Below are 56,904 nucleotides of genomic sequence, written 5' to 3'. Positions count from 1 at the left end.
CACGAATCTACCTTCTGGCACGCGTCTGATCGCCAATGCGGTGACTTTGGAAAGCGAGGCTACACTTGCCCATTGGCATGAGAAGCTGGGCGGTGAACTCCTGCGGATCGAACTCGCACAATCTGCGCCGCTTGGACCACGCCGCGGCTGGAGATCCGCCTACCCGGTAGTGCAGTGGAGCTTAACGCTATGATCGTTGCCGGTTTGGGATTCTCGTCTGCCGCCACAGTCGACAGCCTGCGCGCCGCATATGATGCGGCGGCAGCGAGCCGGGATGTGACCGCCCTGGCAACTGTTGCCGACAAGGAAGGTCATTTCGCCCTGACAGTTTTTGCCGAAGAACTGTCCCTTCCACTGCATTTCGTTGCCGCCGCTGATCTGGCCGGTCAACGCACGCTTACCTGCTCGACCCGCAGCCGCGCCACCTATGGCACCGGAAGCGTGGCCGAAGCTTCCGCATTGGCCGCCGCCGGAAAGCTTTTTGGCTTGGGCGCGCGACTGCTTTCACCCAGACAGATTTCAGACGACCGGCTGGCGACCTGTGCCATAGCCATCGGAGGACAGACATGACCGTTCATTTCATCGGCGCCGGACCGGGCGCTGCCGACCTGTTGACACTGCGTGGACGCGACATCATCGCATCCTGCCCCGTTTGCCTCTACGCAGGCTCCCTGGTTCCGGAAGAAATCCTCGACCACTGCCCCGAAGGTGCAAAGATCGTGAACACCGCTCCAATGGACCTGGATCAGATCATGGCCGAGATCGAGGCCGCACATCAGGCCGGCCAGGATGTGGCCCGTCTGCATTCCGGCGACCTGTCGGTCTGGTCGGCGATGGGGGAACAGATCCGCCGCCTGAAAAAAATGGGCATCCCGGTCAGCGTAACCCCGGGCGTTCCGTCCTTTGCCGCGGCTGCGGCGGCTTTGGGAACCGAACTTACTTTGCCCGGCCTGGCGCAATCCGTGGTTCTGACCCGGACGCCGGGCCGCGCATCTTCCATGCCCGAAGGCGAGACGTTGGAGAATTTCGCACGCACAGGGGCGACACTTGCCATTCACCTGTCGATCGGCAATCTGGACAAGGTCATTGCTGACCTGATCCCAGCCTATGGCACTGACTGCCCAGTTGCCGTGGTCTATCGCGCAAGCTGGCCGGATGAACGGATCATCCGCGCGACGCTGGAAACGCTCAAGGAAGCCCTGGACGACGGCATCTCGCGCACTGCGTTGATCATGGTTGGTCCGGCATTGGCGGGCGAAGGCTTTGACGAAAGCTGCCTTTATTCGAAAGATTACGACCGCCGCTATCGTCCACAAAGTGCCGAGAGCCCCTGGTCGAGCTGGAGCCATGGTGATGATTAACCCTCCGGGCCTTCTGATCTCCGCACCGTCCTCCGGCACAGGCAAGACAACGGTCATGCTGGGCCTGTTGCGAACGCTGGCCGAGGATGGCCTGACCGTTCAACCGTTCAAGAGCGGACCGGATTATATTGACCCCGCCTTCCACCGAGCAGCGGCTGGGCGGGCTTCGTTTAATCTTGACAGTTGGGCGATGGGTGACCCGCTGTTGAATGCAATTTCAGCTCAGGCCGAAGGCGCTGACATCGTCGTGGCCGAAGGCTCGATGGGCCTGTTCGATGGCGTGGCCAAGCCGGGCGAGTTGGGTCATGGGTCAAGCGCCGAGACTGCCGCACGGATGGGTTGGCCGGTCGTACTGGTTCTGGATGTTGGCGGTCAGGCGCAATCTGCTGCGGCCACAGCGCTGGGGTTCAAGATGTACAACCCCGATCTTCCCTTTGCGGGAGTGATCCTGAACCGCTGCGCCAGCCCCCGGCACGAGCGCCTGACACGGTTGGGGATGGAACGTGCAGGCTTGCCGGTACTCGGTGTTCTGCCGCGCCGAGGCGACCTTACCCTCCCCGAGCGTCACCTGGGTTTGATTCAAGCCGTCGAACACCCGGATCTGGAAAGCGCCATTGTGGGATACGCTACATTTCTGCGCGAACATGTGGAACTGGAAACGATCAAACGGGCGGCTTCCTCAGGCCCCATTGGGCCATCGTCAGGCGCGCTGCCGCGCCCTCCGGCCCAGCGGATTGCACTGGCTCGCGATGCGGCATTTTCCTTTACCTATCCGCATTTGCTGGAAGGCTGGCGCGCAGCAGGGGCCGAGATACTGCCCTTCTCACCTCTGGCCGATGAAGCTCCGGCGACGGATGCCGATCTGGTCTGGCTACCCGGCGGATATCCGGAACTGCATGCCGGGACGTTGGCTGCTGCCGGAACGTTCCTCGCTGGTCTGCGCAAGCACGCGGAAACAAGGCCTGTGCATGGGGAGTGCGGTGGGTATATGGCGCTGGGTCATGCGCTGATCGACAAGGATGGCGTGCGGCACGAAATGGCTGGCCTGCTGGGGCTGGTGACGTCGTACCAAAAACGCAAATTCAACCTGGGCTATCGCAAGGCCGAACTTTTGGCCCCGATGCCGGGATTTGCACAGAATGCGGCGCTGCGCGGGCATGAGTTCCACTATTCCTCGATCGTGGATCAGCCTGACGCGCCACTCGCCCGTGTGTTTGATGCCGAAGGCGCGGAAGGGCCTCAGACCGGCTCTGTTCGCGGCAATGTCACCGGTACGTTCTTTCACCTGATTGCGGAGGCATCTGAATGAGCGGATTTGTCTCTTTCGTCGGATCCGGCCCTGGTGATCCGGAATTGCTGACACTGAAGGCCGTAGATCGCCTGCAAAAGGCCGATGCGGTTTTGTTCGATGACCTCAGCAGCGGGCCTATATTGAGCCATGCGCGCGAAGACGCGGATCTTGTGGGCGTGGGCAAACGGGCCGGTCGACCGTCCCCCAAGCAGGACCATGTCAGCCGGTTGCTTGTGGACTACGCCCAGACCGGCCAGCATGTCGTGCGGCTGAAGTCCGGCGATGGCGGCATGTTCGGGCGCCTGGAAGAAGAGCTTGTTGCCCTGCGTAATGCAGGCATTGATTTCGAGATCATTCCCGGCATCCCGTCTGCCGTCGCTGCCGCAGCTGCCGCTGGCATTCCGCTGACGCGTCGTCTGACCGCACGGCGGGTGCAGTTTGTGACAGGACATGATGTCAGTGGCGCGTTGCCGGACGATCTGAACCTGACAGCACTGGCCGATTCTCAGGCCACCACCGTCGTATTCATGGGCAAACGTACTTTCCCGCTTCTGGCAGAAGCTTTGCATTCCCGCGGCCTGCCTTTGGATACGCCTGCCCTAATGGCTGAATCGGTTTCGACCCCGGATCAGAAGCTTACGAGTGCCACCATCGGCGCCTTGGCCGAACAGCTGAAATCCGAGATCGGCACAGCTCCGGCCCTGATCCTTTATGGGCCGCTGGCGGAGTGCGAAGATGATTGACCTGAGCCTGATTGGCATCGGCACCGGCAACCCGGATCATGTGACCTTTCAGGGTGCGCAGGCGATCCGGTCGGCCGATCTGATCCTGATCCCCCGCAAAGGTGAGAACAAGGCCGATCTGGCCGGGCTGCGTGAGGAAATCATTGATCGGGTAACCGAGACACCGCCGGAGATCGCCTATTTTGACATCCCCAAGCGCCGCGCGGATGACGGCTATCTGCATGGCGTAGACGAATGGCACGACGCCATTGCACTGCGCTGGCAAGAGGCGATCGAGGCCCACCCGGAGGCGCAGCACATTGCACTTCTGATTTGGGGCGATCCGTCCCTGTATGACAGTTCGCTGCGCATTGCGGCGCGGCTGGACCCCAAGCCCAACACCAAGGTGATTCCGGGCATCACAGCCTTGCAGGCATTGACCGCGGCTCATGCGATCCCGATCAATGATCTGGGCGCACCCTATGTCGTGACCACCGGGCGCCGTATCAGGGATGAAGGCTGGCCTGAAACCGCTTCAAAAATCGCCGTCATGCTGGATGGGGAATGCTCGTTCCAATCCCTTGAAAGGGCAGAGTATGACATCTGGTGGGGTGCCTATGTGGGTATGAAAGAAGAGCTGTTGATAAGTGGCCCGTTGGATCAGGTCGCGCAGCGGATCCTTGATACGCGCGCCCGCGCCCGAGCCGATCATGGCTGGATCATGGATATCTACGTGCTGAAGAAACGCGAGGTGCAGCGCTGCTCGGCGAACACGGATTCGTGACTGCGCAGAACTCTCAAGTCTGGCACACAGGTCAAAGCAAGATACCGGAGACGCGTTGATGAAAGCCTTCATTCCCCTGCTCTGCCTGATCGCTTTACCCCTTTGGGCTCAAGACACGCTCGAGGGCTGGGCCGTATACCCATCCCCAAAGCCGTACGCCGTGCTGGTTGACGCAACCAAAGCCGCGATCAAGGAAAACGGACTGATCGTTGTGACTCAGGCGGGCCCGACCAAAGCGGCGGCAGCACGTGGGATTACCCTTCCGGGAAACCGCGTGATCGGGGCCTTCAACAATGACTACGCCGTGCGGGTTCTGGAGACCTCGGTCCACGCGATGATCGAGGCTCCGATCCGGTTTTACGTAACCGAGAACGAAGACGGGACGGCGACCCTGTCTTACAAGACCGCCAGCTTTGTCTTTGCGCCTTACACCCCGGAAGGTGGGCAAGACCTGCTGAATATTGCCACAGAACTTGACACAAAGTTTCAATGGATCGCTGAAAGCGCAGTCAAATAGTCACACTGCCGTGAACCGCCTTGCGTCCAGAGGCGTCCTCCGCAATCTGCTTCGAAACAGTTTCTCGGAGCATGACTGATGCAGGACCCCTCGCCCCGCGCTGCGGATCTTCTGGCCCAACGTCTTTATGAAGCGGGCTGTCGTCACGCCTTTGGGATGCCGGGGGGCGAGGTCCTGACGCTGGTCGACGCACTGGAAAAGGCTGGGATCACCTTTCATCTGACCAAGCACGAAAACTCTGCCGGGTTCATGGCAGAAGCCGTGCATCATCGCGACGGTGCACCTGCGATTCTGGTGGCCACTCTGGGTCCGGGTGCAATGAACGGGATCAATGTGGTGGCGAACGCTTTGCAGGATCGTGTGCCGATGGTCGTTCTGACCGGATGTGTCGACGCGGACGAAGCGTTGACCTATACCCATCAGGTCATGGATCACAGCCGGGTTTATCGCTCGATCACCAAGGGCACTTATACACTGACAGCCAAGGGCGCGGATGTCATTGCCGACAAGGCGGTGTCATTGGCCATGCAGCCACGACCGGGCCCGGTTCATATCGACGTTCCGATTTCAGTGGCCGACACGCCTGTAACCGGCGTGAAACGCCGCCGGCTGGCCAAAGTCGCGCCGGTCAGCCCCGGCGGTGAATGCCTTGAGAAGGCCCGCCGCTGGGTGGCCGAGGCCGAACGCCCCATTGCCATTATCGGCTTGGATGTCCTCTATGACGACTCGCGCAGTGTGGTACAGGCGTTCCTGGAACATTTTGATATTCCTTTCGTGACGACCTACAAGGCCAAAGGTGTCGTGCCCGAGGATCACCCGCTGTGTCTCGGCGGCGCAGGACTATCGCCGCTGGCTGACAAACATCTCGTGCCTCTGATCGAACAATCGGACTTGGTATTGTGTTTGGGATATGACCCGATCGAAATGCGCACCGGTTGGCGTGAGATCTGGGATCCGGAAGAAAAACGCGTCATCGATATCTCTGCGGTGGTCAACGACCACTACATGCATCAGGCTGGATTGAACCTTGTCGCCGACACGGGCGAGACATTGGAGGCAATTGCCAAAGGCAACCCGGCCCGTGAAACATGGCCGGGCAACGAGCCCGCGCAGGTTAAAGCCTCGCTGGCAAAGGCCTTCCCCACCGATGAAAGCTGGGGGCCCGCTGCCGTAATTTCCGAAACACGTTCTGTCCTGCCGCCTGAAACACTGGCCACCGCCGACAGTGGCGCTCACCGCATTCTGTTGAGCCAGATGTGGGCGTGCAACGAAGAACGCGGGTTGATCCAATCCTCGGCGCTCTGCACTATGGGCTGCGCTGTTCCGATGGCCATTGGCCTGAAGCTGGCAGAGCCCGACCGCCCGGTGATCAGCTTCTCGGGCGATGCCGGGTTCCTAATGGTTGCAGGAGAATTGTCGACCGCTGCTGAAATGGGCTGCAACCCGATTTTTCTGGTTTTCGTCGATGCCAGCCTTGCCCTGATCGAGTTGAAACAACGCCAGCGACAGATGCGTAGCACGGGCGTCGATTTCGGCCATCATAACTTTGCCGCCATGGGCCGGGCCTTTGGCGGCAATGGCCATACGGTTCATAACAGGACAGAGTTGCGCACCGCACTGGAAGCTGCTGTAAAGGCTGAGACATTTACAGTGATTGCCGCTGAAGTTGAGCGTGGAGGCTATGATGGCCGCATCTGAAGGCCCATTGAAGGGTGTCAAGGTTCTGGACCTTAGCCGGATCCTGGCAGGCCCCACCTGCACGCAACTGCTGGGCGATCTGGGCGCAAGCGTCATCAAGATCGAAAACCCGGCAACCGGGGGCGATGACACGCGGCAATGGGGCCCGCCATACGTGAGCGATGCCGAGGGCAACCGCTCGGATCTGAGCGCCTATTTCATGTCGGCCAACCGCAACAAGAAATCCGTCGCGCTGGATATCTCCTCGACCGAGGGTCAGGCGGAAATCAGACGGTTGGCGTCACACGCGGACATCCTGATCGAGAACTTCAAACCGGGCGGCTTGGCCAGGTATGGGCTGGACTACGCCACCCTGTCGCAAGAGTTTCCAAGCCTCGTGTACTGTTCAATCTCGGGCTACGGTCAAACTGGGCCGAATGCCAGCAAGCCCGGCTACGACTTGATGGCGCAGGGCTATGGCGGGATCATGTCGCTGACCGGCGATCCCGAGGGCGCCCCCATGAAAGTGGGCGTTGGCATCGCCGACGTGATGTGCGGGATGTATGCGACTGTTGGTATCCTGGCCGCACTGCGCCACCGCGACTTGACCGGCGAGGGCCAACAGATCGATCTGGCGCTGGTAGATTCTCAGATTGCCTGGCTGATCAATGAAGGCGTCAACTATCTGACGTCAGGAAATGTTCCGCAAAGACGCGGCAACGGGCACCCGAATATCGTCCCTTATGACGTTTACGAAACCGCCGATGGGCACGTGATTCTCGCGGTTGGAAATGACGGCCAGTTCAGAAAGCTCTGCGGCTTCATCAATGCTCCTGAACTGGCAGACGATCTGAGATTCGCGACCAACCCGGCCCGATTGGAGCATCGTGACGCACTGAATTCCATCCTTCGTCCTGCGGTGCAGGCGCTGGACACCCAGACCGTTATTTCCGGCCTGGAAGCTGTCAAAGTGCCCGTCGGCCCGGTGCAGACGCTGGATCAGGTGTTCAACACGGAACAAGTGGCTGCAAGACAAATGCAGATTGCCATGCAGGCCCATCCGGGTCAGGTCAACCTGATAGGGAATCCTCTGAACCTGTCTCGCACGCCTGTAACATATCGAAATGCTCCACCGGTCTGTGGAGCCGATACCGAGGCCGTTCTGAGCGCTGAAAACCCGTTCGAGGATTGAAATACTTGCACATTTAGGCGGCAAGTTGCTGAAACATGCCCTTGAATCGGCGGTTTTTTTCGTCTTTTACGCACACGTCATTTCACCAATTCGAGAGCAGGGTCGATACTGTTACGCCGCTCTCGCACACTCTGTTACATCGAACAGTGTCAAATATCGCAATCAGATTGGACCCAAGCATGAAACAAGACGTTTTCGGACAGATGAACACCCTGACCCAGCCGGCGGCCGTCGAAGCGTGGAATGGTGTTCAGCTTGGGTTCATGGCTCATGCCGCTGTCACGCCTCAGCATTTGGGCAAAGTGCTTGAACTTGAGCCCGACTTCGCGCTGGGTCATGCGATCAAAGGTCTGTTCATGGCGCTGCTTGGACGGCGAGAGATGATGGCGGTTGCCGTCGAAGCGCTGGCTGCCGCCAATGCGGCGATGGAACGTCAGCCCGTAACTGAGCGCGAACGTCTGTATGTGGAGTCGCTGGCCCTGTATCTGGCCGGCCAACAGGCGCAGGCGGTTCAGACATTCGAAACAATCCTGCGTGACCATCCGCAGGACACTCTGGCGATGAAACTAAGCCACGCAACCCGCTTCGTTCTGGGTGATGCGGGCGGAATGCGCCGCTCGATCGAGCGGGTGATGCCCGCTTATGAACCGGATCATCCGGGGCGCGGTTATCTGCTGGGCTGTCATTCCTTCGCACTGGAGGAAACCGGCGCTTACGAGAAGGCCGAGATCTCAGGCCGGCAGGCGCTGTGGATGGTGTCCGACGACGCCTGGGGCCTTCACGCGGTGGCCCACGTTCATGAGATGACAGGCAACGCGCAGCTTGGCCTTGACTGGCTGGCCGGGCGTGAGGCCGCCTGGTCCCACTGCAACAATTTCCGTTACCACGTCTGGTGGCACAAGGCACTGATGCATCTGGATCTGGGTCAGGTTGATCATGTGATGGAGCTGTATGACGCCCATATTCGCAAGGACAAAACCGACGATTACCGGGACATCTCGAACGCAACTTCACTTCTGACTCGGCTTGAGCTCGAAGGCGTAGATGTTGGGAACCGCTGGGAAGAACTGGCTGATCTGAGTGCAGCGCGGACTGAAGACGGCTGCCTGATCTTCGCAGATCTACACTATTTGCTGGCGCTGACCGGTGATAACCGCGCCGACGCCACGGCCAAGATGCTGAGCCGCATGAACAAGGATGCAGCGCGCGCCAATGACGACATGACCCGCCGAATGGCGGATCCCGGTGTTGCCGCTGCCATGGGCCTCGAGGCCTTTGGTGACGGTCATTACGCCACGGCCTTTGATCACCTTTTGACGGCACGCGGTTCCATGCAACTGGCCGGTGGCAGCCACGCTCAACGCGATGTATTTGAACGCATTACCATCGATTCCGGTGTTCGGGCCGGGCGCCTCGATGCAGTCGAGCGCATTCTGGATGATCGCCGGGCCAAGCGCGCCGGAGGTGAAGACAATTATGCCATCGCGCGCCGCGCCCTGATCGACGCAGCCCGTGACAGTGGCGACGCACAAAGCGTCCCCGCCGAATAACAAGAAGACCAAGAAGGACAGAAAACGTATGGCGACCATATCGCCCGCTTCTGATTTTGCACCCGCTGCGGCCCCCGCCGCAGCCTCTGCCAGCACGCGCGATCCGCGGCTGGATTTCTACCGTGGCATTGCGATGTTTATCATCCTGATTGCACATATCCCCAATGATCCCTGGGCCAAATGGATTCCCGCGCGGTTTGGCTATTCCGATGCAACCGAGATCTTTGTGTTCTGTTCGGGTATGGCCTCGGCCATCGCCTTTGGAGGTGCATTTCTGCGCAAAGGCTGGTGGATGGGAACCGCACGTGTCGCGTACCGCATTTGGCAGGTTTATTGGGCGCATATTGCCTTGTTCTTCTTTGTTGCCATGACGATGGCCGCGCTGGATCAGACTGGCACGTTCGAGAAAACCTATGTCTCGTCGCTGAACCTACAGCATTTTTTCAATGACCCCGCGCCGCAGATGGTCGGGATTTTTACTCTGACCTATGTTCCGAACTACTTCGATATCCTGCCGATGTATCTGGTCGTACTGGCGCTGATGCCGCTCTACATGGCGCTCTACCGCGTCAGTTTCTGGCTGATGGCGGCAGTTTGCGTGGCCATCTGGTTCATCGCACAAACCGGCGCGCTGGCCCTTCCCGCTGAACCCTGGTCCACGCGCCAGTGGTTCTTCAACCCTTTTGGCTGGCAATTGCTGTTCTTCACCGGCTTTGCGTTCATGCGCGGTTGGATCCCGGCCCCGCCCGTGTCAAAGTCTTTGATCTGGGTGGCAATTGCCTTTGTCGTCCTGTCGGCTCCGTTCGGGTCTTGGAAAGTCTTCACCTGGATCAATACGGCTGCGCCCGAGCTAGGCGCAGTGATCCGCAAGGGCTGGCCCCTGACCGAAGAGCTGCGCGGTAAAACCGAGTTCGGCCTTCTGCGATATGTCCACTTTCTGTCGCTGGCCTATCTGGGATGGGTTGCAGCGGGCGAGCACGGCCACCGTCTGATCGCAACAGGTCATGGTTTGGGCGCACGTATCTGGCAATTTCTGCTCGCCGTTATCACCAAGGTCGGCCAGCAATCCCTTGCCGTCTTTGTGTTTTCCATGGCCGCGGCCCGGCTGATCGGCGTCGCGCTGGATCAGGCTGGGCGGGATGTCGCCACTGTCTTTGTCGCCAACATGATAGGGTTTGCGATGATCATCGGCGTTGCCTATCTGGCAGCTTGGTTCAAGTCACAACCCTGGAAGTCGAAGAAATGAAATTCACACGCCGCGAATTCCTCGTCTCGACGACTGCTTTGGCCTTTGCCCCGACCGCGTACGCGACGGGCGGTGAGACGCCTTTTGACCGTGATTACGTAATTGAAATGGCCCGCGATCTGGCCAGCCGCCCCTATGTGGAACGCGAGATGGTACCACAGGAATGGCAGGACCTGACCTATCAGCAATACCGCTCCATCCGGTTCCGGCTTGACCGGGCGCTGTGGTACGAAACCGAGACGCCATTCAATGTCGATTTCTTCACCCCCGGCCTGTATTTCCCCCGCACCGTAAAGGTGGAGACGGTCGAGAACGGCATGACCAAGCCAGTCGCCTTCGATCTGGAAATGTTCGACAAGTCCGAAGACGTGCCGCAACTGCCAATCGATGAAACGCTGGGCTTCTCCGGCCTGCGCCTGCGCACTGAAATGCACCGCCCCGGTAAAACAGATGAATTCTGCGTCTGGCAGGGGGCCAGCTATTTCCGCGCCATCGGTCTGCACGAGGTATACGGACTGTCCGCGCGGGGTCTGGCGTTGAAAACCGGCGATCCGGATGGTGAGGAATTCCCCGAATTCATCCGTTTCTGGCTGGAGCGTCCCGAACCGGGCCAACGCAACATGGTCGTGCATGCATTGTTGGACAGCCCCAGCGTGACCGGAGCCTATCGTTTCAACGTCACGGCGGGCGCGGATTGCATCATGGATGTCGAGGCAACGCTGTTCCCGCGCGAAGAACTGCCCCATGTGGGCATCGCTCCGGGAACTTCGATGTTCCTGTTCGACCAGACCAACCACAGCCGGTTCGACGATTTCCGCCCTGCTGTACACGACAGTGACGGCCTGCTGATCCGCAATGGCGCGGGCGAGGTTTTGTGGCGTCCGTTGGCCAACCCGACCCGTCTGCAGGTTTCATCCTTCGTCGATACAAACCCACGCGGGTTTGGTCTAATACAGCGCAAACGAGAGTTTTCGGACTACGCCGATCTCGAGGCAAATTACCACAAGCGCCCGGGCCTGTGGGTCGAGCCCCAGGAAGACTGGGGCAAAGGCTCGGTGACGCTGGTTGAGATCCCGGCAGATCAGGAAATCTATGACAACATCGTCGCCTATTGGCGTCCGGCTGAGCCCTTTGCGGCCGGCAGTCAGGTCGAGCTGTCCTATCGCTTGATCTGGGGGGAAGAACCCCAACGCACACCGATGCCACGCGTAATCAACACCGCGATGGGCGAGAACACCTTTGGCGAAGGCCGGCTGGCTGTCATCGACTTTGAAGACAGCGAAATGTTCGCGGATATCGACGCGGTAACGGTTTTCGTGGATTCCCCCCATGCGGAAACCTCGGACGGGGTATTGCAACGCAACCCGGATACCGGTGGCCTGCGTCTGGCGTTCTCATTCCAGCCCGGCGAGCGTAACCATGTGGAACTGCGGGCGCAGTTGCTGAAAGACAAACAGCCTGCCTCAGAGGTCTGGCTATATCGATGGACCACATGAACCGCGATCTGCATATCATGCCGCCCGAAGCCCCTCTGGCGATGCCTGCGCAGAACTTTGGCGCACGTTTCCGGGATGCGGACGCACCTTCCGGTCAGAACAGGTCATCTACCGGATTCTGGCGCGCGCTTGCCTTTTCGCCTGCAATGGCCGCCACTCTGGCCTTGCTATGGGTCATGAGCGATTGGTTCGGTGCGGCGGGCATTAACGTGATTGAAGGCATCCTTTTGACTTTGATCTCGTTCAACTTCTTCTGGATTTCCTTTACCGTCTGCACCGTTTTGCTGGGCATGGTGTCGCTGGCAAAACAGGAACGTCCCAAGCGCCGGACCGCAGCGCAACCCCTGCGGGTGGCGCTGCTGACCCCGGTCTACAACGAGGTCCCCTGGAACGTACTGGGCAATGCCCGCACCATGTTGGAAGATCTTCAGGCGCGCGGCGGGCAGCACCACTATGCCATGTTCATCCTGTCGGACACGCGCGACCCGGAGATTGCGGCACAGGAACAGGCCAGCGTCGAGGCACTGCGCACCACGCTGGCACCCGGGCTTGAGCTGTACTATCGCCGCCGCGAACAGAATACCGATCGCAAAGTGGGCAACATTGCCGACTGGGTCAGCCGCTGGGGCGCGGATTGGGATGCCATGCTGGTGCTGGATGCCGACAGCCTGATGACCGGGCGCGCGATCCATCGCCTGACCGATGCACTGGCATGCGATCCGGGTGCGGGCTTGATTCAAAGCTATCCGCAACTGATCGGCGCGCAGTCTGTCTTTGCCCGGATGCAGCAATTTGCGAACGGCGTCTACGGCATTGCCTTTGCCGAAGGTCTGGCCCGCTGGTGCGGGCAGGAAGGCAACTATTGGGGCCACAACGCGATTATCCGCACCAAGGCTTTTGCCGCAAGCGCCGGATTGCCCAAGCTGCGTTCGTTCAGCGGTCAGGACAAGCTGATCATGAGCCACGATTTCGTCGAGGCTGGCCTGCTGCGCCGCGCCGGATGGGCCGTGCGATTTCTGCCGCGCATTCGCGGGTCATTTGAAGAAACACCGCCCACCCTCATCGATCACGCCATGCGGGACCGCCGCTGGTGTCAGGGCAACCTGCAACACCTGAAACTGTTGGGTTCTTCCGGATTCCGTGCCGTGTCGCGGTTCCACATGTTCCATGGCGCAGTCGGCTATCTGATGTCGCCATTGTGGTTCGCCCTGTTGTTGATGTGGGCGCTGATCGGTCAGGGTCAGGATGCCTCTGTCCTGCATTATTTCAGCCCCGACAATCCTCTGTTCCCGCAATGGCCCGAGATGTCGGAAACCCGTCACGCGCTGATCATTCTGGTCATGTACGCGATGCTGTTGGCCCCCAAGGTTCTGGGCGTTCTGGCCCTGCCGCTAAGCGGGGTACGCTACGCGGATTTCGGTGGCGGGCGCAAATTCCTCGGCTCTTTCCTGGCGGAGGTTCTATTGTCGATCCTTTACGCTCCGATCCTGATGGTGCAACAGATGATCGCTGTTTTCCGTACGGCTTTTGGCATTCAGCGCGGTTGGTCGCCTCAGGCCCGCGACGGTGGCACCTATGGTCTGCGAACGCTGATCCTGTGCCATGCACTTGAAACCGTCAGTGGAGTAGCGCTGAGCGTCGGTATCCTGTCCGGTCTGGTGTCGATCTGGCTGGCCCCGATTGCCATCAGCCTGACTCTGGCTATCCCATTATCTGCGCTCAGCGGTGTCTCGGCAGGTGCCGCGCGCAAAATGGTCGGAATGCGGGAGGACTTCAGCGAACCCGCCATCACCCGGTCAGCGCGCCGCTATCGCGATGAACTGAAGCGACTGGTCGAAGGCAAAGGCAACATGACCCCGGCCGAGTGATCAACTGCCGGGAAGCCCTTCATACCAATCGACCATCATGTCGGCCCAGCCCGCGGGAACGGTATGCCCTCCGGGAAACAAAGCAAATTCCAGCGCGCTGCCTTCGGCACAGGTGGTCCAGCGTCGGCGCATGAAATCACCTGTCGTACTGAACCCGGTTGGTTTGTGATCTATACATCTGTTGGCATCACGCCAGATTTCCAGGCCCGCGTAGATATCCCCCTGCTGATAGCGCCCTCCGCCCAGCAGGCGCCCTTCCAGCGGCACCACATTGTCTGTCCAGCCATGCGTATGGAACATGCGGATCGGTCCATTGCAGGTTTCAGGATGCGGACGCCAGAAACCACCGGAAACCGGAACATAGGCCGAGAACGTATCCGGGGCCTCGCAAGCCAGATAGTTGACCATGAAAGCGCCAGCGGAAAACCCGCCCAGCAAGACACGGTCGGCGTCGATACCAAACCGCTTTGCCGCGTCTTGCACCAATTCGGTCAGAAAAGCGGTTTCGTCCCGATCCCCAAAGCCTGGATAGAAATTCCAGCTTTTGGTTCCGCCCCGGTCGGGCCGTTCCAGCCCCTCAGGGGCCATCACCGCGTAACCGCGTTTCAACAGCGGTTCGACCATCCCGCGATTGCGCATCGTACCCGACCCGCTGCCGCCATACCCATGCAGGAAAACCACCATGGGCGCATTGTCGGCATCGGGCAGTTCGATGTGATAGGCACCCATGGGCGTCTCACATGTATCCTCTTGCCCGGCACACCCCGCCAAAGCGGCTTGCCCGGTCACTGTAACGGCTAAAGCCAGGCTGAATTCCCGGATCATCCTGCATCCTCATCAAATTTTTGAACCGGTAATCCGGCCCGAACCCATCCCGGCCCTGCGGCCGAACCCAGCATGCCCTCGGGCACGTCGACGATATTGGTAAACCCAGCCTCGATCAGGCGGTTGCTCAGGCGTGCTGAACGCACACCGCGCGCGCAGATCAGCGCCACTGGCGCTGCCTGATTGCCGCCGGTCAATTCCGTCAGTGCATTGACGAAATCTTCGCGCCGCATATCCAGCGGCACAGCACCCTCGCCAATTCCGGATGCCCGCCATTCGCGCGGGGTGCGGATATCTACCAGCAGAATGCGCCCGTCTACTGCCTGTTCATGGGCAACGGCTACGCTTATCCGGCCGCCGCCGTGGTCTTCGGGGATCAAACGGTATTCCCTGATCGCAAACCCACCTGCGATCGCAGCACAAACGCCGATCAACATCCATCTTCGGATTCGGTTCACTTTCTCGGCCAAGATTCAGCCTCCTGTTCGCTGAGATTTGTTCTATCACAGGTGGGGTGAATCGGGGGCGTTGAAAAACCCCGACCCACATCAAGATCGTGTCATTTTTTCGCAACGTGGCAGAATACCTGACCGAACCATTAGGACTCTGTAAAAAAGTTACAATATCTGGACAGTCGGCAAAATATCTTTACAAAATTGGCTTCACACTGACCGCCCAGATCGGAGTATCGCACTTGTCCCTATTCCTTATCGCGGCCCTTCCCTTCCTTGGCGCTGTTTTTCCCGCCCTGCTGATCCGTGCAGGCCGGAACGCAGCCGCTTCCTCCGCCGGTTTGACCACGTTCCTGGCCCTGATGGGCTTGCTGATCCATATCCCCGCAGTGATGCGCGGAGAAGTCGTAACCGCCCGGTTCGACTGGATACCGGGGCTGGGTCTGAACGCGAATTTCATGCTGGACGGCTTGGGATTTTTGTTCGCGTTGCTGATCCTGGGCATAGGATTGCTGATCATCCTCTATGCAAGGTTCTATCTGTCGCGCGAAGATCCGATGGGGCAGTTCTATACCTATCTTCTGCTGTTTCAGGGCGCGATGGTCGGGATCGTCCTTTCAGACAACGTCCTACTTCTGCTTATTTTTTGGGAACTTACATCGCTCAGCTCATTCCTGCTGATCGGTTATTGGAAACACCTGCCCGAAGGCCGCCAAGGTGCGCGTATGGCACTGGCGGTCACTGGCTCTGGCGGCCTGGCGATGATTGCCGGGATGCTGATCCTTGGCAACATCGTGGGATCTTATGACCTCAGCGTCATTTTACAGAACAAAGAGCTTATTCAGGCCTCACCCTTCTATTTGCCTGCGCTTGTCCTGATCCTGCTGGGCTGTTTCACCAAATCGGCACAGTTTCCGTTTCATTTCTGGCTGCCGCACGCCATGGCAGCACCGACACCGGTTTCGGCATATCTGCACTCTGCCACCATGGTGAAAGCCGGCTTGTTTCTGATGGCACGGATGTGGCCGGTTCTGGCTGGCACGGATGCTTGGTTCTATATCGTGGCCACCACGGGTCTGGTCACCATGCTGATCGGCGCGTCAATCGCGTTGTTCAAGGACGATCTCAAAGCGCTTTTGGCTTTTTCGACCGTTTCGCATCTGGGTTTGATCACCATGCTTCTGGGTTTCGGCACAAAAATTGCTGCCGTCGCTGCCGTGTTCCACATCATCAACCACGCGACGTTCAAAGCCGCCTTGTTCATGACCGCCGGGATCGTGGATCACGAGACCGGCACACGCGATATCAAAAGGCTGGGCGGCTTGCGCCACCTGATGCCGATCACCTTCACCATCGGCACGATTGCCGCCCTCTCAATGGCCGGGCTGCCGCCCTTGAACGGGTTCCTGTCCAAAGAGATGATGCTTGAGGAGACCGTGCACACCACATGGCTGCACTCTCACTACCTGGTTCCGGGCCTGGCGTTGCTGGCTGCGTTGTTCTCTGCCGCCTATTCCTTCCGCTTTGTGAGTCATGTTTTCCTTGGTCCAGAGCGGGAAGATTATCCGGCCCATCCGCATGACCCGCCCGTTGGGTTGTGGATCGCACCGGCATTCCTGGTCATGCTTGTCATCCTGATTGGTCTTTATTCCGCTGCCATTGTCGGACCTCTGGTTGCAGTGGTGTCAAGCGCGGTGATTGGCGGTGAAAAGCTGCCCTACTATTCACTGAAACTCTGGCATGGCTTCACACCGGCCCTATACATGTCGGTTGTGGCCACGCTAGGCGGCCTGTTCCTGCTGGCGCTGCACAAACGGGGTGAGCAGATCTGGAACGCACTGCCCCGCCCCGAGGCCAAGCAGATCTTCGAAGCAATCATAGACGGGCTGACAAGACTGAGCCGCTGGATCACCGATGAGATGCACAACGGCATTCTCAGCCGCTATGCAATCATCTTTGTCGCCTTTACCGTTGGCCTCGGCTATTACGCGTATTCGACCGGGACAATTGGTATTGAGACCCGCGTTCCACTGCCGGCACAGATCATTCCGATCATCGGGTGGATCTGTCTGGTTGGCGCGACGCTGGGCATCATGTGGTTCCACCGCAACCGCCTGTTGTCGCTGGTATTGATCGGAGTCGTTGGCCTGATCGTTTCGATTGCCTTCAACTATCTCTCGGCCCCGGATCTCGCCTTGACGCAAATCTCGGTCGAAGTGGTGACAATGATCCTTTTGTTGCTGTCGCTGAACTTCCTGCCGACCGAAACGCCCTGGGACAGTTCAGCGGCCCGACGCTGGCGGGACGCCGCGATATCCGTCGTCGCGGGCCTTGGCACCGGTGCGCTGATCTACGCGATGATGATGCGCGATTTCGCTTTCCCGACGATTTCAGAGTTCCATCTGGCCAATTCCTACAAAGGCGGCGGCGGCACCAATGTGGTCAATGTGATCCTTGTTGACTTCCGGGGTTTTGATACCTTTGGCGAGATCATCGTTCTGGGCATCGCCGCACTGATCATCTTTGCGCTGACGGAATCCGTTCTCGGTACAAATGTCCGCAGCTATCTGCTGAACCGCAAACCGCATTGGCCGCAATCCGGGGACTCGCATCCGCTGATGATGGTTGTGGTTACCCGCGTGATGATGCCGATCGCACTTATGGTCGGGGCGTACATCTTCTTCCGCGGGCACAACCAGCCCGGTGGCGGTTTTATCGCCGGGCTTATCGTCGCCATCGCTTACCTGATGCAGTACATGGCCAGCGGCTATACCTGGGCCATCGAGCGGCAGAGATTCTATTACCACGGCACCATCGGCTGGGGCGTTTTGATCGCCGCAGCAACCGGACTGGGTGCATGGTTCAACGATCGTCCTTTCCTGACCAGTGATTTCGGCTATCTTCACTGGCCACCGCTGGAGGAGTTCGAATGGGCCACCGCCATGCTGTTCGATACAGGTGTTTTCCTGGCGGTTCTGGGCGCGGTGATGCTGGCGCTGGACAGCTTGTCGCGACTTGCGTGGCAACCGGGAATGGCACAGGAATTCCCGATGGATATCAACCCACTGCGGGATGATCTTCTGGAAGAAGAACAAAAGAAGGAGCAGGCCTGATGGAAGCGCTCGTAGCCTCTGCCGTCGGCATCATGACTGCCGCCGGGATTTTCCTGATCCTGCGCCGTCGGACGTTCCCTGTCATTCTGGGCCTGTCTCTGATCACATACGCGGTGAACGTGTTTCTATTCGCGACCGGGCGACTTGCTTTGAACGCACCGGCAGTCCTGAACAAGTACAAGGACGTCCCCTATACCGACCCACTGCCGCAGGCGCTGGTTCTGACCGCTATCGTGATTTCTTTCGGGATGACTGCCGTGATCGTGATGATCTCACTCAGCGCATACCTGTCCGCCAAAGACGACCATATCGACATGACCGCCCAGGACAGTGTTGACGCACCGGGAGATGACGCATGAACCACTGGATCGTTGCGCCGATCGTCCTGCCCGCGATTCTGGCCCCGTTCATCATCATGGTCCTGCGATACCATCTGGACCTGCAGCGCATCTTCTCGGTCGCCGGTGTTGTTGCTTTGCTTGGGATTGCGCTGACAATCACGGCTCAGGCCTCGGGCGGGGACATTCAGGTGTACGAGCTTGGCGACTGGCCCGCCCCGTTTGGCATTGTCATGGTGCTGGATCGCATGTCCGCAATGATGGTTCTGCTGACTGCCCTGCTGGCCCTGCCGATTGTGTTATATGCCATTGCCTCGGGCTGGGATGACCGGGGCAAGCATTTTCATGCGCTGTTCCATTTCCAACTCATGGGAGTTTGTGGCGCCTTCCTGACTGGCGACGCCTTCAACCTTTTCGTTTTCTTCGAGGTTCTGCTGATCGCCTCTTACGGCCTGATGACACATGGCGGTGGCGCGGTGCGGTTGAAAGCGGGTGTGCAGTATGTGGCTTACAACCTTTTGGGGTCGACCCTGTTTCTGTTTGCCCTCGGTACGATCTATGGCGTGACCGGTACGCTGAACATGGCGGACATCGCCGTGCGCGTTGCGGAAATTCCGGCCGAAGATACCGCATTGCTGCGCGTTGGCGCGGTGCTGTTGCTGTTGGTCTTCTGTATCAAGGCTGCCGTTCTGCCCCTGCACTTCTGGCTACCGGCCAGCTATGCCAACGCCCCCCTGCCCGTTGCGGCCCTGTTTGCAATCATGACCAAGGTCGGGGCCTATTCGATCCTGCGGATGTACACGCTGGCCTTCGGTCCCGAAGTAGAAGCCACGCAGGGTCTGGTTGGCGAGTGGCTGCAACCTGCGGCGCTGCTAACGCTTGCGGTCGGCGTTGTCGGCATTCTGGGGTCGCAGCATATTGCCCGCATGGTTGCCTTCTGTGCCATTGCATCCATGGGCACCTTGCTGATCGCGATTGCGCAATTCACGCCCGACGCAACGGCAGCCGCCCTTTATTACGTCTTCCATTCGACCCTTGCGACGGCGTTGCTGTTCCTCGTTACGGACCTGATCATGGAACGACAGGGAGGGACCATCGCCCCCAAACCGCCAATACCACAAAGCGGGTTGATAGCCGCGTTGTTCTTTGTTGGCGCCATCGCCATGGCCGGGATGCCGCCACTGTCCGGCTTTGTAGGCAAACTTTTGGTTCTGGACGCTTCGCGTGATGCATCCGATGCCACCGCAGTGTGGGCAGTGATCCTGATCGGATCATTTGTCACCATCGTCGGGCTGGCCCGCGCCGGGTCGCTGATCTTCTGGAAAAGCCACGACGCTGAAGTTGTCGCAACCGAAGAAACCGTCGAAGGCGAAGAGGCGTCTGCCCCCACCGCCCCCGAACCGCAACCCGGCCTTGCCTTTACGGCCGTGTTCGGGGCCGTGGCAGGTCTGATCCTGCTGACCCTGTTCGCAGGTCCGGCTCTGGAGTACACGAGCAAAACCGCAGAGCAGTTGTTTGCGCCTGAAAACTACATCTCTGCCGTCTTGGGAAGGGAAGAGTGATGAAACTGCTGCGCCGGATTTTCCCGCACCCCCACCTGACTATTTTGCTGACGCTGGTCTGGGTACTGCTGGCGAACAAGCCTTCGCTGAACTCTCTGGTCTTTGGCCTAATTCTCGGGATCATCATTCCATTCGTCACTCAACCCTACTGGCCGGATCGTCCCAAACTTCGCAACTGGCCAATGATTGTGGAATACATGCTGGTGGTGCTTTGGGATATCGTGGTTGCGAACGTGACAGTGGCCCGGATCATCCTGTTCAAACGCAATGATAACCGCCAGCCCAACTGGATCTGCGTCCCGCTTGAACTGCGCACACCCGAAGCGATCACGGTTCTTGCGGGCACCATCACGATGACTCCGGGCACCGTCAGTTGTGATTTGTCAGCTCAGGGGCATAATCTGCTGGTGCACTGTCTTGATGCCCCCGACCCCGAGGCCGTGCGGGACCAGATCAAACAGCGCTATGAACGTCGCCTGAAGGAGATTTTCGAATGATCGACTACGCGATTTATTTTGCATTTGCCTGTTTCGGTGCGGCGATCATGATGTGTCTGTGGCGTATCATCTCCGCTGACGGGGTCGGTACTCGGGTTCTGGCCTTGGACACTATGGTGATCAACACCATCGCCCTGATGATCCTATATGGGCTGGATCAGGGGACAGAGATCTTCTTCGAAGCCGCCATGATCATTGCCATGCTCGGTTTTGTTTCCACCGTGGCCTATGCGCGCTTCATGTTGCGCGGCAACATTATCGAATGAGGGCGGGATGACATTCATCGTGGAACTGCTGATCGCCTTTTTCCTGATCGTCTCGGGTATCTTCGGCTTTGTCGGGTCTTTTGGCATGATCAAGCTGAAAGACCCGATGTCCCGCCTGCACGCGCCGACCAAGGCAACGACCTTGGGGGTGGGCGGCGTGCTTCTGGCCTCGATCGTGCATTCTGTTCTTCTGGAAGGAAAGCTGTCCCTGCACGAGCTGCTGATCACTCTGTTCTTGTTCCTGACCGCTCCGATCACGGCCCTGTTCATTGCAAAATGGCACATACACCGTCATGAAAACCCAGAAGACCTGCCGGATGCCGGCGAGGATGAGCTTTGGGCCACCCACGCCGTCGAGCAGGTCGAGGACGTCCCGGACCATAGCGCGAATTGAAACCTATGCACATTCCTCCTCTGCCCCTGACCCGCGATCTGGTTCTTGTTGGCGGAGGTCACACCCACGCGCTGCTGCTGCGCAAATGGGGGATGAACCCTTTGCCCGGGGCGCGGGTGACAGTGATCAACCCCGGCCCAACGGCCCCTTATTCCGGAATGTTGCCAGGATATATCGCCGGACACTATGACCGGTGGGAGCTGGACATCGATCTGGTCAAACTGGCGCGTTTTGCAGGCGCGCGGGTCATTCTGGGCTCGGTCGACGGACTCGATACCGATCGTCAGGAAATACATGTTCCCGGGCATCCTCCGGTTGGTTTCGACGTGGCGTCGGTCAATGTTGGCATTTCGTCGGACATGCCCGCAATGCCCGGCTTTTCGGAACATGCGGTACCGGCCAAACCACTGGGGCCATTCGCGGCAAAGTGGGCTGCTTATCTGGAAGGCAGCGGCGCTGCCTCGGTCGCCGTAATCGGCGGTGGAGTCGCCGGGGTTGAACTGGTCATGGCGATGGCTCACGCGCTAAAGGCCAAAAGTCGGACAGCACAGGTTACACTGATCGACAATGCCTTTGCCCTGACGGCCACCAAACCCAAAGCGGCAGCGACGATCCGGCAAGCCATGCAGGATCTTGGTGTGGAAGTGATCGAAAACGCAGCCATCAGCCGGATCGCTTCGGATCACGTCGCATTGCAAGATGGGCGCACAATTCCCGCCAATTTCGTGACAGGTGCGGCCGGAGCCCGCCCGTATGACTGGATCGAAAAGACCAGGCTGGACCTTGAGGATGGCTTCATCCGGGTGAACAGCTACCTCCAATCCAGCGATCCAGTGGTTTTTGCCGCCGGTGATTGCGCCCATCTGGTGGACAATCCCAGACCCAAGGCCGGGGTTTATGCAGTGCGCGAAGCACCGATTCTGTTCGACAATCTGCGCGCGGCGCTGGGGGCTGGACGGATGCGCAAATATGTCCCGCAGAAGGACTACCTGAAACTGATTTCACTAGGCGACAAATCGGCGTTGGGTGAGCGGTTGGGAGCATCCTTCAGCGGAGCGATGATGTGGACATGGAAGAACCACATCGACCAGACCTTCATGAACAAGTTCCGGGAACTGCCGCAGATGAGGCCCCCTGCGCTGCCTCGCGAAAGTGCGGCCGGACTTGTTGAGGCGTTGGGTGAAAAACCGATGTGTGGCGGATGCGGTGCCAAGGTCGGGCGGGGTGCATTGCACATTGCGCTGAAATCGCAGCCCGCCCCCATTCGCCCGGACATCACCCCCTTGCCCGGCGATGACGCAGCTCTGCTTCAGATGGGCGGAGTTCAGCAGGTCATGACGTCCGATCACCTGCGGGCTTTCACCAAAGATCCTGCGCTTATGACCCGTATCACGGCTGTTCACGCCTTAGGCGATATTTGGGCCATGGGGGCCACGCCTCAGGCAGCCACGGCAACCATCATCTTGCCACGCATGTCTTCTGCCCTGCAAAGCCGTACCATGTCGGAAATCATGTCAATCGCAGGAGCCGTCATGCGGGACGCCAGTGCCGAGATTGTAGGCGGGCACAGCTCCATGGGTGACGAGATGACGATTGGCTTCACACTGACCGGGTTGTGCGAAACCGCCCCGATCACACTGGCGGGCGGGCAACCGGGCGATTGTCTGATCCTGACCAAACCCATAGGAAGCGGTGTTCTTATGGCGGCCGAGATGGCCGGCCAGGCCAACGGTGCCTGGGTCGCCGCAGCCTACCAGCACATGGTGCAGCCGCAGGGCAAGGCGACCCGCATATTGGCCGGGGCCCATGCGATGACCGACGTGACCGGGTTTGGTCTGGCCGGACACCTGCAAGGCATCTGCGACGCTTCCGGATGCGGGGCCATGATGGATCTGGGTGCTGTGGACGTGATGGAAGGCGCGCAGGAGCTGACGGACCAGGGTGTTCGGTCAACCCTATTTGCAGACAACCGGGCAATAGCACCTGACCTGCCCACCGAGGGCAAAGCCGCCTTGATGTTCGACCCGCAGACAGCAGGCGGCCTGCTGGCCGCGGTCGCGGCGAAGGATGCCGATACCGTCCTGGAAGACCTCAAGAACGATGGGTATCCAGCCATGGCAATCGGCGAACTCACCGAAGCGCCGGGGCTGCGTCTTCAAAGCTGATCCAGCAGGCTTTCGATCCGGGTCGCTGCCTCGCTCAGGCCGGCGTCGTTCAGAACAGCGATCTCAATATCGGCCAGTTCCGCAACAGAACGGGACCGCCGCGACTTTGCGTATGCCGGGTCATAATGCTGCTCCATCAGGGCCTGAGTAAGCACCTGTTTTTGACCTGCATTGATCAGCTGCATCCAACCATCAACAACCTCGTGCCCACGATGAGACCGCAGCGGCGACAGCCGTTCTCGCAACCGGTCGCTGTCTGACAGGATGTCATCATAGGCTTGAACCAGATAGGCGGCACGCGCTTCGAGTGGCGCCGTGATGTTCACCCTCGGGGCTGCACATAAAGCGTTCCACAGGCTGGGTGGCAATATCAGGCTTCCAATCCTGGAAGATTCCGCTTCGACCACAACCGGGTGCGCCGAGTCCATCGAACAAAGCGCTCCCGACAAAGCTGATTCAAAGGCTTTCTGGCTGGGCTGCCCGCCCGGTCTTTCCCCCAATAATGATCCTCGATGATTGGCCAGTGCTTCGAGGTCCAGAACCTGCACTCCACGTGCGCGCAACAGGGTCAACAATTCTGTCTTGGCCGTTCCGGTATAGCCATCCAGCGCCACCAGCCGATGCGGCAACGGATCATCATACAAATACGCATTCACCAACCTGCGGTAGGTGCGATAGCCGCCCTCAATCACTTCCGCCCGCCAGCCGATTTGTTGCAGCATCCAGGTGAACGACCCGGAACGCTGTCCGCCACGCCAGCAATAGACCAAGGGGCGCCAGCTGCCTTCGTGATGGCTTAGATGCCGCTCAATGTGGTTGGCCGCGTTGCGGAACACCAAAGCAGCTCCAAGTTTACGCGCCAGAAACGGGCTCTCCTGTACATACATGGTTCCGACACGGGCGCGTTCCTCGTTATTCAGAACCGGCAGATTGATCGCACCTGGCAGATGATCCTCAGCGAACTCGGCAGGGCTGCGCACATCAATGACTGTGTCATAGTCATGCGCGTAAAGCTGTGTCAGATCAGGAAAGTTCAGAGCCATGCCGAAGGTCTAGCTTGCCGCGTTTCCAAAGGAAAGGTCATGCGCCCTCACGCGTCGAAAGGCTCAATAAGATCAGGCCCGCTGGCCCGGTTCGAGTTGACGGCCGGACCGACGCGATGAAAAGCCAGCAGATCCCTTTCCCCCGGCTGCATCAGACGTGCGGCCCCCTTTCCAGCTTCACCCAGCCATAATGGCCAGTGTGGGGGCTCAAGGATCAGGGGCATCCGATGGTGGATCGTGCTGAGGTTTTCGTTGGCCGCCGTTGTCACGATGGCACAGGTGCCCTGACGGTTTTCATCCACCCCCCAGTCCTGCCAGATCCCTGCAAAGGCAATCGGGGCGCCATCCCTGCGATGGATATACCAAGGCAAGCGCGTTCCCTCGTCCGTTTTGGTCCACTCGTAAAACCCTGTTGCGACAATCAGACAGCGGCGTGATCGGCAGGCATCGCGAAAGGCGGGCTTTTCCGCCAAAGTCTCGGCACGTGCGTTGATCAGCAACGGCCCGGCAGTTTCCGTCTTGTACCAATGTGGCAGAAACCCCCAGCGCAGCGCATCCAGATGACGGCCTGATTCACCGCCCCGCACCACATGCACCTGATTTGTCGGACACACGTTGAAGTTCGGGACGGTTGGCAACGCATTAGCCGGACGCGCGGAAAACAGCTGCGCCATCGCGTCATTGGGAAGAGTTATTGCAAACCGTCCGCACATGGTAATGCACCACCGTTACAATCCTGGTTCTGACACAGGATCTTACTGGGTCGCATGGAAAACCAGAAAACGCGATCCCACAAGAGCAAAGCGGTGGCCTTTTGGGAGGCTGGCAAGCGTCCACAGGCACTGAAAAGACCCCGCGGAAACTCAAAAATTCCCGAAGGCCTCGGATTATCAAATCTTTTCCGGCTTCGTTTTGACCGAGGTGAGGCAGTAAGGAAAGCCTTGTCCACATTTCGTTGAAGCTTCGTGGACAAAGCCCGATGATCCGCTGCTTGCCCAGAAATTGGCGAGCGCGCTGATACACACGGGTCAGGTAACGCGTGATTTGGCTAATACCCGAAAAGGAAATAACAATTCCCAGTCCACCGGCACCTTGTGCGGGTCATGGGCGAGAGTAGGCCTGAGGGGAAAACTGGAGGTCAATTGCCCGGTTCACCACCCACAAACTGGCCTCAAACCCCAACAACCCGAAAGTGCCTGCAAAACGTGCAAAGGCTTACTGTCTCTAGGGGTTCGCCCAAGTCAATCAGGGGCTGGCGCGAGGTCGCGGATCAGATCAAACCGATGCTTGACGGCTTGGGCCCGGAACTCTGGCCGGAATACGACTTCAGCTGATCCGTTAGGAAACAAAAAAAGCCGCACCATAGCGATGCGGCTTTTGTTAATCCTGAAAGCAGAGTCACTTCTGCTTGATGCGCCCATCAACATAAGACTGATACGGAGCATTTGCCGCCAGGTATTCGGCAGTTACATCCGCAAGATCCGGACCGAAGTCATAGGCGTTCTTGTCGTCACCCTCGAACATCGCGTACCCATCACCACCGTTGCGGACGTAGTTATTGGTTACGACCAGGTAGGTTTTATTCGGGTCAATCGGAACAAAACCGTCGCCCTCGGCGACCATCACATCAATGATACGCCCTTCGTTCGGCGCAACACTGGGGTCCCAGGTAAAGCGCAGGCCGGCGACCTGAGGAAAACGCCCCTTCACGTCTTCCACCTGACTGACACCATTTTCAAGCGCGTCGATCACGGTCTGTCCGGTAATCTCAAAAGTTGACAGGGTGTTCTGGAACGGCAACACGGTCAGCACTTCGCCCATGGTCACATCTCCGGGATCGATAGACGCCCTCAAACCACCCGAGTTTGCAATGGCAATCTGTACACCCTGATCGGCAACCCGCGCCAGCATCGCATCAGCAACAAGATTGCCCATCTGGCATTCCTGCACACGACACACAGCGCGATCGCCTTCGATGACTTCAGCCGTGCTTGCAACAACCTTGTTTCGGATTTCATCCAGAGGCACGGCCAGTTCCGCGATCCGGTCCAATGCGGCCTGATCCTCGGTCACAGTGTTGTCCATGATCAAAGGTTCACCAACGGCTTCAACCACATTGCCGTCATCATCAAACGTGACGTTCAATTCGCCCAGAAATTTGCCGTAGGCATACGCCTGAACGATCTGCACACCTTTGACCACCGTAGGATACGGGCCAACAGCCTTGTCTGACGCATTCGAAAGATAGGTATTCGAATGGCCGCCGACGATTACATCGACCCCGCTTGTCTCTGCCGCGACACGCTGGTCGACGCCATAGCCCGAATGGCTGAGCACGATGATCTTGTTGACACCTTCGCCCGTCAGCCTGTCGACCTCGGCCTGCACCGCCGGTACCGGGTCTGAAAAGGTCACGTTGGGACCGGGCGACGCAAGTTCATGCGTATCGATCGGCGTAAGCCCGATCAGGCCAATCTGTTCGCCACCCACCTCGATCACAGTAGATTTCTTGATGTGGTCAGTCAGAAGTTCTTCGTCGCGAATATCGGCATTGGACATCAAGACCGGGAAATCGACCGAGTCGATAAAGCCACGCAACACTTCCGGGCCATCGTCAAACTCGTGATTGCCCACGGTCATGGCGTCATAGCCCAGCTTGTTCATGAACTCGGCAGCGACTTTTCCCTTGTAGTACGTGTAGAAAAGAGACCCCTGAAACTGATCACCACCGTCCACCAGAATCGAATTGTCGGCACGTTCACGTGCTTCGTCTATGGCAGTGACCAGGCGCGCCGATCCACCAAAGCACTTTCCTTCGGCATTGTCTTCTGCGTCGCATCCGCTGTCGTATTTATTGATCGGCTCGAAACGCGAATGAAAATCGTTGGTGTGCAATATTGTCAACTTGTAGTCGGCTGCCGCAACACCAGCGGTCAGGCCCAGAACCGCAACTGAAGTCAAAATTCGGGTCTGCATTATGGTACTCCCAGTTGTTATTTGTGGTGATCGTGCGCGCATGACGACAGAGAGTCAAAGAAGAAATCCGACTTGATTCCATCTTCGGCGCGGGGCATCAGGTCCGTATGCTGATTTACAAGATTTTCCGAGCCGAAGAGTGGGCCGCCCTGCAAAACCAGGGCGCCTCAGACGGCGCACCGATTGATGTCGCTGACGGGTTTGTCCACTTTTCCACCGCTGAACAAGCCGCTGAAACCGCAGCCAAGCATTTTGCCGGTGTCGATGGGCTGACTGTGTTGGCCTGTGACGCAGATGCGATGGGCGACGACCTGAAATGGGAGGTCTCGCGCGGCGGTGCCCTGTTCCCGCATCTCTATCGCCAGATCCGGATGAGAGATGTTGTCTGGTCACGCCCTCTGGCTTTTGACGGCACCGCGCACCAGTTCCCCGAGGACATGTCATGACATCCTATATCGACCCGGACCGCGACCAGTTCGAGGCCTTCAAGGCATTGGATCGGGACCGGCCGATCGAAATGCTCAATCTGGTAAAGTTTCGGGCCAAGGCGCAGTACCCAACCGCGCATGAACTGGCAAATGCGGGACTGACCGGAGCGCAAGCCTATCAGAACTACGGAGCTGAAACCGCTCCGATCATTGAACTTATCGGGGCGACCATCCTCTGGCGTGGGGTGTTTGAATCAACCCTCATCGGGCCATCGGATGAAACATGGGATGCCGTCTTTGTTGCGCGCTACCCGACTACACATGCGTTTCTTGAAATGGTAACGGACCCGGTCTATCGGGCGGCCGTAATCCATCGTCAGGCTGCGGTGGAAACGTCGCGCCTGATCCGATGCGGTTCAGGTGAAGCCGGGACGGCGTTCGGATGAAACTGACAGAAAAACTGGGGCTGGCCGCCCTGCACCGCATGGACCCCGAGACCGCCCACGGGATGTCGATCAAGGCATTGAAGTCCAGACTCGCGCCCGCGCCAGGGCCGGTGACAACACCGCGCCTGAAAACCGTCGTTGCCGGGCTGGCCCTGCCGAACCCGGTTGGGCTGGCCGCCGGGTTCGACAAAAATGGCGAGGTTTTGACCCCGCTGTCCCGCGCCGGGTTCGGTTTTGTCGAGGTCGGGGCGGTCACGCCGCGTCCGCAGCCGGGGAACCCCAAACCCCGCCTGTTTCGACTGACCGAGGACAGGGCAGCCATCAACCGCTTTGGATTCAACAATGAAGGCATGGAGGTGATGGCCAAACGGCTGGCAGACCGTCCCAAAGACGCGGTCATCGGCCTGAATCTTGGGGCCAACAAGGACAGCGAAGACCGTGCCGGCGATTTTGTCAAAGTGCTGGCCCATTGTGCCGAACATCTGGATTTTGCAACCGTCAACGTGTCATCCCCGAATACGGAAAAGCTGCGGGATTTGCAGGGCAAAGCCGCACTCACCGCATTGTTGAGCGGTGTGATCGAGACGCGTGATGCGCTGCCGCGCCCGCTGCCGATCTTCCTGAAAATTGCACCGGATCTCACCGAGGCGGAATTGCAGGACATCGCCGAGGTCGCCCGCGAAACCCGGGTGGACGCTGTGATCGCCACCAACACCACCCTGTCCCGCGACGGTCTGCGCAGCGTACACAAAGACGAAACCGGTGGTTTGTCGGGCGCCCCGCTGTTTGAAAAATCCACCCGCGTACTGGCTCGGCTGAGCAAATTGACGGGCGGGGATATCCCCCTGATAGGCGTTGGCGGCATCAGCAATGCCGAGCAGGCCTACGCCAAGATCTGTGCCGGGGCATCGGCTGTGCAGTTCTATACTGCGATGGTGTATGGCGGCATTTCCCTGGCGGCTGACATCGCTGAAGGGCTGGATGACTTGCTGGCTCGTGACGGTTTTGACACCGTATCGCAAGCTGTCGGCAGCAAACGAGAGGATTGGCTGTGATCGAATACTGGCACAACCCCCGCTGTTCCAAATCCCGCGCCGGACTGGCACTGTTGGAAGAAAACGGTGCGCAGATCACCGTTCGAAAGTACCTGGAAGACGCGCCTTCAATCGCCGAACTTCGCGCCGCACAATCCGCCCTAGGGCTGCCACCCATCGAAATGATACGCAGAGGCGAAAAACGGTTCAAGGAATTGGGGCTGAGCAAAACCTCGCCCGACGAAGACCTGATCCGTGCCATAGCCGAAAACCCGATCCTGATCGAGCGGCCTCTTGCAATTGCCGGAGACAAAGCCGCCATCGGACGTCCACCAGAGAACCTTTTGACGCTGCTCTAGGACACCTGTGCCTCAAGCTTGGGATAGCGCCAGCCCATTGTCACCCCACGTGCAATATTGAGCACCATCAACGCGGCCCACAGGCCGTGATTGCCGAAACTCGGCACCAGTATGAAAAGTGCGACCACATAGATCGCCACTGACTGAATCATCGCATTGCGCATGGCGCGGGTCCAGGTGGCACCGATGTAGATACCGTCGAACATCCAGCTTGCCACTCCGATCACCGGAGCAATCGCTGCCCAGAAGAGAAACTCACGCCCGGCCTCGCGTACCTGCTGTGAGGTTGACATCAGGTCGATCAGCGCCGGGCCGGCTAAGAAGAAAAACGCTCCCAGCAACAGCGCCCCCCCAACACCCCATTGTGAGGCCATGACAGAAGCGCGACGCACCTGATACCTGTCTCTGGCCCCGACTGCGCCTCCGACCAGCGCTTCCGCGGAAAAGGCAAACCCATCAAGCGCAAAGGCCGTGATTTCAAGAAATTGAAGCAAGACCTGATTGGCGGCCAGATTCACGTCACCCAGATCCGAGCCAACAAAAAGGAATGTGGTGAACGATCCGGTCAACAGAACGGAACGCAGCATGATATCACCGTTGACCTGCAACATGCGCCGCAGCCGGGCAGCATCGAAAACCCGCGCCCAATCGCGCCAGATTCCGTCTGCGAACCCATCCCGGCAAAGCCATAACCCCAATGCCAATCCTGTCCATTCTGCAATCAGGGTGGCAATGGCTACTCCCTCGACCCCCCAGCCAAGTCCAAGAACGAACCACAGGTCGAGAACGATATTCAACCCATTCATCCAGACCTGAAGGACGAACACGCCGCGCGCACGCTCGACGGCAATCAGCCAGCCGGTAACAGCATATAATGCAATGGTGGCAGGTGCCCCCCAGATGCGAATCTCCAGATAGGATCGGGTCAGGGCTTCGACTTCGGGGCTTGCCGGGGAAAGCGCGAAGGCACCGGCAAAAACAGCCACTTGCGCAAGGATGAAGAACAGCCCTGCCGCGCCACCCAGCATCAGGCCCCGCATCAGCAACGCCCGGGTTTCAACGATGTCACCTGCCCCGCGTGCCTGCGCCGCCATCCCGGTGGTTCCCATCCGCAGGAAACCGAAGATCCAATAGACAGTGGACAGAATCACAGCGCCGATGCCGACCGCCCCGATTGGGGCCGCCTCGCCCATCTGACCGACTACGCCCGTATCCACCGCACCAAGTATGGGAACAGTGGCATTCGACAGGACGATCGGCACCGCGATCTTCAACACCCGTCTATGCGTGATGGGCGCCGAGGCGTCCTGCATGGTCAGCTCTGATCTCTGGGGGGTTGCGGCATCAGGAAATGCCCGGAAGCCTGCGCAAACAGTTTCGCATGATTGTCCTGCCAGGCTTCAACCCGAACCGAGGCATAACGCCGCCCGGATCTGCTGATGAAGGCCCTTGCATATGCGTCCCGTGGAAGGCCCGAGCGCAGATAATCGACGGTAAAGTCGATGGTCTTCGGAAAGCGGATATTCGGGTCGGTCACAATGGCCTCTCCGTCGATCTCGCCACTTTCGATGCGCGGAAAAAAATGTTCCCAACTAAGGGTAATGACAGCGGTCACTTCGAGGAATGCCGCGGTTACACCGCCATGAATCGCAGGCAGGAACGGGTTGCCAATCAACTTGTCATCGAAGTTCAGAACACCGGTCAGTTCATCCCCGCGCCGGTCGAAGCTGATATTGAGAAAGCGGATGTAAGGCACACCGTCAACCAGCGCACGCAACGCTGCATCGCGTCGCTGCTTGACCACCTGCATTGGTTCGGGACGAGGTCTTGCCATGTTATTTCCCCTCAACCGTAAAGGATCCAGAGGCAGTGGCCACCGGCAGGTCCTTGTCGTCGTCCATAGCCGTCGCTCGTACAAAAGCCACGTTCCGCGTGATGTGATAGCAGACGGCGTGCGCTGTGACCGTTTGACCCGGTGTCGCCGCGCGCATGTAGTCAATTCGCAGATCGATCGTGGCTGTCCCGCCGGGGGCCGACGGGTGGCTCATCACTGCAGCACCGCAGCATGTGTCCAGAATTGTGGAAATCGCCCCGCCGTGAATCACCCCTGTGCGCGGATCACCGATCAGATCCTCATTGTAGGGCAACGTGATTTCTGCCTCGCCCTCGCCGATCTGCGTGAGCTTGAGGTTCAATGCCCGCGCGTGGGGGATCGCCTCGATAAACTGGCGGGCTAAAACTGTCTTGTCGACCATATGTTTGCGTCCTGTTCTCTGCCCGTCCTTTATGAGCCGCTGTTTCCGCAAAGGGCAAGCCCACCTGTTGCGCTTGGGATCGGGACCGCCTAGGTTGCTGACAAGGAGATCGGGAATGTCCAACAACCGTTTGTCATTCAAAGAGATGTGCGCCGAGTTCGACGTAACCCCGCGCACTCTGCGCTATTACGAATACATCGAACTTTTGCAACCGGACCGTGAAGGTCGGTCGCGGTTTTACGGCCCGCGAGAATGCGCGCGGATGAAGCTGATCATGCGCGGGCGCAAGTTCGGATTTCCTCTGGAAGAAATTCGTCAATGGCTTTTGATCTACGAGGATCAGGGCAATGAAGCTCAAATGGCTACTTTCGTCGAGATGGCGGACCGCCAGATGAGCGAGCTTCAGCAGCAGCGCCAGCAACTGGATGAAGCCATGGACGAACTCAAGCGTCTGCGCGACCAGACGGCCAAATCTTTGGGATAACCGCCGCTCCCATTCCGCATATCCAAAATGATCACTCCGAACCCGCGCAAGCATGTGCGCAGTGTTCCGCCATTGCGACGGTTTTGGCGGGAAAACCCGCTTGACGTTGCGGAAAGAAAATTGCGTCAAACCTTGCTTACGTGACCGGATGTTACGTCAACTTGGAAATGACGCAGCGTCTGGATTACGTAAACGTCACTCTCATGTTGTAAAGCGCACACCAACTGCGCAACTCATATCTCATGACGCCAGTGACGAGAGTATGACGAATGACCGAAGATGTGATGACCATCCGCGAGATGTGCGAGACCTATGATGTCACACCACGCACCTTGCGGTTCTATGAGGCCAAGGAACTTCTGTTCCCGATCCGTGAAGGCCAGAAACGTCTGTTCACCAAGCGTGATCGGGCGCGGCTCAAACTGATCCTGCGCGGCAAACGATTTGGGTTCAGCCTCGAAGAAATTCGGCAACTGCTGGATTTGTACCATGTCGGCGACCAGCAGGTCACTCAGATGACCCGCACCTATGAAATCGCGTGCGAGCGTCTGGAGGACATGGAATCGCGCCGCGAAGAGCTGACACAAGCCATCGACGATCTGAAAGAGCAGTTGCGCTGGGGCGAGAAAGTCATCGCCTCGATGAAACAGGAAAAGAAGGCAGCCGAGTAACCTCGACCTGTCATCCGGACATATGAATTAAGGGAGCTTCACATGCCCGTTTACAACGCGCCAATCAAAGACATGCAGTTCATCCTGCACACCGTACTGAATGTCTCGCAGTCGGATATCCCCGGCTACAACGAACTGGAAGCCGAGTTTACCGGTGCGGTTCTGGAAGAAGCCGGCAAGGTTGCCACCAATGTTCTGCATCCGCTGAACGTTGTCGGCGACACCGAAGGATGCCGGTTGGAAAACGGCATTGTGTACACCCCGACCGGGTTCAAAGACGCCTTCGAGCAGATGAAGGAAGGTGGCTGGACTGGCCTCGACATGCCGGAAGAGTATGGCGGTCAGAACATGCCCTATGTGCTGGGGACCGCCGTGGGCGAGATGTTCTCGGGCTCCAACCAGGCTTTCACAATGTACCAGGGCCTGACGCACGGTGCTGCCTCGGCGATTCTGGCGCACGGAACGGACGATCAGAAGAACACGTACCTGCCCAATATGGTCAGCTGTGAATGGACAGGCACCATGAACCTGACCGAGCCGCATTGCGGCACCGATCTAGGCCTGATGCGCACCAAGGCCGAGCCGCAGGGCGATGGCAGCTACAAGATCACCGGCCAAAAGATCTTTATCTCGTCGGGCGATCACGACATGGCAGACAACATCATCCATCTGGTGCTGGCAAAAATTCCCGGCGGCCCCGAGGGTATCAAGGGTGTCTCGCTGTTCATCGTCCCCAAGTTCATCGTCAACGAAGACGGCTCCCTGGGTGAGCGCAACGGAGTCTCGGTCGGCAAGATCGAAGAGAAAATGGGCATCCACGGAAACTCGACCTGCGTCATGAACTATGACGAGGCCACCGGCAGGCTGTTGGGAGAAGAACACAAAGGCATGCGCGCCATGTTCACCATGATGAACGAAGCGCGTTTGGGTGTGGGCATGCAAGGCCTGTCTCAGGCCGAAGCTGCGTATCAAAATGCTGTCGAATACGCAAAGGATCGCTTGCAAGGCCGCGATGTTACTGGCGCAAAGAACCCGGACGGCCCCGCCGATCCGCTGATCGTTCACCCTGACATCCGGCGAAACCTGATGGACCAGAAAAGCTTCACCGAAGGTGCACGCGCATTCATTCTGTGGGGTGCCACGATGATCGACAAGGCGCACCGGTCGGGCGACAAGGATGCAGACGGCCTGATTTCGCTGTTGACCCCGGTCATCAAAGGATTCCTTACAGACGAGGGCTATGACATGACCGTTCAGGCCCAGCAGGTCTATGGCGGCCATGGCTACATCGAGGAATGGGGCATGTCGCAATATACCCGCGACGCCCGGATCGCCATGATCTACGAAGGCGCCAACGGCGTTCAGGCGCTCGACCTGGTGGGCCGCAAACTGGCACAGGACGGCGGCAAGCACGTCATGGCCTTCTTCGACATGGTCAAAACCTTCTGCAAGGAAAACTCCGGTAAGAATGAAGCCTATGACAAGGCCTTCATCGAACCGCTGAAAACCGCGTCAAAGGATCTTCAAGCCGCTGGCATGTACTTCATGCAAGAAGGCATGAAGAACCCCAACAACGCTCTGTCCGGTTCGTATGACTTCATGCACATGTTCGGCCATGTTTGCCTGGGCCTGATGTGGGCGCAGATGGCCAAAGCCGCGCAAGAGGCTTTGGACGGTGGTGCGTCGGACAAAGCGTTCTACGAAACCAAGATCGACACCGGCCGCTTCTACATGGCCCGCCGTCTGCCCGCCACAGCGATGCATCTTGCACGCATCCAGACCGGCGCGGACACGGTAATGGTACTGGACGCTGCGAATTTCTGATCACAGTCTGGGTTCGGGTAACATTGCCCAGACCCAGCCTTTCGAAGGAAACCACATGCCGAAACGTTTTCGCCTGACCCGCCGCTTTCCGATCGCAATGACCGAGGACGGGTACCGCAAGCTCAAAGCGTTCGCGCGCGAGGCCGGCCTGGACGAAGGCGAGGCACTTTCGTTTCTGTTCGAGAATTTCAACAGTGTAATTGATGAGGAGAACCTGACCCACCGCCTACGCATCTTCAATTCCGAGCTTGAGGCGCGGAAACGTTAACAAAACCAGCCACCTGATCTCGGGTGGGCGTTTTTTCAGAAAGACGAACTCCAAGGGCGCTGCCTATTAGTTGGTCTTTCTCGAAATACGCGAATGTCGACTTCGTACCATGCGCCTTGGGAGGGGTGAGCACATGTCCATCAAACTTCATTGCTTCGGAGAAAGTGGGAACAGCTACAAGGCTGCTTTGGCACTGGAAATGTCCAGTTTGGAGTGGGAACCGGTCTTCGTCGACTTCTTCAAAGGTGTAACCCGCACGCCTGAGTATCGCGCCGAAGTGAATGAAATGGGCGAAGTACCTTTTCTGATCGACGGCGATTTTCGCACCAGCCAATCCGGCGCCATCCAGGCCTATGTGACTGAGAAGTCCGGCAAGTTCGGCGGTAAGGACCGGGAAGAGAACTATGACATTCTGCGCTGGGTGCTTTGGGACAATCACAAGCTCAGCTCGATGGCGGGCCTGACCCGGTTCCTGATCAACTTTCTGCCCGAACAGCATCGCAACCCGGATGTGATCGCCTTCAACCAGGGCCGCCTGAAGGCTGCCTATCAGGTGCTGAACGCGCATCTGGAAGGCCGAGACTGGATCGTTGGTGACGGCGTGACCAACGCCGACCTTAGCTGCTGCGGCTATCTCTATTACCCAGAACCTTTCGGCTTTGATCGTGCCGACTGGCCCCATATCGACGCCTGGCTTTCTCGCCTGTCCGAGCAGCCCGGCTGGAAACACCCCTATGACCTGATGCCCGGCAACCCGTCGGATCGAGCTTGAGGAGAAGACCCATGACCGAAGCATATATTTATGACGCCCTGCGCACACCGCGCGGCAAGGGCCGCAAGGATGGCAGCCTGCACGAGGTAACCTCGGTGCGCCTGTCCGCCCTGACCCTGAACGCGATGAAAGAACGCAACAACCTTGAAGGGCACGCCGTCGAGGACGTGATCTGGGGTAACGTCACGCAGGTGATGGAACAAGGCGGCTGTCTGGCACGCTCGGCGGTCCTGGCCTCGGATCTGGACCAGTCGATCCCCGGCCTGGCGATCAACCGCTTCTGCGCGAGCGGAATGGAAGCAGTGAATTTGGCGGCAAACCAGGTCAAAGGCGGCGCAGGCGACGCTTACATCGCAGGTGGCGTTGAGATGATGGGTCGTGTTCCAATGGGCAGCGATGGCGCGGCGATTGCCGTTGACCCCTCTCTGGCGATGGAAACCTACTTCGTGCCGCAGGGTATCTCGGCCGACATCATTGCGACGGAATATGGGTTCAGCCGCGATGACGCAGACGCTCTGGCGGTTGAATCGCAAAAGCGCGCGGCCGAAGCTTGGGCCGACAACCGGTTCGAAAAGTCGGTCATCACCGTCAAGGATCAGAACGGCCTGCCCATTCTGGACCGTGACGAATACATGCGCCCCGGCACCGACATGCAAAGCCTTGGCGCACTGAACCCGTCCTTCCAGATGATGGGCGAACAGATGCCCGGCTTCGACAAGGTAGCAATGTTGAAATACCCGCACCTTGAGCGGATCAATCACATCCACCACGCGGGCAACAGCTCGGGTATCGTGGATGGTGCGGCTGCGGTCTTGATCGGCAACAAGGAATTCGGCGAGAAATATGGCCTGAAACCGCGCGCCCGCATCAAGGCCACCGCCAAGATCGGCACCGACCCGACCATCATGCTGACCGGCCCGGTTCCTGTGACCGAGAAGATCTTGTCTGACAACGGCATGAAGATCAGCGATCTGGACCTGTTCGAGGTCAACGAAGCCTTTGCCTCGGTCGTGCTGCGGTTCCAGCAGGCATTCGATGTCGATCCCGCCCTGGTCAATGTCAACGGCGGCTCGATCGCGATGGGACACCCGCTGGGCGCAACCGGTGCGATTATCATCGGCACTTTGCTGGATGAACTGGAGCGTCAGGACAAGGAAACCGGTCTGGCCACGCTCTGCATTGCGTCCGGCATGGGTGCGGCAACGATTATCGAGCGCGTATGATGCCCAAACTGGATCTTTCACAGATACCGTTCAAGGGCGGCTCGTCCTACCCCGGCAGGCTGGCCGAGGCGACTGCGGGTCGTTTCATTCAGCGGATCGGGGATGCGGGCGGCCTGACCCAATACGGGGTCAACATCGTGCGGCTTGAACCGCAGGGCCTGTCTTCGCTGCGCCACTACCACATGGAGCAGGACGAATTTGCCATCATGCTCAGTGGCACCTGCGTGCTGATCGATGACGATGGTGAGCATGTGATGTTGCCCGGCGATTGCGCCGCTTGGCCCGCAGGTGAGGCCAATGGCCATCATCTGGTGAACAAATCCGATGCGCCCGCAACCTTTTTGGTTGTGGGCACGCGAACCCCGACCGAGACCGGCTTTTACAGCGACATAGACATGATGGTGAAGGATGATGAGAACGGTTTCTCCTTCACCCGCAAGGACGGCAGCCCGCTGACGGCTGACCAGATTGGAGATGACAATGACTGATTTCACTCTGACCAAAGACGCGGACGGCGTCGCCTTTGTTACCTGGGACGCCCAGGGAAAATCCATGAACGTGCTGACCCGCGAAGCTTTTCAAGAAGTCAGCCAACTGATTGATCAGGCCCTGAGCGACGACGAGATCAAAGGTATTGTCATCACCTCGGGCAAGGAAGGCTCTTTTGCCGGCGGCATGGACCTGAATACACTGGCGACTATCCGTCAGGAAGCGGGTGACGAACCCGCACAGGCATTGTTTGATTTCGTCATGGGCGGGCACCACATCCTGCGCAAGCTGGAATTGGCGGGCATGGACCCCAAGACCAAGAAAGGCGGCAAACCCATCGCCTGCGCGATCAACGGAACTTGCGCCGGGATCGGGACCGAGATCGCACTGGCCTGTCATCACCGAGTTATGACCAGCAACCCAAAGTCCAAGATCGGTCTGCCTGAGATCCTGCTGGGCATCTTCCCCGGCGGAGGTGGCACCATCCGTTACAGCCGCATGGTTGGTGCAATGGCGGCGGCCCCCGTACTGCTTGAAGGCAAGATGATGGACCCGGCCAAAGCCAAGGGCGCACAGTTGATCGATGCAGTTGCAGACGATCCGGTTGCCGCAGCCAAAGAATGGGTTCTGAATGCCAAGGACGCTGATCTGGTGAAACCCTGGGACGCGAAGGGCTACAAGATGCCCGGTGGCGCGCCTTACCACCCTGCCGGATTCATGACCTTCGTGGGCGCAAGCGCCATGGTTCACGGAAAAACTCAAGGCGCCTTCCCTGCGGCCAAAGCCCTTCTGAGCGCGATCTATGAAGGCGCGCTGGTTGATTTTGACACCGCTTTGAAAATCGAAGCCCGCTGGTTCACCAACGTTCTGATGAACCCCTCCTCGTCGGCGATGATCCGGACACTGTTCCTCAACAAGGAAGCGCTTGAAAAAGGCGCGGTCCGTCCGAAAGGCGTGCCCGATCAGCGCGTCAAGAAAATCGGCGTTCTTGGCGCTGGCATGATGGGGGCCGGTATTGCACTGGTTTCTGCCCAAGCTGGCATGGAAGTCGTTCTGATCGACCGCGATCAGGAAGCGGCCGACAAAGGCAAAGCTTATACCGAAACCTATCTGGACAAGGGTATCAAGCGCGGCAAGGTCACGGCTGAAAAGAAAGAGGCCATGCTGGCGCGCATCACGGCGACACCGGATCTGGACCATCTGAAAGGGTGTGACCTGATTATTGAAGCCGTGTTTGAAGACATTGGCGTAAAGGCCGAGATGACCAAAAAGGTCGAGGCGATCATCCCGGAAGATTGCATCTTTGCCTCGAACACGTCGACCCTGCCGATCTCGGATCTGGCCAAGGCAAGCGTGCGTCCGGAACAATTCATCGGCATCCACTTCTTCTCGCCGGTCGAGAAGATGTTGCTGGTCGAGATCATCAAGGGCAAGGAAACCGGTGATCGCGCGGTGGCCAAGGCACTGGACTATGTGCGCCAGATCCGCAAGACACCCATCGTCGTCAACGACGCCCGCTTCTTCTACGCCAACCGCTGCATCATTCCGTACATCAACGAAGGCGTGCGGATGATCGCCGAGGGTGTAAACCCTGTGCTGATCGACAACGCGGCGCGCCAGCTGGGCTTCCCGGTGGGGCCGATACAGCTGACCGACGAAACCTCGATTGATCTGGGTGCCAAGATCGCCCGTGCGACCAAGGCAGCCATGGGCGATGCCTATCCGGAAAGCCCCTCGGACGATCTGATCTTCTGGATGGAAGAACAGGGCCGTCTGGGGCGCAAGGCGAATGCCGGCTTCTTCGTCTATGACGAAAAGGGCAAACGCGTCGAATACTGGAAGGGTCTTCAGGAAAAATATCCACTTGCCAAAGACCAGCCCGACCTGATCGAAGTACAGGAGCGTCTGATGTTCGCGCAGGTTCTGGAAGCGGTTCGGGCGCTGAAAGAAGGCGTGCTGGAAGACATCCGTGAGGGCGATGTGGGCGCCATTCTGGGCTGGGGCTTTGCGCCGTGGTCCGGTGGTCCGCTCAGCTGGCTCGACATCATCGGCACACCCTATGCAGCCGAACGATGTGATCAGCTGGCCGAGAAATATGGCGAACGCTTTGCCTGCCCGTCGCTGCTGCGTGAGATGGCCGAGAAGGGTCAAACCTTCTACGGGCGCTTCAACCCCGAAGCAAAGGCTGCCTGAAACAGTGATGCAGGCGCGTGAGATCACGCGCCTGCATCTTTTTTGTCAGTGTTTGGTTAGATCTGCCATTCGGGCCGCAGAAACAGCACCGGCGCGTTTGGACGCCCCGGTCGACCCGGTCGCCTGACCCCAGAGGGCGGACGGATCGGAAATATCGGTTCCTGCGGAATGGGTGCAGGCAGGGCACCCAATGGGTTGGCAAGGGCTGACATATCGCCCCTGCTTGCAATCAGGTTGACCAGTTCTGTACCGGTCTCTTCATCAGCGACATCGTAACCAGGCCCGCTGGCCGTGCCGCGCATGTTGAAAAGGCCGGAAGGGCAGTAAGCCTGCAGGCCGCCTTCAACAAAGATCACCTGATCTTCGTCGAAAAACAGGGAACGGACCTCAAACGACGATCCCGGTGCCTGCGACATAAACCGACCCACGCCGTTCAGCAATCGTGCGGACACTACGGAACACACGCTGGCCCTGACATCAGACCGTGTCAGGTTCAGAGCAATGCCCTGCTCGGGCATCAGCCAGACGGGACGCCCGTTATATGCGGCGCGTGCAGGTACAAAAACCGGCAAATACTCCGAACGGCGCTCTTCGGCAGAAATGACCACGACGCTGGTCGAGATGCGGCGCACCTCTTTGAACCCGTGATCCAGTGTTCGGACCAGATCGCCAACTGCTATGCGTTCCACCGGTTTCCACCCGCTGGTTGTCGCAATCTTCGTGCCGTTCAAAAATCCGCCACGGCGCGCATTCACGGCGTGGTTCAAACTGGATGGATCGGTTTCGGACGACTGATCAAGATATACAGAAATACTCGTAACTTCAGACACGTGCCTAACCCCCTTTGGCACAAACTCACTATGCCAAACAGCTAACATCAAAAATCGAGACTGTCTTATTTCAGACATATTTATGCCCAATTTGGGCCGTCTCAACGTATTTTTGTAGAGATCCCGTAAACACTGACAGGCCACAAACCGGCTTTTGTGCCATTTTCGAAACGGGCACCATGTTGTGTTCGTTCGAATCCACCTGCCCCCGATCAGACGAAATGAAGTCGCTTATTCAGATTGCAGCATTTTAAAACCGTTGACAGAGTGCGGTATTGCACGCGTCAGGCAAGTTCTTGCTGGGTGGATGACCGTTTGGCCCGCCAGCCCAGCAAAACCCCTGCTGTCGCGATCAGGACGATCCCGGACACCTGCATCAGATCGAGGGTTTGACCCAGTGCGACGAATGCAAAGAGCGGCCCGAAGATCATCACCGAATACTCGAACACGGCCACGTAAGAGGTCTCGCCTACCTGATAGGCTTTGATGAGCATGAAGACCGCAATCGTCGACCCGACTGCCTGAATTGAAATCCATTGCAATGCGGGCCCCACGCCCCAGACCCATCCCCGCGTGACAAAGCCTTCGGGCCCGTCCAGCGTGGCAACAGGCGAGACCGTGAACAAAATAACCCCCACGGCCCCTGACAGGCCAAGGGTAATGACCATGGCCGCCAGCATCGCAACCGTGCTTTCACGCGCGCAATATGTCCGCGTCATGATCGAACTCAAGGCATAGAAAAATCCAGCGGCAATCGGGAAAACCGAACGCATATCAAACTCGACCGGGTTTGGCTGCAAAACCAGAAGAGTACCCGAAAAACCGATCAGTACAGCCAGAATGCGCCACGGCCCTATCTTTTGTCTGAGCGCAATGGACGAAATCAACAGCACGAAAATCGGGGAGGTGAACAACCCTGCCAGGGCTTGCGCAATCGGCATCATCGACAGAGACGCAAAATAGAAAAACATAGCCGTTGTGATCAACAAACTGCGTAAGATGACAGGTCCCCACCGATACGGCCTCAGCCCACCCAGCCCCAGAAAGGAAAGGCCAACAATCAGCGGCAGCATCAACAGTGCCCGCATAAAATGGAATTGCCATAGCCCGACCGTCTCGGCCAGCAGGATCACAACGTTGTCGATCACGCCGATAATTGCCATCGCAGCTACCATCAGGGCCGAAGCCAGCACCGGGGCGGTGGACGTGTCTGCCTGCATTTTAGCGCCTCTGTTGCGATCAAAGATCGGCGATCTTTTTCCTGACGGGTATCCAGCACAAATCGGAATGCCTGCGCAACAGGTTTGCGCCCGGGGATTTTGCCATGCTAAGCTGCGGCAAAACAATTTCGAGCAGACCTCAACCAGATGACGGCCCTGAAAAAGTACCAGCGGATCGAAGCCACCGGTCTGTGGCGCCCTTCGCCCGATGAACAGCGGCGCGAAGTTGTGGTATCGATTGGCAAAGCAACCCTGACAATTTCCGATTTCAATGACAGGGCTTTGACTCATTGGTCCTTGGCGGCGCTGGAACGGCAGAATCCCGGTGCCTTTCCGGCTGTTTTCAACCCCGATGGTGATCCGGATGAGACACTGGAACTGGGAGAATCCGAAACCACGATGCTCGAAGCGATCGATCGGCTGCAACGTGCCATCGAACGCTCTCGTCCCCGTCCCGGCCGTTTGCGCTGGATGAGCGTCGGAGGCGTTGTGGCAGCGGTTCTGGCGGTATTGTTGTTCTGGTTCCCCGGTGCTTTGCGAAACCACGTTGTCTCGGTCGTGCCCGAGGTCAAACGACAGGAGATCGGAGACACGATTTTGCGTCGGATCGAGCGCGTCTCGGGACCGGCCTGCACGTCTGTGGATGCGCAGGCTTCGCTGAATCAGTTGGCCCACCGCACAGGCGTCCGGCAGATCATTATTCTGCCCGCGGGTGTTCAGGACAGCCTCAGCCTGCCCGGTGGCACCGTTCTGTTAAATCGTGCCCTGGTAGAAGACCATGAAGACCCTGCCGTCGCAGCAGGTTATATTATCGCAGAGCGCGCGCGTACGGCGCTAAACGACCCGCTGGATGATCTGCTGGACAGAACCGGGGCATCCTCGGCCTTTCGGTTGTTGACGACCGGGGAACTGACCCCTGAGATCATTGACACGTATACCGAACAGGTCCTTTCGCAACCCCGACCATCCCTTCCGGACGAAGACTTGCTGGCGATGTTCTCACAAAGCGCCCTGCCCTCTACCCCTTACGCCTATGCTCAGGACATTACCGGTGAATCAGTACTGGGTCTGATTGAGGCTGATCCCATGGTCGGCCGAACCCTGGAACAGGTGTTGCCGGACCGCGATTGGGTCCGGCTGCAAAACATATGCGGCGAATAATCCGGGTTACTTGGTTCCAAACATCCGGTCGCCTGCATCGCCCAGACCCGGCATGATATAGCCTTTTGAGTTCAACTCGCGGTCCAGTGCGGCAGTGACGATATGTACATCCGGGTGCGCCTCTTTCATACGCGCGACCCCTTCCGGCGCGGCCAACAGACAGAGAAAGCGGATATCCGTCGCCCCCGCCTCTTTCAGCAGGTCAACGGCCGCAGCCGAGCTGTTGCCAGTGGCCAGCATCGGATCCACCGCGATAACCAAACGGTCTTTCAGGCTCTCGGGTGCTTTGAAGTAATACTGCACGGGCTTTAGCGTTTCTTCGTCGCGATACAGACCGACAAAACCGACGCGCGCAGAAGGAACCAATTCCAACACCCCATCCAGCATCCCGTTTCCGGCACGCAGGATCGACACCAGCGCCATTTTCTTGCCCGCAAGAATGGGGGCATCCATTTCTTCCATCGGCGTTTCGATATGGCGCGTGGTTAACGGAATTTCGCGCGTGACCTCATAGGCCAACAACAACGTTATTTCGCGCAGCAACTGCCGGAACCCGGCGGTCGAGGTACCCTTGTCCCGCATGAGCGTCAGTTTGTGTTGCACCAACGGGTGATCGACGACGGTCAGATGTTCGCTCATGTGTTCTCCAGTCTTTTGTTGACCCGCGCGCGGGTATCATCATCGCAAAAGGCCGCTTCCAGGGCGGTCTGATTCAGGGCCGCAAAATCTTCGGCCTCCCAGCCGAAGGCTGCGTTCAACATCTCATATTCCCGTCGCATGGTCGTGTGAAAAAACGGGGGATCGTCTGTGGATACCGTTACCTTCACGCCTGCATCGCGCAGGTTCGCAATCGGGTGGGCCGCAAAATCGGGGAAAAGCCCCAGAACCACATTCGATCCAGGACAGACCTCAAGAGTGATTTCCCGGTCGACCAGTTCGCGAACAAGGTCCGGATCCTCGAGGGCGCGAACACCGTGCCCGATGCGCTCGACCCCTAGATCGCGCACGGCATCACGCACGCTTTCAGGGCCTCCGAACTCACCGGCATGTGTCGTCAGGCGAAGCCCGGCTTCGCGCGCGCAGTCGAAAGCCCATTTGAAGTCACCCTGTGTGCCAACGGATTCATTTCCCCCCATGCCAAAACCGGTAATCCAGTCGCCCGCTGTTTCTGCTGCACAATAGGCGCTCCGCTTGGCTTGCTCGGGGCCAAAATGGCGGACACATGTGATGACACCCCGCAGGGTTATGTCGAACTTGCGTTCGGCTTCATCCGCAGCGTCCTGAATGGCATTCAGATAGTCCTGCCACGCGTGCAGATCACCACCCCCGCAAAAGTCCGGGCTGAGGAAGGTTTCCGAATAGACCACGCCGTTCCGGGCGCTTTCTTCGAGAATGGCCAATGTCAGCCGCCGGAAGTCTTCAGGCGTTTTCAGGACTTCGCAGGCGGCCTCATACACATTCAGGAAGTGCGCGAAATCGCGAAAATCATAAGAACCGTCGGACTTGAAGATACCGCTCAGGTCCACCCGCTTCTCATGCGCAAGCTGACGGATGAATGCCGGTGGCGCGGCGCCTTCGTGATGCAGGTGCAGTTCTATTTTCGGCAGGTCGGCGACGCTCATAGAAAATTCCTTCCCGGTCCTTGCGCCGGAATGTGCAGGTGATGGGCGATGCTGGCGGCAATGTCGGCAAAGTCCACCTGGCCGATCTGCCCCGCGCCAGACCCGGAAATCAGAACCGGTACTTGTTCACGTGTGTGATCTGTTCCGGTCCAGCTGGGATCATTGCCATGATCGGCGGTCAACACCAACAGGTCGCCGGGGCGGAGCCTGGCCAGAATCTCACCGACCTCCCGGTCGAACCATTCCAATGCTCGGGCATAGCCGCTGATATCCCGACGGTGGCCAAAAAGACTGTCGAATTCAACAAAATTGGCGAAAGTCAGGCTGCCCTCTTCGGCGTCATCCACCAGATCTGAAAGGTGCCGCATGAGTTCAGCGTCCGACCCTTTGCGCAGCGTGCCGATACCCTGCATGGAAAAGATGTCGCCGATCTTGCCCACCGCGTGCACCTTCCGCCCGGCATCCTGCACCCAATTGGTCAGAACCGGAGCGGGCGGCTGAATGGCGAAATCCTTGCGGTTGGTTGTCCGTTCAAATCCCGCCTCTGGAGTGCCGACAAAGGGGCGGGCAATGATACGGCCCACTTTCATCTCGTGCAAGCGCGGTGCAAGTGCGCGGCACATACCCAGCAAACGGTCCAGCCCGAAACTCTCTTCATGGGCTGCGATCTGAAACACACTGTCGGCTGAGGTGTAGCAGATCGGCCAGCCGGTTCGCATATGCTCGGCACCTAATTCAGCGATGATCGCCGTGCCCGAGGCATGGCAATCGCCAAGGATGCCTTCGGTCCCGGCGGCCCGGGCCGCTGCCCGGCTCAGGTCCGCAGGAAAAGCTGGAACCGTATCCGGGAAATAGTGCCATTCCCAGAGTACCGGCAGACCTGCCAGTTCCCAGTGGCCCGAGGGCGTGTCTTTGCCGGGCGAATGCTCGCGCGCGCAGCCCCACAGCCCAACGGGTTTGGCGTCCAATCCGGGGGTTGCGTCCCCAGACGCCAGTCGCGCAGCCGCACCCAAACCCAGCGCGTCGAGGTTCGGCAGGCTCAAAGGGCCCGAGCGACCGTCTTCGGCCCGCCCTTCGGCACAAGCCTGTGCGATATGAGCCAGCGTATTTGCCCCACTATCCGGGACGTCCCCATTGAAAAAACGATCGGCATCAGGCGCACCGCCTATTCCAACGGAATCCATGACGACGAGAAATGCACGGCTCATACGCTAATCCTTTCGTGGATCAGATCCGGAAGCATCGGAGTCGTATCGCTGATCTCAATCGCGCTCAGCACGGTTTCTGCGGCTCGGCGCGCGGCATCTTCCCGAGCTGCATGGATCACGGCAATCGGTGAACCTTTGGTCACACGATCCCCCAGCCGGAGAATATTGGATATTCCGACGGCTGGATCGATCTCATCACTTTCGACCTGACGGCCACCGCCCAGCGCAACCACGGCAAGACCCAGAGCTTCGCCATCGATAGCAGAAATGAAGCCGTCCCGCGGCGCCGGAACCTCTTGGATGACATTCGCCTCAGGAAGGAACCGAGCCCAGGTCTCGACGAACTGAACGGGGCCCCCAACCGCTGCCATTATGCGCCCAAATCGCTCTGCTGCGCGTCCGTCACGGATGATTTCAAAGATTTTATCACGTCCCTCATCGACCGAACTGCACATTCCTGCATCGGTCAGCAAGACGCCCCCCAGCTCGGCAGAAATGTCTGCCAAAGGTGACATATCCGAGCCGGTCAGGACTTTCATCACCTCAGCGATCTCCAAAGCATTCCCCAACGCCGGGGCCAATGGCTGATTCATGTCAGTGATCACCGCCGAGGTGCGACACCCTGTTGCGTTTGCGGTCTCGGTCAATGCGGTGGCCAATTTGCGGGCATCTTCCATCGTTTTCATGAAAGCGCCGCTGCCGACCTTGACGTCAAGAACCAGCGCGTCCGGGCCGGCGGCCAGCTTTTTGGACAGGATCGACGCTGTGATCAAGTCCAGGCTCTCAACTGTCGCGGTCACATCCCGCACCGCATAAAGGCGCTTGTCTGCCGGCGCGATCTGGCCCGTCGCTCCGACGATGGCGGCGCCGGTTTCGCGCAGAATCTGCGCAAGACGGTCCTGCCCGATCTGAGTGCTGACCCCCGGGATAGCCTCAAGCTTGTCAAGCGTTCCACCAGTGTGCCCCAGGCCCCGGCCCGAGATCATTGGGACATACGCCCCACATTCCGCAAGCGCCGGGGCAAGAACTAGGCTGACACTGTCCCCGACACCTCCGGTCGAGTGCTTGTCGATCACCGGTCCGTCCACATCCCAAGTCAGTACGTCTCCACTGTCGCGCATCGCGATCGTCAAATCCGCACGCCCCTGAGCACCCAAACTGCCCATGCAGACGGCCATGGCAAAAGCCCCGGCCTGCGCGTCGCTGACGCTTCCGTCCGCAAGTCCCTGCGCAAACCAGATCAGTTCCTCGCGACCCGGCACCTCCTGCCTGCGCAGTTTTGCTATGATCGAGCGGGCATCCATGCGTTCAGACATCCTCCATGTGTGAAGCATCGAATGCGCCCGGCAACAGATCCCCGATGGTTGTCTCAATTTCGGCACCGTCCACGGTTGCCAGAGTAACTTTCACATCGCGCTTGCCAAACTCGGCCAGTTTCTGGCGGCACCCACCGCAGGGCGGCACAGGCTGAGAGCTGGAGGCAACCACGTAGACCTCTGTAAATTCCTGCTCGCCCGCAGCAACCATCGAGGCGATTGCACCGGCCTCAGCACAGGTGCCTTCGGGATATGCCACATTCTCAACGTTACACCCGGAATAGACCTGTCCCGAGGAGGATCGAAGCGCCGCGCCAACCTTGAATTTCGAATAAGGCGCATAGGCATTTTCCCGGACGGACAAAGCAGCGTCTTTGAGCGACATGGCGATTCCCCATTTTTTGATCGTCTGGTCAGAAAATTGCACCGTAAAGTAAAAAGGCGGAGAAGTTGAAGCCCCCAGCGGATGTTTTTCGGTCAGCCCAGTGTTGTGTTGAAGGTACCGGGCAAGGTGACTTCCAACAACTCGATGTCGTCCGATGGGGCAGATAACCGCGTGCGCATCCCGGGCGGGATGACAAAGGCGTCTCCTTGCTCCAGCCGGTAGGGCTCGCGCCCTTCGCCTTCCAGCGTGACCGCTCCGTCCATCACGAAGGTAAAGTGAATGTCCGTATCGTGGCTGGCCCATTCGGTATCGCCCTGCCCTTTGCGGACGACCTGGACCCCTGCGAACCCTTTGGTGTTCTCGGCAATTGTCGTGTCGCGGCAGATGTAACCCGGAAGACGGAACGGTACCCATTCAGCGTCCTTGGCCTGGTTATAGACAAAGCGTTGCCCCTGCCATTCGCGCTCCGGGCGAAAATGCGGCGTTGGAAGCTGCATGTCATGGTCGATTTCCGTGACATGTTCTGCTGGCACCCCTATTTCGATGACCTGAACATTGTCTGACGCTTCGAGTACACGGTGACGAATTTCCGGCGGCTGGATAAAGCAATCCCCTGCATTCAGGCGCATTTTCTCTCCCTGATCCTCGTAGACAACATCCACCCAGCCATGGATGCAGAATATCAGTTGGAACCCAACTTTGTGAAAATGCACCATGTCGGGCACCGGACCACCGTCCGGGATACGGATGTGGCTTGCGATGATCGATCCGCCCAAACGGTCTGGCACCAGATCGCGATAGTGCATCCCAGCCCGGCCGATGATCCAGGGTGCCTGATCCTTGAGCCTGCGCACCACGAAGGAATGAACTGTTTCAGGCATCACCAGCGGCGGATTTCGCTCTTCGATTTCGATCCGGGTCCCATTCGGCGCGACAAGAACGCGTTGGCCATCTGCAAAGCTTTCCGGGTCATCTGTCAGGATGCGCAATGCTCCCGGACCTTCGGGCGCGTCTTTTTCGATCCGCAGCCGCAGACCGTGCCCTGAAAACACTGCGACGCGCGGATCGTCTGCGGGATAGATCATGTCCATCTGCATCCCCAACACCTTGGTATAAAAGGGGATGTCGTTTCGAATTTCCTGGGTAGGCAAACGAAATTCAGCTTGGGTCCGGGAAGGCTCGGATGTCTTTGTCATGAGATGTCTCATCAGATTTCGATTTTGGCCATCCGATCAGAACAGAGGCCAAAATGCCAATCGAAAAGAACATCTCGAGCGTTTCTTCCATCACGAAAAGGCGCGTTTTCATAACTGACGACAAAGCGTCGCTGTGCAGCCCGGTGAATTCCTCGAGAAGTTGGGCGATGACGGCAAGACAGCCGGCCACTATGAACACGATCATAAAAGACGCGCGTTGCTTGATAGCACGCCATCCCGTCGGGATCCCATGCCAGATGACGCCGCTCAGAACAACGCAGGCCAGCAGGACCCTGACCACAGTGACGTCCAGCACGGCATCCAGACAGTCAAGGATCAGGAACGGCAAACTGCCTTCAGGGTAAACGCTTTCCTCAAGCTCACGCTCGGCCAACAATAGGAATGTCAGCCCGATATACAGCCGGGTGACACCCGGGTATCGCCACAAAGCCGCCACACCCGCTGCAAACAAAGACGCCGCGGAAATTGTTTCAAACAATCCGCCTTCCTGATTGAAAACCAGTGCCTGTTCTGGCCAGATGCCAACAGCACCAAGAAGCACAACACCCGACAGCACCGCAAACCATATGGTCAGCCGCGCAACTCCAGTATCCGCCACAGGACCAGAGGACAGGCCATCGACCTGATCATTTGCCTTGAAAGTCATTACTGCTTCGTCTTGCCTGAGTGTTTGTTCGTTTCGCAAAGTTACCTAGATGTAAAAAAAATGTGTCAAAATTCAACCCAATTCCGGTTCGCAACTGCGAGACGTCGGCAAAATTACGCAACGTAGCCAAGCTCGGACGAATAGTTTAATGTTAAATCAAATTCTCAGAGGGAACTGAATCTCCAATGTCTGACACCCCCAGCCTGCGACAGGCCGCGCTTGACTATCACGCCCATCCGAAACCTGGAAAACTTGAGATCAAGGCCACGAAACCGATGGCCAATGGTCGCGATCTGGCGCGCGCCTATTCGCCCGGCGTTGCCGAGGCCAGCCTTGAAATCAAAGCCGACGCTGCGAACGCTGAAAAGTATACGGCGCGCGGCAACCTTGTCGCCGTGGTGTCCAACGGCACTGCGGTTCTTGGTTTAGGCAATATCGGGGCGCTGGCCTCGAAACCGGTGATGGAAGGCAAAGCCGTCCTGTTCAAAAAGTTCGCAGGCATTGACTGTTTTGATATCGAAGTCGATCAGCCCGATCCGGAAAAGCTGGCGGATATCGTCTGCGCGCTGGAGCCGACATTCGGGGCCATCAACCTGGAAGACATCAAGGCGCCGGATTGTTTCATAGTCGAAAAGCTGTGCCGCGAACGCATGAACATTCCCGTTTTCCACGACGATCAGCACGGAACGGCCATTGTCGTGGGGGCCGCTGCGAAGAATGCTCTGCATGTAGCCGGAAAGACATTTGCAGACATCAAGGTCGTATCAACCGGTGGCGGGGCTGCCGGGATTGCGTGCCTGAACATGCTTGTGAAGCTGGGTGTGAAACAGGAAAACATCTGGCTGTGCGATATTCACGGGCTCGTCTACGAGGGGCGTGCCGAGGATATGAACCCGCATAAGTCGCAGTTCGCGCAGAAAACGGACTTGCGTACTCTGGATGATGTAATCGGCGATGCAGATCTGTTTCTGGGTCTTAGCGGCCCGAATGTCCTGAAGCCCGAAATGGTCAAGAAAATGGCCAATCGTCCAATCATCTTCGCACTGGCCAACCCAACGCCTGAAATTTTGCCACAGGCCGCGCGTGAGGTTGCCCCGAACGCGATCATCGCCACGGGGCGCAGCGATTTCCCCAATCAGGTCAACAACGTATTGTGTTTCCCGTTTATCTTCCGGGGGGCTCTGGATGTGGGCGCGACCGAGATCAATGATGCAATGCAGATTGCCTGCGTTGACGGCATTGCGGATATGGCCCGCGCGACGACAAGCGCCGAGGCCGCAGCCGCCTATAAGGGCGAACAACTGACCTTTGGGCCGGATTACCTGATCCCGAAACCCTTTGACCCGCGTCTGGTGGGCGTCGTCTCGTCTTCGGTTGCCAAGGCAGCCATGGAAAGCGGCGTCGCAAAGCGCCCCATTGAGGACCTTGAGGCCTACAAGGAAAAACTCAACCAGACTGTCTTCAAGTCGGCCCTTTTGATGCGCCCCGTGTTCGAGGCTGCGGCTGTCGCATCCCGTCGCATCGTTTTTGCCGAGGGCGAAGACGAAAGGGTGCTGCGGGCTGCACAGGCCATTCTTGAGGAAACAACAGAAACGCCGATCCTGATCGGGCGACCCGAAGTAATCGAATCCCGTTGCGAAAAGCTGGGCCTGACTATTCGCCCGGGCACAGATTGCCAGATCGTGAACCCGGAAAACGATCCGCGTTATTACGACTACTGGAACTCGTATCATCAGATCATGCAGCGCCGAGGTGTGACGCCTGACCTGGCCAAGGCAATCATGCGCACAAATACGACCGCCATCGGCGCGATCATGGTGCATCGAGGCGAAGCTGACAGTATGATCTGCGGCACGTTTGGCGAATATCGCTGGCATCTGAACTATGTTGAACAGGTGCTGGCCGACGGCGACCTGCGCCCGCACGGCGCTTTGTCACTGATGATATTGGAAGACGGCCCCTTGTTCATAGCCGATACGCACGTTCGGCAACTGCCGACACCGGAGGAGTTGGCCGAATCGACCATTGGCGCGGCACGGCATGTTCGTCGATTTGGGCTTGAGCCCAAGATCGCATTCTGTTCGCAGTCGCAATTCGGCAATCAGGCAGAAGGTTCCGGAAAACGCCTGCGCGCCGCATTGGAAATCCTGGACCAGAAACCACGCGACTTTATCTATGAAGGGGAAATGAACCTGGATGCCGCCCTTGATGCGGACCTTCGCGAGCGGATCTTTCCGGGATCACGCCTTCAGGGCGCGGCAAATGTGCTGATCTTTGCCCATGCGGACGCAGCCAGCGGCGTGCGAAATATTCTGAAAATGAAAGCGGACGGGATCGAAGTCGGACCCATTCTGATGGGAATGGGCAACAAAGCGCATATCGTCACCCCGTCCATTACCGCACGCGGATTGCTGAACATGGCTGCCATAGCGGGGACCCCGGTGGCGCATTACGGGTAAGCTGGTCTCCTGTCGACGTGAACCGCAATCCTCGCGGGTTTGCGGTTAATAAAACACTCACACCTTGGCTGCTATATGTCGTTTCACCTCCGTGGTGACGATAGCGGATGAGTGGCGAATTGGCGTTGCGCCGAGTCGCCTCTCGCATGATCTTTTGCACTGCCGAATTTGCAAGTTTGCAAAATGACATTTTCGGCGCAGAAAATTCAATGCTGGAAAAGAGGTTTGCAAAAATTTGCAAGCTTTTGTGCGATTTCCTGCAAATATTTTGCGATAAACTGACGCGTCGTCATTTGACGCGCTTGCCCGAAAGTTTTCTGGGTCCTAACACAAAGACCAAGTCGTTGTGAGGAGGACGAGATGGCGTATCAGGACGTTTATGACAGCTGGAAGAAGGACCCCGAGGCGTTCTGGATGGACGCCGCAAAGGGGATCGATTGGGTCAGGGAACCCAGCAAAGCGCTGTTCGACGACAATGCGCCCTTGTACGAATGGTTCAGCGACGCACGGGTCAATACCTGCTGGAACGCCGTGGACCGCCACGTGGAAAACGGGCGCGGCGAACAAACCGCAATCATCTATGATAGCCCGATCACCCACACCAAGCGCGAGATTTCATATGTTGAACTGCGCAACCGCGTGGCCAATCTTGCCGGTGCGCTGCGGGCAAAAGGTATCGAGAAAGGTGACCGCGTCATCATCTACATGCCGATGATCCCCGAAGCGCTTGAGGCGATGCTGGCCTGCGCACGTCTGGGCGCTGTGCATTCCGTGGTGTTTGGTGGATTTGCCAGCAACGAATTGGCGGTCCGTATCGATGACGCCAAACCCAAAGCGATCATAGCCGCGTCCTGCGGAATGGAGCCTGGGCGGGTGGTGCACTACAAGCCGCTTCTGGACGGCGCCATTGAACTTGCTGAACACAAGCCGGATTTCTGCGTCATCTTCCAGCGCGAACAAGAAGTTGCTCAGCTGATCGAAGGGCGCGACTACAACTGGCACGGGTTCCAGTACGGCGTTGAACCAGCAGAATGTGTCCCCGTCGACGGAGACGATCCGGCTTATATCCTCTACACTTCGGGCACCACCGGGGCGCCCAAGGGAGTCGTGCGCCCAACTGCCGGGCATCTGGTGGCGCTGAACTGGAGTATGAAGAGCATCTATAACGTCGATCCAGGTGATGTATTCTGGGCGGCGTCCGATGTTGGTTGGGTCGTTGGGCACTCATATATCTGCTACGCACCCCTGATCCACGGGAACACGACGATTGTGTTCGAAGGCAAACCGGTCGGCACCCCTGATGCGGGCACCTTCTGGCGCGTAATCTCCGAGCATAAGGTCAAAAGCTTCTTCACCGCGCCCACAGCGATCCGCGCCGTCAAACGTGAAGATCCAAAGGGCGAATTGATCGCCAAATTCGATCTGTCTCATCTGCGGGCTCTGTATCTGGCAGGCGAACGCGCTGATCCTGATACCATCATATGGGCACAGGATGCGCTGAAGGTTCCGGTGATCGACCATTGGTGGCAAACCGAAACCGGTTGGGCCATTGCCGGCAATCCGCTGGGCATCGAAGAGCTTCCGATCAAGCTGGGTTCGCCTGCCAAACCGATGCCGGGCTATGACGTCCAAATACTGGACGAAGGTGGTCACCCCATGAAAGCCGGCGAACTCGGGGCCATCGCTGTCAAGCTGCCGCTGCCTCCGGGCACCCTGCCGACCCTGTGGAACGCCGAGGAGCGGTTCAAGAAATCCTATCTGGAGCACTTCCCCGGGTATTATGAAACTGGCGACGCCGGAATGATCGACGAGGACGGATACCTTTACATCATGGCCCGCACCGATGATGTCATCAACGTCGCGGGTCACCGCCTGTCGACCGGCGGGATGGAAGAAGTGCTTGCCGCTCACCCGGATGTGGCCGAATGCGCGGTGATCGGTGTATCGGATCAGCTAAAGGGTCAGATGCCCGTTGGGTTCCTGTGCCTGAATGCCGGCGCAAACCGGGATCATGCCGACGTGGTTCAGGAAGTCGTCAAAATGGTTCGGGAAAAGATCGGCCCGGTGGCGGCCTTCAAGCTGGCTGTGGTCGTCGACAGATTGCCCAAGACCCGTTCAGGTAAAATCCTGCGCGGTACGATGGTATCGATTGCAGACGGCCACGACTATAAAATGCCTGCAACAATCGACGACCCTGCCATTCTTGACGAAATCAAAGAAGCCTTACAGACAATCGGTTATGCCAAGTAACCTGATGGCGGCGCAAGCCGCCCTTTGTCGTGTCTTCTCTTGCAACCGGAAGCAGCCTCCCTACTGTCGCATTAAGACAGTGAGGACCCATGACACAAACCGATATCTGGCGTCTCAGCGCCACTGACCTGGCCACCCTGACAAGACGCGGGGACCTGAGTGCGACCGAGGCGGTTCAGGCTTCGATCGAGCGAATGGATGCGGTCAACCCCGACCTGAATGCAGTGGTGGAAGACCTGCGCGCCGAGGCGTTGGAACGTGCCAAGGCCTTGGACCATGCGCGGGCGAACGGCCAACCGACGGGGCCGCTGCATGGCGTGCCGGTCACGATCAAGGTGAATGTTGACCAAAAAGGCCATGCCACAACCAACGGTGTTGTTGCTCTGAAAGATGTAATGGCACCGGATGACGCCCCGGTTGTGAGCAACCTGCAAAAGGCCGGGGCAATTGTTATCGGGCGGACCAACACGCCCGAGTTCTCGTTCCGCGCCGACACGGACAACCCGCTTTATGGGCGTACGCACAACCCCTGGGGGCGGCATATCTCTCCCGGCGGCTCTTCCGGCGGGGCTGGCGTCGCGGTCATGGCCGGAATCGGCGCGTTGGCCCACGGCAACGATATCGGCGGCAGCCTGCGCTTTCCCGCAGCAGCCAACGGAGCCGTGACAGTGAAACCCGGGCTGGGGCGTGTCCCGGCGTGGAACCCAAGCCAGAAAGCCGAACGCGGCTTGCTGGCGCAATCGATGTCCGTCCAGGGCCTGTTAACCCGGTCGGCTGCCGACCTGCATCTGTCCATGCCCAGCCTGATCGCCGCAGACGCGCGTGACCCGTTTCACGTGCCAATGCCCTGGCGTGGTCCTGACCTCGACGCACCAGTCAAAGTGGCCTTTACAAAAAACACATTCGGCTATGCCTTGCACCCCGAGGTCGAGAAAGCGCTCGACACGGCACGAGAGGCGCTGGTTGATGCGGGCTATGTTGTGGAAGAGATTGACCCGCCTGATGTTTTTGAATGTGGTCGGATCGGTTATCGTACGCTGATGGGCGAAGTGCTGACGCTCATGAAATCAGATATCGAAGCCGCTGGTTCCAAAACCATTCAGAATATCTTTGAGGTCTATTTCCAGGAATTCCCGCCAATTGTCGAAACCGAGATGATCCAGATGCTGGCCAAACGAAGCCACTACGCGCGCGAATGGTCCCTGTTTCTGCAGGATTTCCCTTTGGTACTGTCGCCTTTCCTGCCACAACCGTTCTTCAAACCCGACCGGGACACCGAAGGCGCTGAAGGTGTGCACGAGGTTCTGGGGTGCGCCGTATATTCTTATGCGATGAACTTTTTAGGCCTGCCTGCGGCATGTGTCCCGGCCCGGCTGGCTGAATTGCCGAAGGGTCCTCAGCCGATCAATGTTCAGATTGCCGCTCAGCGCTGGCGCGAAGATCTGGCGGTGGATGCGGCCGCGGCCATCGAAGCACGCGTGGGGCAAATTTGCCTGCCGTTATGGGAAAAGACAGAGTTGCAGGGTGGCTGAAAAAATAGACCCCGGGACATTGTACCCGGGGCCCGACTGCTAAAATAAGCCCGGATTTCTGATGACGAGCGTAGCACCACCCACCCTCGCCAGCGCAAAATCTGCGCAATCATTCGAAAACGCCTTTCAGGTGGCCACTCACTCCCACCTTGGCGTGTTCTCCGAGCAAGTTCACACTATCCAATTGTGAGCGAATCCCCTGTGAACTGCTTCACACAGGCTCAAAAAAGCTCGCAGAAACGTAAATTTAAGTGAATTGCTCGGATATCAACCGCTCCTCCAACCCGTGTCCCGGATCGAAAAGAATGCGATGTGAGATCGCTGGCTCGGATCGGATCTCGACCCAATCAACGTCTGGGAAGGCTATGGAGTCAGCCGCAACGATAACAGGTCGCTTGTCCGCATCCAGCACATCAAACCGCACCTTTGCGATTTTAGGCAGCAAGGCACCACGCCATCGGCGGGGGCGAAATGCGGCGATTGGTGTCAACGCGAGAACGTCCGAGCCGATCGGCAGAATAGGCCCGTGCGCCGAGTAATTATATGCCGTTGACCCCGCCGCAGTAGACAGCAGAGCTCCATCGCAGACAAGTTCATCCATGCGCTCGCGGCCATCAACACTGATCTTCAAACGAGCAGCCTGTGGCCCAGCGCGCAACAGCGATACTTCGTTGATCGCCAGCGCCTCGTGTAATTTTCCGGACTGATCCATCGCCCGCATTGCCAATGGATTAATCACCTCTTCTTCGGCTTCCTCCAGCCGTGCCATCAGGTCGTCTTCGTGGTACTCGTTCATCAGGAACCCGATCGTGCCGCGGTTCATACCATAAACCGGTGTATCGAGATGCTGCATGTTGTGCAGGGTGTGCAACATGAAGCCATCCCCTCCAAGAGCAACCACAACATCTGCGTCGCGAGGAGCGGCATTGCCGTGTTTGGCCACCAGAGTGTCACGGGCTGTTTGCGCCACTTTGACCTCACTGGCAAGAAAGGCGATTCTTTTTTTCATGTTTTCCGGTTTCCGGTGCTGCACATTTGGTTCCGAAACAAACATACCTTTCCCCGATAGGCCAGTCTTGACGCCGTAGCGGGCCAAATCGTCGCTTTAAGCCTTTTGCAAATGTGGCGTTTCCGATAGGAAATCCGCAAGAATTTTACCCAGCCATGTGGAGCGCCCATGAACGCCAATCTTCGTGACACCGGATTTTTCACCCAGTCCCTTGCTGATCGTGATCCTGAGCTTTTTGGCTCGATCACGTCGGAACTGGGTCGTCAGC

55 protein-coding genes (1 of these 55 only partly in view) are annotated in these 56,904 nt (G+C 58.3%); 37 read left to right on the top strand and 18 right to left on the bottom strand.

Annotated features, from left to right (window positions below):
- The 13 genes from cbiE to mdoH all read left to right on the top strand — a co-directional run.
- Positions 1 to 193, top strand: partial view of a precorrin-6y C5,15-methyltransferase (decarboxylating) subunit CbiE gene (cbiE, locus tag AC2FJB_RS19200; protein WP_496720106.1) — the final stretch only. It extends 1,007 nt beyond the left edge of the window; the window shows 193 of its 1,200 coding nt (coding positions 1,008-1,200); its start codon lies off the left edge, out of view; its stop codon occupies positions 191 to 193.
- On the top strand, positions 190 to 570 hold the full coding sequence (locus AC2FJB_RS19195) for a cobalamin biosynthesis protein (protein ID WP_496720108.1): 381 nt from the start codon (positions 190 to 192) through the stop codon (positions 568 to 570). Before cbiE ends, AC2FJB_RS19195 begins: the two co-directional genes overlap by 4 nt.
- Positions 567 to 1,361 carry a precorrin-4 C(11)-methyltransferase gene (gene cobM / locus AC2FJB_RS19190; protein ID WP_496720110.1) on the top strand — a complete coding sequence of 265 codons (795 nt, stop codon included), beginning with the start codon at positions 567 to 569 and terminating at the stop codon, positions 1,359 to 1,361. Before AC2FJB_RS19195 ends, cobM begins: the two co-directional genes overlap by 4 nt.
- The gene (locus tag AC2FJB_RS19185; RefSeq protein ID WP_496720112.1) at positions 1,348 to 2,670 is read left to right on the top strand and encodes a cobyrinic acid a,c-diamide synthase CobB; all 1,323 of its coding nucleotides are present in this window, start codon (positions 1,348 to 1,350) and stop codon (positions 2,668 to 2,670) included. Before cobM ends, AC2FJB_RS19185 begins: the two co-directional genes overlap by 14 nt.
- The gene (gene cobA / locus AC2FJB_RS19180) at positions 2,667 to 3,395 is read left to right on the top strand and encodes a uroporphyrinogen-III C-methyltransferase (RefSeq protein ID WP_496720114.1); all 729 of its coding nucleotides are present in this window, start codon (positions 2,667 to 2,669) and stop codon (positions 3,393 to 3,395) included. The genes AC2FJB_RS19185 and cobA overlap by 4 nt, the downstream gene beginning before the upstream one ends.
- Positions 3,388 to 4,158, top strand: coding sequence for a precorrin-6A synthase (deacetylating) (cobF, locus tag AC2FJB_RS19175; protein ID WP_496720116.1), 771 nt, complete (start codon positions 3,388 to 3,390; stop codon positions 4,156 to 4,158). Before cobA ends, cobF begins: the two co-directional genes overlap by 8 nt.
- Positions 4,159 to 4,216: 58 nt before the next feature.
- On the top strand, positions 4,217 to 4,675 hold the full coding sequence (locus AC2FJB_RS19170; RefSeq protein WP_496720118.1) for a DUF302 domain-containing protein: 459 nt from the start codon (positions 4,217 to 4,219) through the stop codon (positions 4,673 to 4,675).
- Positions 4,676 to 4,753: 78 nt separating this feature from the next.
- Positions 4,754 to 6,373, top strand: coding sequence for a thiamine pyrophosphate-binding protein (locus tag AC2FJB_RS19165; RefSeq protein ID WP_496720120.1), 1,620 nt, complete (start codon positions 4,754 to 4,756; stop codon positions 6,371 to 6,373).
- Entirely contained in the window at positions 6,360 to 7,544 is a 1,185-nt protein-coding gene (locus tag AC2FJB_RS19160) for a CaiB/BaiF CoA transferase family protein (RefSeq protein WP_117869520.1), read from the top strand. Before AC2FJB_RS19165 ends, AC2FJB_RS19160 begins: the two co-directional genes overlap by 14 nt.
- 179 nt (positions 7,545 to 7,723) lie before the next feature.
- A complete protein-coding gene (locus tag AC2FJB_RS19155; protein ID WP_496720122.1) occupies positions 7,724 to 9,094 on the top strand; it encodes a tetratricopeptide repeat protein in 1,371 nt (456 codons plus the stop codon).
- 28 nt (positions 9,095 to 9,122) lie between these two features.
- Complete coding sequence (locus AC2FJB_RS19150; protein WP_496720124.1) at positions 9,123 to 10,340, top strand: OpgC family protein; 1,218 nt, start codon at positions 9,123 to 9,125, stop codon at positions 10,338 to 10,340.
- Positions 10,337 to 11,836, top strand: a complete 1,500-nt coding sequence (locus AC2FJB_RS19145) for an OpgD/OpgG family glucan biosynthesis protein (RefSeq protein WP_496720125.1) — start codon at positions 10,337 to 10,339, stop codon at positions 11,834 to 11,836. The genes AC2FJB_RS19150 and AC2FJB_RS19145 overlap by 4 nt, the downstream gene beginning before the upstream one ends.
- Entirely contained in the window at positions 11,833 to 13,704 is a 1,872-nt protein-coding gene (gene mdoH, locus AC2FJB_RS19140) for a glucans biosynthesis glucosyltransferase MdoH (RefSeq protein ID WP_496720173.1), read from the top strand. The genes AC2FJB_RS19145 and mdoH overlap by 4 nt, the downstream gene beginning before the upstream one ends.
- Here mdoH and AC2FJB_RS19135 read toward each other — a convergent pair whose 3' ends face one another.
- A complete protein-coding gene (locus AC2FJB_RS19135; protein ID WP_299901568.1) occupies positions 13,705 to 14,529 on the bottom strand; it encodes a CE1 family esterase in 825 nt (274 codons plus the stop codon).
- Positions 14,526 to 14,966 (bottom strand): rhodanese-like domain-containing protein, encoded by a 441-nt coding sequence (locus tag AC2FJB_RS19130; protein ID WP_496720175.1) that lies wholly within the window; start codon positions 14,964 to 14,966, stop codon positions 14,526 to 14,528. Before AC2FJB_RS19130 ends, AC2FJB_RS19135 begins: the two co-directional genes overlap by 4 nt.
- A 257-nt stretch (positions 14,967 to 15,223) precedes the next feature.
- Between AC2FJB_RS19130 and AC2FJB_RS19125 the strand changes: the two genes are divergently transcribed.
- The 7 genes from AC2FJB_RS19125 to selD are packed head-to-tail and all read left to right on the top strand — an operon-like array spanning position 15,224 to position 23,316.
- Positions 15,224 to 18,094, top strand: coding sequence for a monovalent cation/H+ antiporter subunit A (locus AC2FJB_RS19125; RefSeq protein ID WP_496720127.1), 2,871 nt, complete (start codon positions 15,224 to 15,226; stop codon positions 18,092 to 18,094).
- Entirely contained in the window at positions 18,094 to 18,453 is a 360-nt protein-coding gene (locus AC2FJB_RS19120; protein WP_117869526.1) for a Na+/H+ antiporter subunit C, read from the top strand. The genes AC2FJB_RS19125 and AC2FJB_RS19120 overlap by 1 nt, the downstream gene beginning before the upstream one ends.
- Positions 18,450 to 19,994: a monovalent cation/H+ antiporter subunit D gene (locus AC2FJB_RS19115; RefSeq protein WP_496720129.1), complete on the top strand. Its 1,545-nt coding sequence runs from the start codon at positions 18,450 to 18,452 to the stop codon at positions 19,992 to 19,994. The genes AC2FJB_RS19120 and AC2FJB_RS19115 overlap by 4 nt, the downstream gene beginning before the upstream one ends.
- Positions 19,994 to 20,491: a Na+/H+ antiporter subunit E gene (locus AC2FJB_RS19110; RefSeq protein ID WP_117869528.1), complete on the top strand. Its 498-nt coding sequence runs from the start codon at positions 19,994 to 19,996 to the stop codon at positions 20,489 to 20,491. The genes AC2FJB_RS19115 and AC2FJB_RS19110 overlap by 1 nt, the downstream gene beginning before the upstream one ends.
- Positions 20,488 to 20,757 carry a K+/H+ antiporter subunit F gene (locus AC2FJB_RS19105; protein ID WP_117869529.1) on the top strand — a complete coding sequence of 90 codons (270 nt, stop codon included), beginning with the start codon at positions 20,488 to 20,490 and terminating at the stop codon, positions 20,755 to 20,757. The genes AC2FJB_RS19110 and AC2FJB_RS19105 overlap by 4 nt, the downstream gene beginning before the upstream one ends.
- A 7-nt stretch (positions 20,758 to 20,764) precedes the next feature.
- On the top strand, positions 20,765 to 21,151 hold the full coding sequence (locus tag AC2FJB_RS19100) for a Na+/H+ antiporter subunit G (protein WP_117869530.1): 387 nt from the start codon (positions 20,765 to 20,767) through the stop codon (positions 21,149 to 21,151).
- A 5-nt stretch (positions 21,152 to 21,156) separates the two neighbouring features.
- The gene (selD, locus tag AC2FJB_RS19095) at positions 21,157 to 23,316 is read left to right on the top strand and encodes a selenide, water dikinase SelD (RefSeq protein WP_496720131.1); all 2,160 of its coding nucleotides are present in this window, start codon (positions 21,157 to 21,159) and stop codon (positions 23,314 to 23,316) included.
- On the opposite strand, the gene mnmH is transcribed toward selD, so the two are convergent.
- From mnmH to AC2FJB_RS19080, 3 genes are all read right to left on the bottom strand, one after another.
- Positions 23,307 to 24,359, bottom strand: a complete 1,053-nt coding sequence (gene mnmH / locus AC2FJB_RS19090; protein WP_496720133.1) for a tRNA 2-selenouridine(34) synthase MnmH — start codon at positions 24,357 to 24,359, stop codon at positions 23,307 to 23,309. The genes selD and mnmH overlap by 10 nt on opposite strands.
- A gap of 47 nt (positions 24,360 to 24,406) precedes the next feature.
- Positions 24,407 to 25,072, bottom strand: a complete 666-nt coding sequence (locus AC2FJB_RS19085) for an SOS response-associated peptidase (RefSeq protein WP_496720135.1) — start codon at positions 25,070 to 25,072, stop codon at positions 24,407 to 24,409.
- 685 nt (positions 25,073 to 25,757) lie between these two features.
- Entirely contained in the window at positions 25,758 to 27,335 is a 1,578-nt protein-coding gene (locus AC2FJB_RS19080; RefSeq protein ID WP_496720137.1) for a bifunctional metallophosphatase/5'-nucleotidase, read from the bottom strand.
- 107 nt (positions 27,336 to 27,442) lie between these two features.
- Between AC2FJB_RS19080 and AC2FJB_RS19075 the strand changes: the two genes are divergently transcribed.
- From AC2FJB_RS19075 to arsC, 4 genes are read left to right on the top strand one after another with little or no spacing between them, the layout of a single operon-like run.
- A complete protein-coding gene (locus AC2FJB_RS19075; RefSeq protein WP_117869535.1) occupies positions 27,443 to 27,781 on the top strand; it encodes a DUF952 domain-containing protein in 339 nt (112 codons plus the stop codon).
- Positions 27,778 to 28,209 (top strand): DUF1330 domain-containing protein, encoded by a 432-nt coding sequence (locus AC2FJB_RS19070; RefSeq protein ID WP_496720139.1) that lies wholly within the window; start codon positions 27,778 to 27,780, stop codon positions 28,207 to 28,209. The genes AC2FJB_RS19075 and AC2FJB_RS19070 overlap by 4 nt, the downstream gene beginning before the upstream one ends.
- Entirely contained in the window at positions 28,206 to 29,264 is a 1,059-nt protein-coding gene (locus AC2FJB_RS19065) for a quinone-dependent dihydroorotate dehydrogenase (RefSeq protein ID WP_496720141.1), read from the top strand. Before AC2FJB_RS19070 ends, AC2FJB_RS19065 begins: the two co-directional genes overlap by 4 nt.
- The gene (arsC, locus tag AC2FJB_RS19060) at positions 29,261 to 29,602 is read left to right on the top strand and encodes an arsenate reductase (glutaredoxin) (RefSeq protein ID WP_496720177.1); all 342 of its coding nucleotides are present in this window, start codon (positions 29,261 to 29,263) and stop codon (positions 29,600 to 29,602) included. The genes AC2FJB_RS19065 and arsC overlap by 4 nt, the downstream gene beginning before the upstream one ends.
- On the opposite strand, the gene AC2FJB_RS19055 is transcribed toward arsC, so the two are convergent.
- From AC2FJB_RS19055 to AC2FJB_RS19045, 3 genes are read right to left on the bottom strand one after another with little or no spacing between them, the layout of a single operon-like run.
- On the bottom strand, positions 29,599 to 30,915 hold the full coding sequence (locus AC2FJB_RS19055) for an MATE family efflux transporter (RefSeq protein ID WP_496720143.1): 1,317 nt from the start codon (positions 30,913 to 30,915) through the stop codon (positions 29,599 to 29,601). The genes arsC and AC2FJB_RS19055 overlap by 4 nt on opposite strands.
- Before the next feature lie 2 nt (positions 30,916 to 30,917).
- Positions 30,918 to 31,436: a PaaI family thioesterase gene (locus AC2FJB_RS19050; RefSeq protein WP_117869539.1), complete on the bottom strand. Its 519-nt coding sequence runs from the start codon at positions 31,434 to 31,436 to the stop codon at positions 30,918 to 30,920.
- A gap of 1 nt (position 31,437) precedes the next feature.
- Positions 31,438 to 31,857, bottom strand: coding sequence for a PaaI family thioesterase (locus tag AC2FJB_RS19045; RefSeq protein WP_170347230.1), 420 nt, complete (start codon positions 31,855 to 31,857; stop codon positions 31,438 to 31,440).
- 115 nt (positions 31,858 to 31,972) lie between these two features.
- Between AC2FJB_RS19045 and AC2FJB_RS19040 the strand changes: the two genes are divergently transcribed.
- The 8 genes from AC2FJB_RS19040 to AC2FJB_RS19005 all read left to right on the top strand — a co-directional run bounded on the left by AC2FJB_RS19040 (position 31,973) and on the right by AC2FJB_RS19005 (position 39,781).
- On the top strand, positions 31,973 to 32,341 hold the full coding sequence (locus AC2FJB_RS19040; protein ID WP_117869541.1) for a MerR family transcriptional regulator: 369 nt from the start codon (positions 31,973 to 31,975) through the stop codon (positions 32,339 to 32,341).
- 269 nt (positions 32,342 to 32,610) lie between these two features.
- Entirely contained in the window at positions 32,611 to 33,012 is a 402-nt protein-coding gene (locus tag AC2FJB_RS19035) for a MerR family transcriptional regulator (protein ID WP_117869542.1), read from the top strand.
- A gap of 42 nt (positions 33,013 to 33,054) precedes the next feature.
- Positions 33,055 to 34,836 (top strand): acyl-CoA dehydrogenase C-terminal domain-containing protein, encoded by a 1,782-nt coding sequence (locus AC2FJB_RS19030; protein ID WP_496720146.1) that lies wholly within the window; start codon positions 33,055 to 33,057, stop codon positions 34,834 to 34,836.
- A 55-nt stretch (positions 34,837 to 34,891) separates the two neighbouring features.
- Positions 34,892 to 35,104: a hypothetical protein gene (locus AC2FJB_RS19025; protein WP_117869544.1), complete on the top strand. Its 213-nt coding sequence runs from the start codon at positions 34,892 to 34,894 to the stop codon at positions 35,102 to 35,104.
- A gap of 133 nt (positions 35,105 to 35,237) precedes the next feature.
- Positions 35,238 to 35,876 (top strand): glutathione S-transferase family protein, encoded by a 639-nt coding sequence (locus AC2FJB_RS19020; RefSeq protein ID WP_496720148.1) that lies wholly within the window; start codon positions 35,238 to 35,240, stop codon positions 35,874 to 35,876.
- Positions 35,877 to 35,887: 11 nt separating this feature from the next.
- On the top strand, positions 35,888 to 37,099 hold the full coding sequence (locus AC2FJB_RS19015) for an acetyl-CoA C-acetyltransferase (protein WP_496720150.1): 1,212 nt from the start codon (positions 35,888 to 35,890) through the stop codon (positions 37,097 to 37,099).
- Entirely contained in the window at positions 37,099 to 37,587 is a 489-nt protein-coding gene (locus tag AC2FJB_RS19010) for a cupin domain-containing protein (RefSeq protein ID WP_496720152.1), read from the top strand. The genes AC2FJB_RS19015 and AC2FJB_RS19010 overlap by 1 nt, the downstream gene beginning before the upstream one ends.
- Entirely contained in the window at positions 37,580 to 39,781 is a 2,202-nt protein-coding gene (locus AC2FJB_RS19005) for a 3-hydroxyacyl-CoA dehydrogenase NAD-binding domain-containing protein (RefSeq protein WP_496720154.1), read from the top strand. The genes AC2FJB_RS19010 and AC2FJB_RS19005 overlap by 8 nt, the downstream gene beginning before the upstream one ends.
- Positions 39,782 to 39,837: 56 nt before the next feature.
- Here AC2FJB_RS19005 and AC2FJB_RS19000 read toward each other — a convergent pair whose 3' ends face one another.
- A complete protein-coding gene (locus AC2FJB_RS19000; protein ID WP_496684454.1) occupies positions 39,838 to 40,611 on the bottom strand; it encodes a Hint domain-containing protein in 774 nt (257 codons plus the stop codon).
- 284 nt (positions 40,612 to 40,895) lie between these two features.
- Positions 40,896 to 41,831 (bottom strand): DMT family transporter, encoded by a 936-nt coding sequence (locus tag AC2FJB_RS18995; protein ID WP_496720156.1) that lies wholly within the window; start codon positions 41,829 to 41,831, stop codon positions 40,896 to 40,898.
- Positions 41,832 to 41,978: 147 nt separating this feature from the next.
- Here AC2FJB_RS18995 and AC2FJB_RS18990 point away from each other — a divergent pair, with 147 nt between their 5' ends.
- Positions 41,979 to 42,992 (top strand): hypothetical protein, encoded by a 1,014-nt coding sequence (locus AC2FJB_RS18990; RefSeq protein WP_117869550.1) that lies wholly within the window; start codon positions 41,979 to 41,981, stop codon positions 42,990 to 42,992.
- Positions 42,993 to 42,998: 6 nt separating this feature from the next.
- Here AC2FJB_RS18990 and upp read toward each other — a convergent pair whose 3' ends face one another.
- The 7 genes from upp to AC2FJB_RS18955 all read right to left on the bottom strand — a co-directional run bounded on the left by upp (position 42,999) and on the right by AC2FJB_RS18955 (position 49,386).
- Positions 42,999 to 43,631 (bottom strand): uracil phosphoribosyltransferase, encoded by a 633-nt coding sequence (gene upp, locus AC2FJB_RS18985; RefSeq protein WP_117869551.1) that lies wholly within the window; start codon positions 43,629 to 43,631, stop codon positions 42,999 to 43,001.
- Positions 43,628 to 44,614, bottom strand: a complete 987-nt coding sequence (locus AC2FJB_RS18980) for an adenosine deaminase (RefSeq protein WP_496720158.1) — start codon at positions 44,612 to 44,614, stop codon at positions 43,628 to 43,630. The genes upp and AC2FJB_RS18980 overlap by 4 nt, the downstream gene beginning before the upstream one ends.
- Complete coding sequence (locus AC2FJB_RS18975; protein WP_496720160.1) at positions 44,611 to 45,822, bottom strand: phosphopentomutase; 1,212 nt, start codon at positions 45,820 to 45,822, stop codon at positions 44,611 to 44,613. The genes AC2FJB_RS18980 and AC2FJB_RS18975 overlap by 4 nt, the downstream gene beginning before the upstream one ends.
- On the bottom strand, positions 45,819 to 47,126 hold the full coding sequence (locus tag AC2FJB_RS18970; protein WP_496720179.1) for a thymidine phosphorylase: 1,308 nt from the start codon (positions 47,124 to 47,126) through the stop codon (positions 45,819 to 45,821). The genes AC2FJB_RS18975 and AC2FJB_RS18970 overlap by 4 nt, the downstream gene beginning before the upstream one ends.
- A gap of 4 nt (positions 47,127 to 47,130) precedes the next feature.
- On the bottom strand, positions 47,131 to 47,544 hold the full coding sequence (locus tag AC2FJB_RS18965) for a cytidine deaminase (RefSeq protein ID WP_496720181.1): 414 nt from the start codon (positions 47,542 to 47,544) through the stop codon (positions 47,131 to 47,133).
- A 71-nt stretch (positions 47,545 to 47,615) separates the two neighbouring features.
- Positions 47,616 to 48,719, bottom strand: a complete 1,104-nt coding sequence (locus AC2FJB_RS18960; protein ID WP_496720162.1) for a cupin domain-containing protein — start codon at positions 48,717 to 48,719, stop codon at positions 47,616 to 47,618.
- Positions 48,682 to 49,386 (bottom strand): hypothetical protein, encoded by a 705-nt coding sequence (locus tag AC2FJB_RS18955; protein ID WP_496720163.1) that lies wholly within the window; start codon positions 49,384 to 49,386, stop codon positions 48,682 to 48,684. Before AC2FJB_RS18955 ends, AC2FJB_RS18960 begins: the two co-directional genes overlap by 38 nt.
- A 185-nt stretch (positions 49,387 to 49,571) precedes the next feature.
- On the opposite strand from AC2FJB_RS18955, the gene AC2FJB_RS18950 reads away from it, so the two are divergent.
- From AC2FJB_RS18950 to AC2FJB_RS18935, 4 genes are all read left to right on the top strand, one after another.
- Entirely contained in the window at positions 49,572 to 51,845 is a 2,274-nt protein-coding gene (locus AC2FJB_RS18950) for an NADP-dependent malic enzyme (RefSeq protein WP_117869558.1), read from the top strand.
- A 107-nt stretch (positions 51,846 to 51,952) separates the two neighbouring features.
- Entirely contained in the window at positions 51,953 to 52,195 is a 243-nt protein-coding gene (locus tag AC2FJB_RS18945; RefSeq protein ID WP_496720165.1) for a hypothetical protein, read from the top strand.
- Positions 52,196 to 52,205: 10 nt separating this feature from the next.
- On the top strand, positions 52,206 to 54,095 hold the full coding sequence (gene prpE / locus AC2FJB_RS18940; protein ID WP_496720167.1) for a propionate-CoA ligase PrpE: 1,890 nt from the start codon (positions 52,206 to 52,208) through the stop codon (positions 54,093 to 54,095).
- Positions 54,096 to 54,184: 89 nt separating this feature from the next.
- The gene (locus AC2FJB_RS18935; protein WP_496720169.1) at positions 54,185 to 55,627 is read left to right on the top strand and encodes an amidase family protein; all 1,443 of its coding nucleotides are present in this window, start codon (positions 54,185 to 54,187) and stop codon (positions 55,625 to 55,627) included.
- A 247-nt stretch (positions 55,628 to 55,874) separates the two neighbouring features.
- On the opposite strand, the gene AC2FJB_RS18930 is transcribed toward AC2FJB_RS18935, so the two are convergent.
- Positions 55,875 to 56,681 carry an NAD kinase gene (locus AC2FJB_RS18930; RefSeq protein WP_117869562.1) on the bottom strand — a complete coding sequence of 269 codons (807 nt, stop codon included), beginning with the start codon at positions 56,679 to 56,681 and terminating at the stop codon, positions 55,875 to 55,877.
- Positions 56,682 to 56,904: the final 223 nt, after the last annotated feature.

It is taken from the genome of Ruegeria sp. CDSC085, assembly GCF_059610465.1.
The sequence above is the reverse complement of the archived record's forward strand: the minus strand, read 5'-3'. Positions and strand labels throughout refer to the sequence as shown.

Bases quoted from the DNA above. Each gene is read 5' to 3' on its own strand.
- AC2FJB_RS19150 (WP_496720124.1), top strand. From the start codon at position 9,123: ATGGCGACCATATCGCCCGCTTCTGATTTTGCACCCGCTGCGGCCCCC.
- AC2FJB_RS19115 (WP_496720129.1), top strand. From the start codon at position 18,450: ATGAACCACTGGATCGTTGCGCCGATCGTCCTGCCCGCGATTCTGGCC.
- AC2FJB_RS18950 (WP_117869558.1), top strand. From the start codon at position 49,572: ATGTCTGACACCCCCAGCCTGCGACAGGCCGCGCTTGACTATCACGCC.
- AC2FJB_RS19075 (WP_117869535.1), top strand. From the start codon at position 27,443: ATGCTGATTTACAAGATTTTCCGAGCCGAAGAGTGGGCCGCCCTGCAA.
- AC2FJB_RS19100 (WP_117869530.1), top strand. From the start codon at position 20,765: ATGACATTCATCGTGGAACTGCTGATCGCCTTTTTCCTGATCGTCTCG.
- cobA (WP_496720114.1), top strand. From the start codon at position 2,667: ATGAGCGGATTTGTCTCTTTCGTCGGATCCGGCCCTGGTGATCCGGAA.
- AC2FJB_RS19080 (WP_496720137.1), bottom strand. From the start codon at position 27,335: ATGCAGACCCGAATTTTGACTTCAGTTGCGGTTCTGGGCCTGACCGCT.
- AC2FJB_RS19045 (WP_170347230.1), bottom strand. From the start codon at position 31,857: ATGGTCGACAAGACAGTTTTAGCCCGCCAGTTTATCGAGGCGATCCCC.
- AC2FJB_RS19040 (WP_117869541.1), top strand. From the start codon at position 31,973: ATGTCCAACAACCGTTTGTCATTCAAAGAGATGTGCGCCGAGTTCGAC.
- AC2FJB_RS18955 (WP_496720163.1), bottom strand. From the start codon at position 49,386: ATGACTTTCAAGGCAAATGATCAGGTCGATGGCCTGTCCTCTGGTCCT.
- AC2FJB_RS19160 (WP_117869520.1), top strand. From the start codon at position 6,360: ATGGCCGCATCTGAAGGCCCATTGAAGGGTGTCAAGGTTCTGGACCTT.
- AC2FJB_RS18975 (WP_496720160.1), bottom strand. From the start codon at position 45,822: ATGAGCCGTGCATTTCTCGTCGTCATGGATTCCGTTGGAATAGGCGGT.
- AC2FJB_RS18995 (WP_496720156.1), bottom strand. From the start codon at position 41,831: ATGCAGGCAGACACGTCCACCGCCCCGGTGCTGGCTTCGGCCCTGATG.
- AC2FJB_RS19145 (WP_496720125.1), top strand. From the start codon at position 10,337: ATGAAATTCACACGCCGCGAATTCCTCGTCTCGACGACTGCTTTGGCC.
- AC2FJB_RS19135 (WP_299901568.1), bottom strand. From the start codon at position 14,529: ATGATCCGGGAATTCAGCCTGGCTTTAGCCGTTACAGTGACCGGGCAA.
- prpE (WP_496720167.1), top strand. From the start codon at position 52,206: ATGGCGTATCAGGACGTTTATGACAGCTGGAAGAAGGACCCCGAGGCG.
- AC2FJB_RS19010 (WP_496720152.1), top strand. From the start codon at position 37,099: ATGCCCAAACTGGATCTTTCACAGATACCGTTCAAGGGCGGCTCGTCC.
- cobM (WP_496720110.1), top strand. From the start codon at position 567: ATGACCGTTCATTTCATCGGCGCCGGACCGGGCGCTGCCGACCTGTTG.
- AC2FJB_RS18935 (WP_496720169.1), top strand. From the start codon at position 54,185: ATGACACAAACCGATATCTGGCGTCTCAGCGCCACTGACCTGGCCACC.
- AC2FJB_RS18970 (WP_496720179.1), bottom strand. From the start codon at position 47,126: ATGGATGCCCGCTCGATCATAGCAAAACTGCGCAGGCAGGAGGTGCCG.
- AC2FJB_RS18945 (WP_496720165.1), top strand. From the start codon at position 51,953: ATGAGTGGCGAATTGGCGTTGCGCCGAGTCGCCTCTCGCATGATCTTT.
- mnmH (WP_496720133.1), bottom strand. From the start codon at position 24,359: ATGGCTCTGAACTTTCCTGATCTGACACAGCTTTACGCGCATGACTAT.
- mdoH (WP_496720173.1), top strand. From the start codon at position 11,833: ATGAACCGCGATCTGCATATCATGCCGCCCGAAGCCCCTCTGGCGATG.
- AC2FJB_RS19050 (WP_117869539.1), bottom strand. From the start codon at position 31,436: ATGGCAAGACCTCGTCCCGAACCAATGCAGGTGGTCAAGCAGCGACGC.
- AC2FJB_RS19130 (WP_496720175.1), bottom strand. From the start codon at position 14,966: ATGTTGATCGGCGTTTGTGCTGCGATCGCAGGTGGGTTTGCGATCAGG.
- AC2FJB_RS18960 (WP_496720162.1), bottom strand. From the start codon at position 48,719: ATGACAAAGACATCCGAGCCTTCCCGGACCCAAGCTGAATTTCGTTTG.
- AC2FJB_RS19015 (WP_496720150.1), top strand. From the start codon at position 35,888: ATGACCGAAGCATATATTTATGACGCCCTGCGCACACCGCGCGGCAAG.
- AC2FJB_RS19120 (WP_117869526.1), top strand. From the start codon at position 18,094: ATGGAAGCGCTCGTAGCCTCTGCCGTCGGCATCATGACTGCCGCCGGG.
- AC2FJB_RS18930 (WP_117869562.1), bottom strand. From the start codon at position 56,681: ATGTTTGTTTCGGAACCAAATGTGCAGCACCGGAAACCGGAAAACATG.
- AC2FJB_RS19165 (WP_496720120.1), top strand. From the start codon at position 4,754: ATGCAGGACCCCTCGCCCCGCGCTGCGGATCTTCTGGCCCAACGTCTT.
- AC2FJB_RS19035 (WP_117869542.1), top strand. From the start codon at position 32,611: ATGACCGAAGATGTGATGACCATCCGCGAGATGTGCGAGACCTATGAT.
- AC2FJB_RS19110 (WP_117869528.1), top strand. From the start codon at position 19,994: ATGAAACTGCTGCGCCGGATTTTCCCGCACCCCCACCTGACTATTTTG.
- AC2FJB_RS19055 (WP_496720143.1), bottom strand. From the start codon at position 30,915: ATGCAGGACGCCTCGGCGCCCATCACGCATAGACGGGTGTTGAAGATC.
- AC2FJB_RS18990 (WP_117869550.1), top strand. From the start codon at position 41,979: ATGACGGCCCTGAAAAAGTACCAGCGGATCGAAGCCACCGGTCTGTGG.
- selD (WP_496720131.1), top strand. From the start codon at position 21,157: ATGCACATTCCTCCTCTGCCCCTGACCCGCGATCTGGTTCTTGTTGGC.
- AC2FJB_RS19065 (WP_496720141.1), top strand. From the start codon at position 28,206: ATGAAACTGACAGAAAAACTGGGGCTGGCCGCCCTGCACCGCATGGAC.
- cobF (WP_496720116.1), top strand. From the start codon at position 3,388: ATGATTGACCTGAGCCTGATTGGCATCGGCACCGGCAACCCGGATCAT.
- AC2FJB_RS19025 (WP_117869544.1), top strand. From the start codon at position 34,892: ATGCCGAAACGTTTTCGCCTGACCCGCCGCTTTCCGATCGCAATGACC.
- AC2FJB_RS19155 (WP_496720122.1), top strand. From the start codon at position 7,724: ATGAAACAAGACGTTTTCGGACAGATGAACACCCTGACCCAGCCGGCG.
- AC2FJB_RS19105 (WP_117869529.1), top strand. From the start codon at position 20,488: ATGATCGACTACGCGATTTATTTTGCATTTGCCTGTTTCGGTGCGGCG.
- AC2FJB_RS18980 (WP_496720158.1), bottom strand. From the start codon at position 44,614: ATGAGCGTCGCCGACCTGCCGAAAATAGAACTGCACCTGCATCACGAA.
- AC2FJB_RS19070 (WP_496720139.1), top strand. From the start codon at position 27,778: ATGACATCCTATATCGACCCGGACCGCGACCAGTTCGAGGCCTTCAAG.
- AC2FJB_RS19020 (WP_496720148.1), top strand. From the start codon at position 35,238: ATGTCCATCAAACTTCATTGCTTCGGAGAAAGTGGGAACAGCTACAAG.
- AC2FJB_RS19170 (WP_496720118.1), top strand. From the start codon at position 4,217: ATGAAAGCCTTCATTCCCCTGCTCTGCCTGATCGCTTTACCCCTTTGG.
- AC2FJB_RS19030 (WP_496720146.1), top strand. From the start codon at position 33,055: ATGCCCGTTTACAACGCGCCAATCAAAGACATGCAGTTCATCCTGCAC.
- AC2FJB_RS19185 (WP_496720112.1), top strand. From the start codon at position 1,348: ATGGTGATGATTAACCCTCCGGGCCTTCTGATCTCCGCACCGTCCTCC.
- upp (WP_117869551.1), bottom strand. From the start codon at position 43,631: ATGAGCGAACATCTGACCGTCGTCGATCACCCGTTGGTGCAACACAAA.
- AC2FJB_RS19085 (WP_496720135.1), bottom strand. From the start codon at position 25,072: ATGTGCGGACGGTTTGCAATAACTCTTCCCAATGACGCGATGGCGCAG.
- AC2FJB_RS19195 (WP_496720108.1), top strand. From the start codon at position 190: ATGATCGTTGCCGGTTTGGGATTCTCGTCTGCCGCCACAGTCGACAGC.
- AC2FJB_RS19005 (WP_496720154.1), top strand. From the start codon at position 37,580: ATGACTGATTTCACTCTGACCAAAGACGCGGACGGCGTCGCCTTTGTT.